The sequence below is a fragment of the Streptomyces sp. NBC_00887 genome (assembly GCF_045207585.1).
Genome location: NZ_CP108788.1, coordinates 7033761 through 7090152 on the forward strand (window position 1 = coordinate 7033761; position 56392 = coordinate 7090152).

A 56392-nucleotide genomic window follows, 5' to 3' on the forward strand; every position below is an offset into this window, starting at 1 on the left:
TCCGTCCCCACGAGGGCCCCGAGGGGCGCGCCCGCCTCACCGGCCGTCGTCAGCGGCACGAGCACGAGCGGCCCGCCGGTCAGATGGCGGTGGCGCACGGTGGTGAGCGGCTGGGCCCGCCCGCTGTCCACGGCCTCCAGCCGGGCCAGGGTGTTAATCAACGACATGGGACGCCGCCGCTCGCCGTCTCCAGGGCCTCCGCGCGCAGAGCCGCAGCCCGGCGCAGGGCCGCCACCGTCGGATCCGCCGGGTCGCCCTCCTTGCCGGCCGCCGCGGCCAACACCCCGTCGACCGTCGTCAGCCCGCCGAGCTCGCCCCGCACGCTCCGGCCCAGCGCCTCCACCGCCCCGTCCGTCCGGGCCTTCGCCCGGCAGTGGAAGGCCAGCTCGCACGCGGCCAGGCACTCGGGGGCGTAGGCCGCGGGCACCGATTCGACCGCGGTGCCCAGCTCCTCGGCCGAGCACCCCGGGTCGAACGTCGTGCCCTCGGGAAGGGCCGCCGCGATGTCCTCGATACGGGTCAGCCTGGCCAGCTGGCGGCGCGTGACGGCGTGCTGCTTGCGTACGTCCAGGACCGAGGCGGTCGGCAGGTTGGAGAAGTCCCTCGGACACACCAGCAGGACACGGTGCCCGACCCGGGCGCCCTCGGTCACGGCGGCGATCCGCTCCAGCGCCAGGACGTAGACGGCGGACTGACGTGCCGCCGCCCCGACCTTCGCGGCGTCCGCCGAGCTGTCGATCATGGGGAAGGACTTGATCTCGACGACCGTCCAGGTGCCGTCAGGGTGCACCACCACGGCGTCCGGCTCCAGGTAGGCCGGCGAGCCCGCCACCTCCAGGGCAAGCATCGGATGGTCGAGCAGCGCCCAGCCGCCCGCCGCGGTGGCCTCGCGCAGCGCCAGCGCCGTACGGGCGGCGCGGCCCTCGGGACCGGCCGCCGTCAGATCGGGCACCGCGGCCCTGCCCGGTGCGTCCGCTCCGCTGCCGAGACGCTCGAACAGCAGGCGCAGCAGCTCCGTACCGCCGTCGGCCTTGACCTTCGCCTCGAACGCGTTGCCCCGGATGAACGCGAACTGCGACTGGCCGAACGCGGCCGGGGAGCCGAGCGCGGTCGCCAGCACGGCCTTGTCGACCCCGGCGCCGTCGAGCAGGGCGCGCCGCTTGCAGCCGGGGTTGGCGGCGAGAGCGGCGAGCGCGCGTGCGTCGAGCGGGTGCGGCGCGACGGACGGGCCGCGCAGCTCAGCGAGCCGGTGCCGGAGCGTCGTCGCTGGCGGCTTCGGCTGCGGAGCCGGTGGCCGCGCCGCTGGAATCTGCGGAGGAGGTCCGCTGGCCGGGGATTCGCTCACCCGCGGAAGTCTTGCATCCGCCACTGACAATCGTGGACTTCGTGGCCGTCACAGGAACGGGGACCGGTGCGAAAACGGCCCTCAGCCGGGTCTTGGCCCGGTCGGCCACCCGGATGACCGGCCTGGTCAGCAGGGCTCCGGCGGCCATCACGGCGGCGCCGGCGACCGCGTCGAGGAAGTAGTGGTTCGCGGTGCCCATCACCACGAGCACCGTGATCAACGGGTACGCGATGCCGGCCGCACGGATGAGCGGGTGGCGGCCGTGGCGCCACAGGAGGACCCCGCACCACAGCGCCCAGCCGACGTGCAGGCTCGGCATCGCCGCGTACTGGTTGGTCATCCCGCTGAGTCCGCGCGGGGCGCTCGCGCCGGCACCCCACCAGCCGTACGCGCTGTACTGGGCCATCGTGTCGACGAATCCGTACCGGGCGTCGAGCAGCCGGGGCGGGCAGGTGGGCATGAGCGTGAAGCCGATCAGCCCGAGGAGCGTGGAGGTCATCAGCCAGGTGCGGGCCGCCCGGTAGGCGGCGGACCGGCGCCGGAACATCCATATGAGGACGGCCGGAGTGACCAGGTAGTGCAGCGAGGCGTAGGCGAAGTCGGCGGGTATCCCCAGGGCCGGGTTGGCGGTCAGCAGCCGGTTGAGCGGGTGCTCGGCGTTGAGGTGGAGCGCCTTCTCCAGGTCGAGTATCGCGAGTCCGTGGTCCACGGCCGTCGACACGTCGCCCCGGACCAGCAGCCGTCCCGCCGAGTACAGCCCGTACACCACCGCGATCAGTGGCAGCTCCGTCCACCACCGTGGCCGAGGACCGGAGGAGCGTGTCGCGGCGGTGGCGTGCGGCATCCGGTAGCTCTCCCCATGTTCATGCGGTCGACGACGGACGTTCAACCGTACGGCGGTCGTCGGCCTTGACTTCCCCCGGGGGGCGTCCCCCGCGGACGTCCCTGGTCGTGCGCAGAGAGGGACGCCGATTCGGCCCCGCAGGTTGCCTGCGGGGCACGTACGCGATGATGGAGCGGGACCTCACCGGCACCGTCCCCCGGCCGGCTGCCGTCCCCGTCGTCGTCCCGGACACCGCTGTCCAGGACCCCATAGATCCTAGGGTCCTCGGATCTTCAGATCTCAGTATTTTTCAGGGAGAGCCGTCATGGCACCGCGAATCCTGCTCGCCCGGCACGGCCAGACCCAGTGGTCCGTGCAGGGCAATCACACCGGCAGGACCGACATTCCCCTCCTCGACACGGGCCGCGAGGGCGCCAAGCTGCTCGGGGAACGGCTGCACCGGGAGCCCTGGGCCGGCCTGCCCGGGGTGGATGTGCGGACCAGCCCCCTCGTCAGGGCCGCCGAGACGTGCGCGATCGCCGGATTCGGGGACCGCGCCGAGCCGTGGGACGCGCTGATGGAGTGGGACTACGGGGAGTACGAGGGCCTGACCCCGGCGCAGATCAAGGCGGACCGGCCGGACTGGCTCATCTGGCGGGACGGTGTCCCCGGGGGCGAGACGCTGTCGGGCCTGGCGCACAGGGCTGACGAGATCGTGGAGTGGGCGCGCTCGGCGGACCGTGACGTGCTGGTCTTCGCCCACGGTCACATCCTGCGGGCGCTGGGAGCACGGTGGCTGGGCGAGGACGTCTCCTTCGCCGCGCACCTCCGGCTGGAGCCGACCTCACTGTCGGTGCTGGGCTGGGCGTACGGCATGCCCGCCCTGGAACGCTGGAACGACACGGGCCACCTGGACCGATAACCGGTCCGAGCCCGTCCGGCGTTCGAGGACGAACCCCGGTGCCGGTGAGAGGCCCGCTGGACAGGGACCGGGGGCCGGGCGCCCAAGGGGGCAGGGGCCGGAACCCAGTTCAGGCCCGTCCGGCGATTGAGGACAGAACGTCCGGCGCCGGCGACCCCCTTACCCGGCCGAAGGCACTCGCTCCGGCCCCGGCGGCAACTCCTCGTACCGCTCGAGGAACGCCACGACCTCCGCCCCGCCCCGCGGTCTCAGCACCCGTACCGCGCTCTCCAGCATCCCCCGGATCCGCGAGGACTGGACGCGGTCCAGCAGGTCCAGCACCTGGTGCCCCGCCGTCGCCGCCTCGTCGGCTGCGCCCGCCCGCGCCAGGTCACCGGTCAGCTGAGCCCGGTACAGGGCGAGGTTCCGGGTGAAGTGCGGGTCCTGCAGCCGCGTGGCCGCCCGCGCGTGCCGCGCCGCCCTCGGCCAGTCGCCCAGCGCCGACCAGCACTGCGCCTCCAGCATCTCCAGCTCCGCCTCGCGGAAGAAGGTCATCCACTCGGGGTCCCCCGCGCACTCCCCCCGCTCGAATGCCGTGCGCGCCCGCCCGATGGCCCGCTCGCACCCGGTACGGTCCCCGAGCCACGCCCGCCCGCCCGCCTCCCGCAGGGCGAGCAGGGCCAGCAGCCGCGGTGAGCCGAGCGGGCCGGCCACCCGCTGCCCGGCCTCCGCGGCCCGGACCGCCTCCCGCGCCCGCCCGGTGTCGCGGGCCAGGAACGACGCGTTGCAGAACGCGTGCGCCTCCAGAGCCGCGTCCCCGGCCAGCCGCGCCGTCGCGAGCGCCTCCGCGTAGTGCGAGCGCGCGTCCTCGAAGCGGCCCGAGTCGTGCGCCAGCCAGCCCACCGAGATCGCCAGCTCACCGGCGCCCGAGTGCAGCCGGTCCGCGGTGCTGCGGCGGCTCGCGGTGCCGGCGTCCAGCAGCGCGTACGCGGCCCGCAGCGGCTGGAAGGCCCGCCGGTACAGCCCGTCCGCGCCGTGCCGGTCGTCCAGCAGCCGGATCTGCCGCACCGCCTTCTCGACGGCACTCACCTCCGCCTCGCCGACCCGGCGCTGTGATGGCACAGCCGTGGGGCCGGCGGCGGCGGACGGGCCGCCCAGGCCCAGGGACGCGGCTGCCACCGTGGTGGTGCCGCTCGTCATGAACACGCGACGCAGCACGTCGCTCTCCTCGTCGATATCGCTGTGGGGGGTAGGGGGCAGGGGCACAGCAGTGGCGGCCCCCGTACGTGCCCCCCGGCCACGCACGCTCTCGCGGGCCGAGAAGCCCAGGTCCACCAGGCTCGCCCCCGGGAACATGTGCAGGAACACCCGTTCGTACGCGTAGTTGGGACAGCGGATCTCGCCGGACTCCACGCGCCCGATGTACCGGGCGTCGCACGCGACGTGTTCCCCGATCTCGCGTGCGGCCCTGCGGATCGCCGCCGCGAATTCTCCCGCGGACCGCGGACCGCGCAGCCGCCGGAAAGCAAGGTTGGGAACTGCCCGTGTCGACACCATGGCGGGGCCCTCTCTGGTGCAGCCGGGCGCCTGCTTCCGGTGTCCCGGCGGAGCAAGAACGTACCTGCTGTGACACGTCGCACACGCGGTGTTTGCATATAAAGCAGGACATCTCGCCCGTGATCTGCCATGAACTGCCACCCTTTGCGGCGGCGTAGTGCCGTAGCCCTTGACGTCGTCGGTGCGTTGGTCCATGAGGAGGCGGAGCGTGGCTCTGCCTCGCGACGAGAGGAGGGGTTCCCATGCTGCACATCGGTCCGGAAACCGCGCCGTGCGACCTGGTGACCGTCCCGGCACGTCAGGGACTGGAGGCTGTGGACATCCTGCGCCGCGGCGCGGACCACGGGGCCGTCGGCCCGGTCCTGCACGACGGAGCCTGCCACACCCTCGGATTCCTGGTCCCGGCCGGTACCGCCGACGCCTGGGACGTACCCGGCAGTGCCTGTACGCGGACGGACGGCCGGGGACTGCGTGTCCCCGCCGAGCCGCCCGTGATCGGCGGCGGCTGGCTCCTGCCGCCCGTCGCTGACGCCCCGGTCACCGATCCGGCCGTGCTGCGGGCCGCTCTCGACCAGGCCGCCAGGCTCATCGAGGCGGCCGACAACTGCCGCTGAGGCCATAATGGCCTGGTGGGCGGATCTCCCGCCGTCGCCGGCCGACCCAGGAGCCGGCCCGATCCGGTGAGCGAGGACGAGCGCGCGTGGCACGTCGAGGAGCGCCGGCCAAGGGTGCGAGCGCCCGGAAGCGGTCCGAGCGCGAACGCGGGCAGGAGCCCGTCGCCGCGACGGTGGACGGCGGTCTCGCCGAGCTCGTGCCCGACCGCGAACGCCCGCGCGCCTGGACCCTGCTGCTGGACGGTGCCCCGCAGTCCCACGTGGACCTGGACGACCCCTCGTACCTCTCGTTCGAGTACCAGCGAAGGCTCGGCCACGTCATCGACCTCTCGGCGCCCCCGAACCAGCCCCTCCAGGTCGTGCACCTGGGCGGCGGTGCCTTCACACTGGCCCGCTACATCGCCGTGACCCGCCCCCGCTCCACCCAGCAGATCGTCGAGATCGACGCCCCCCTCGTCCAACTCGTCCGCCGGGAGCTCCCGTTGGACCCGCAGGCCCGGATACGGGTGCGCTCCACGGACGCCCGCGCCGGACTCGCCAAGATCCAGGACGGCTGGGCCGACCTCGTCATCGCCGACGTCTTCAGCGGCGCCCGTACCCCCGCACACCTCACCTCCGCCGAATTCCTCGGTGAGGTACGCCGGGTACTGAAGCCCGGCGGGCGGTACGCCGCCAACCTCGCCGACGGTCCGCCGCTCGCCCACCTCCGCGGCCAGATCGCCACGGCGACCTCCCTCTTCCCGGAGCTGGCCCTGGCAGCCGATCCGACCGTGTGGCGGGGCCGCCGCTTCGGGAACGCGGTCCTGGTCGCCTCGGACCAGCCGATCGCCGTCGCCGAGCTGACCCGACGGGTCGCGAGCGACCCGCACCCCGGCCGGGTCGAACACGGCAGGGCACTCGCCGACTTCACGGGCGGCGCCGCAGTCGTCACCGACGAGGGCGCCAAGCCGTCCCCCGCCCCGCCGCCCGGCGCCTTCACGTAAGCCGGCTACTGGTCGACGACCTGCACCGTCGGCGGATGGCCGTTCCAGGTGCAGAAGACGGACACGGTCGCCCCGCCCCCGTCGCTGAAGTCCACCCGGATCCACTCCGCGTTCGTCCACACCTGCATCGACCAGCCCTGCTCCGGGGTCGCCGAGACCAGCTTCGCCGAAGCGCTCGCCAGCTCCAGGACCACCCGGCCGCCGCGGGTCGGATAGCTCTTCACGTCCCCCGACGACGCCGCCGCGGGCGCGGAGGTCTTCGGCGGGGCGGCCGGACTGCTCGACGGAGTACGGGAGGAGGGACGCGGGGATCGCGGGGGTGCGGTCCGGGAGGCGCTCGCGCTCGGAGTGGGCGAGGGAAGGGCGCGGTGGGTGGACGACGACACCGGCTGGTCCGCGGCCTGTTCGGTCCGTGCGCCGACAGAGATCGGCACGGCGCGCGGCGGGTCGTACGCCGTCCCCGACATCACCGTGTGCACACCCCACCACGACAGCGTGACCGCCGCCCCGGTGGACAGCGACCAGGCGATCGCGTGTACGAGTCCTCGTTGCATCGGGCACATCCTGCCCCACGCGCACCGGTGCTGTCCCGGAGAGGACCGGGTCCGTCCGCATGGGCTACGGTGCCGCCCATGCCTAGTGTGCTCGTGGTCGAGGACGACCAGTTCGTACGTTCCGCCCTCATCCGGCACCTGACCGAGGCCTCCCACACGGTACGGAGTGTCGGCACGGCGCTCGAAGCGCTGCGCGAAGTGGCGCACTTCCGGTTCGACGTGGTCATCCTCGATCTCGGGCTGCCCGACCTCGACGGCGCAGAGGCGCTGAAGATGCTGCGGTCCATCACCGACGTACCCGTGATCATCGCGACCGCGCGGGACGACGAGGCCGAGATCGTCCGGCTGCTCAACGACGGTGCGGACGACTACCTGACCAAACCGTTCTCGGTGGAGCACCTGTCGGCGCGCATGGCCGCGGTGCTGCGCCGCACCCGAGGCGCCGGCGACCGGACGCCGTCCCCGCGCGTGATCCAGGTCGGCGGGCTCTCCATCGACCCGCTGCGCCGCCAGGCGGAACTGGACGGCACGGCACTCGACCTGACCCGCCGCGAATTCGACCTGCTGGCCTTCCTCGCCGGGCGCCCCGGCGTGGTCGTCGCGCGCCGTGAACTGCTGGCCGAGGTCTGGCAGCAGTCCTACGGCGACGACCAGACCATCGACGTCCATCTCTCCTGGCTGCGCCGCAAACTGGGCGAGACAGCCGCACGGCCGCGCTATCTGCACACGCTGCGCGGCGTCGGCGTCAAACTCGAACCGCCCGCGGCGGCGCCGCGGGCCGTACCGGAACCACCCGCATGAGGTGGGCCCTGGTCAAGGTCTGCCTGGCCGTCACCGCCATGGTCGTGATCGCGTTCGCGGTGCCCCTCGGGCTCGTCATCAAGGAAATGGCCCGCGACCGCGCCTTCTCCGACGCCGAGCGCCAGGCCGCCACCATCGGCCCGACCCTCACCATCACCACCGACCGCGAGGAACTGACCCGCGCGGTCCTGTCCACCGAACCGGGCGGCCGGGGACGGCTCGCCGTCCATGTCCCCGCCGCCGACGAGCCGGACAGCCGGCGCCTGGAGATCGGCACCCGGCGCGCCACCCGCCATGACCTGGAGACCGTGCGGACGTCGGGGCGCGCCTCCATCTCCGAGGTCGCGGGCGGTTCCGCGCTGCTCCAGCCCACCGCGCTGGGCTCGGGGGACATCGCCGTCGTGGAGGTGTTCGTACCCGAGGGCGAGGTCTCCAACGGCGTCGGCACGGCCTGGCTGATGCTGGCGGGCGTCGGCATCGCGCTGATCGTCGGCTCGGTGGCGGTCGCCGACCGGCTCGGGGTACGGATGGTGGAGCCCGCCCAGCGGCTCGCCGGCGCCGCCCAGAACCTGGGGGAGGGCAGGCTGGGCACCCGGGTCCCCGAGGAGGGCCCCACCGAACTGCGGTCCGCCGCCGTCGCGTTCAACTCCATGGCGGACCAGGTGGTCCAACTCCTCGCCAACGAACGCGAACTGGCCGCCGACCTCTCGCACCGGCTGCGCACCCCGCTGACCGTGCTCCGGCTCAACGCCGCGTCCCTGGGCGAGGGCCCTGCCGCCGAACAGACCCGGGCGGCGGTCGAGCAACTGGAGCGCGAGGTCGACACGATCATCCGTACCGCCCGGGAACAGCGCCCCCAGACCCAGGGCGTGCAGTCGGGTGCGGGCGCCGGCTGCGACGCCTCCGAGGTGATCCGCGAGCGCATGGGCTTCTGGTCGGCACTTGCCGAGGACGAGGGCCGTACGGTCCGCCTCGCGGGAGTGGACCGCACGGTACGGATTCCGGTCGCCAGGCCCGAACTGGCCGCCGCGGTCGACGCGTTGCTCGGCAATGTCTTCCGGCACACCCCGGAGGGCACCGCGTTCGCCGTCGACGTGCACCACAGCGGCGACGCCGTACTCGTCCTGGTCTCGGACGCCGGGCCGGGCATAGCCGACCCGAAGGCCGCCCTGGCCCGGGGGGCCACCGGACGCGGTGAAGGACCGGGTGCCGTGGGCTCGACCGGCCTCGGCCTGGACATCGTGCGCAGGGTCGCCGAGTCCACCGGCGGCGATCTGCGGATCGGGCGTTCGGTGCTCGGCGGTACGGAGGTGCGGATCTGGATAGGCCTCGACGGCGCCCCGTCCGAGCGCGGGCGCCGGGGGCACCGGGTGGGCAGGCGGTCCGGGAAGCGGATCGGGAAGCGGCAGCGACACGGAGTGACGGGCCGGAACGCAGAGCTCCGCAAGTCCCCCGACATCGAGCCGAACCTTTAACCAGCACCGATGCGCTCCTTAAGCCCACCCTAAGAACAGCAACTCAGGTCCAGGAAGCGGCTTTTGCCCGGTTCGGGGCGGCTAGCGTGCAGACGCAGACACCACCCCCCGCAGGACAGAGGCAGGAACGCGATGGGCACCAGCACGCACCGCCGTACGACGAGCACCCGCACCAAGGCCGTCGGCGCCGTCGTCGCCGCCGCAGTCATCGGTGGCACGGTCTTCGCGCTGACCGGCACGGCCCAGGCCGCGGCGGTCGGTGCCACCTACACCAGGACGAGCGGCTGGACCGGCGGATACACCGGGCAGTACGTCGTCACGAACGACACCGACAAGGCCCAGGCGGGATGGACGCTCGAGTTCGACCTTCCCGCGGGTACGAAGATCGACTCCCTCTGGAACGGCGAGCACACCGTCAGCGGGAACCACGTCACGGTGAAGCCCGCGAGCTGGAACAAGGACCTCGCCCCCGGTGCGTCGGTGACGGTCGGCTTCGTCACCGCCTCGTCCGGCAAGGCCGCCGATCCGGTCGGCTGCCTCATCAACGAGGCCACGTGCTCCGTCGACACCGGCGCGACACCGCAGCCCAGCGGCCGCCCCACGGAGACCGCGAGCCCCGCACCGACGCCCACGGCCACCGCCACACCCACCCCCACCGCCACGGCATCGGCAACGGCCTCACCGACGCCCTCCGAGACGCCCGGCGGCGGTGACGGCGGCGGCACGGCCGCGGGTGCCGGATTCGCCCCGTACATCGACACCTCGCTCTACCCGTCGTACGACCTGCTGGACACCGTCGGGAAGACCGGGGTGAAGGAGTTCAACCTCGCCTTCATCACCTCCGGCGGCAGCTGCGCCCCGCTCTGGGGCGGCGTGACCGGCCTCGGCGACGACAAGGTGGCCGGCCAGATCGACGCGCTGCGGGCCAAGGGCGGCGACGTCCGGGTCTCCTTCGGCGGTGCGGCGGGCGCCGAACTGGCCCTGCACTGCTCCTCGGCCGGCGACCTCGCCGCCGCGTACGGCAAGGTCATCGACACGTACGACCTCACCAAGGTCGACTTCGACATCGAGGGCGGTGCGCTGCCCGACACCGCGGCCAACTCCCGCCGTTCGCAGGCCATCGCCCAGCTCCAGAAGAAGCACCCCGGCCTGGACGTCTCGTACACCCTGCCGGTGATGCCCGAGGGCCTGACCCAGCCGGGTGTGGACCTGCTCGCCGACGCGAAGAAGAACGGCGTGCGGGTCGACGCGGTCAACATCATGGCGATGGACTACGGGCCCGCGTACAGCGGCGACATGGGCGACTACGCGACCCAGGCGGCCACCGCCACGCAGGCTCAGATCAAGGGTGTGCTCGGGCTGTCCGACGCGGCTGCCTGGGAGGCCGTCGCGGTCACCCCGATGATCGGCGTGAACGACGTCGTCACCGAGATCTTCACGGTCGACGACGCCACGCAGCTGGTGAAGTTCGCCCAGGACAAGGGCATCGGCCGGCTCGCGATGTGGTCCGGCACCCGTGACAAGGAGTGCGCCGGCGGCACGAAGCCGACGGCGGACGCGTCCTGCAGTTCGATCCTCCAGGAGCCGCTGGCGTTCACGAAGGCCTTCGGCGCCTTCAGGTAACCCTCCGCTCCCCGCAGACCGCCACCCCCCGCGCGCATCCCGGCCGGCCCCACACCCCCCACACCCGGCCGGGGTGCGCCCCCCCATGTGGCCTGCGTGCCCCAGGATGTACGTGATCGCCGGACGGGCTCCTGCCCGTCCGGCGCTTGCATGCGCAACACCCGTCGACCCCAGGGCCGAAATCTGCCGGGCCACCGCGCTCCCACGGCCTCAAGCGGAATCACCTGGCCGATACACGGAGTTCGGGGAAAGAACGCGGAATCGGCCGCAAGCCCTCAGGGCGCCCCCACCGCGCGCGATCCCGTTCATCTTCCGGCGGGCGTTCCCGGTCCGGCCGGTGGCGCGGGAGCCTTCAGGAGTGCCGTCCCGAAATCCGCCCCGTCCATGGCTCTTTCCGGCGGCAGAGAGCGATCCTCGGGAGCAATGCGCTGCTGACCTGCGGAAATTTGCGTACCATCGTGCGGCGCATGCAGGACGCGCGGGTTAACGCAAGCCCTCTGCCGGACACGGTCGCGTGACTTGCAGGACACACTCGGGCAACGGAAGCGTCTTCAACTCTTGACACCCACCCCCTTGAGGCAGCAATCTTCCGGCATCAGCGCATGGGAGCGCTCCCATATCGAACGAGGTTTTCGCTCGTACGGGGACGGCACCGCCCATGTCATCCCCGTACCGATGGCAATCGCACCCACCGGTGCGACGCCGAGCAGATTGAACGCCAGTCCCACCCTGGAACAAGGAGTAGTGGAATGCGCATCACCCGCACTGTCGCAGGTCGAAGCCGCAGAACCCTCGTCATGGCCACCACGGGCCTCACGGCCACCGCCCTGCTGCTCACCGGCTGCGGCGATTCCGGCTCGGACTCGGATGGAGCCGACGCCAACGGGAAGATCACCCTGACCGTCGCCGACTTCGGCCAGTTCGGCTACAAGGAGGCGGGGCTCTTCGAGAAGTACCACGAGCTCAACCCGAACATCACGGTCAAGGAAAACGTCACGGCCGAGGAGAAGGTCTACTACCCCAAGTTCCTCCAGCAGCTCAACACGGGCAGCGGCCTCGCCGATGTGCAGGGCATCGAGGTCGGCCGCGTCAAGGAGCTCGTCGACACCAAGGCGGACGCGTTCGCCGACCTTTCCAAGGTGATCGACACCGACCAGTGGGTCACCTGGAAGGCGCTGCAGGCCAGCACCGACCAGGGCAAGGTCATAGGCGCGGGTACCGACATCGGCCCGATGTCGATCTGCTACCGCCGCGACCTGTTCGAGAAGGCCGGTCTGCCGGTCGAGCGTGCCGAGGTCGCCGCGAAGTACGCCGGCGGCTGGGAGGACTACCTCAAGCTCGGTGAGGAGTACAAGAAGAAGGCCCCCAAGGGCACCTTCTTCATGGACTCCGCCAGTGCCATGTACAACGGCGTCGTGAGCTCCTCCTCGGAGCAGTACTACGCCAAGGACGGCAAGGCGATCTACAAGGAGAGCGCAGGCGTCAAGAAGGGCTGGGACCTCGCGGCCGAGGCCGTCGACAAGGGACTGACCCAGGGCCTGGCCCAGTTCGGTGTCCCGTGGCAGACCGCCCTGCGCAAGGGCAGCATCGCCACGATGGCCTGCCCGGCATGGATGGCCGCGCAGATCTCCACGTACTCCGGTGACGCCTACAAGGGCAAGTGGGACATCGCCCGCACCCCGGGTGACACCGCGGCCAACTGGGGCGGCTCCTTCCTCTCCGTGCCCGCGAAGGGCAAGCACGTCAAGGAGGCCGGCGAGCTCGTCAAGTGGCTGACCGCTCCCGAGCAGCAGGCCGCCGTCTTCAAGGCAGTCGGTGTCTTCCCGTCGAACAAGGGCGCCCACCAGCTCCCCGACGTGAAGAACGCCAAGCTCGAGTACTTCAACAACGCCCCCATCGGTGAGCTCTACGCGGAGGAGTCGGAGCTCATCCCGGCCGCCGTGCTCGGCCCGAAGGACGGCATCATCAAGGACACCATCTCCACCCAGATCAACAACATGGAGCAGCGGGGCACCAGCCCCGACAAGGCCTGGGACGCCGCCACCGAGGCGATCGACAAGGTGATCGGCTGACCCCCGCCGGTGCGGACCGCCGGGACGCCCACCGCGCGTCCCGGCCGGTCCGCACCGGTGCCGGTCGTACCGCCGGCACCGCGCACCGTTTCCGACACCTCCGCCGGACCTGACCAGAGGTCCGGCCTGCCCCTGCGGTGTCGGCACACCCCAGGGAAGGACTCCCACCTGTGGCAACCTCGACCCCCACCCGGGGCGCACACGGATCCCGGCCCAGCCGCCGCGCTCCGAAGCCCATGACCCCCAGCCGCCAGGCGTGGCGCAGCCGGTTGTGGCGATTCGACGACAAGGCATCGCCGTACGCGTACATCGCGCCCTTCTTCCTCGTCTTCGGAGCCTTCGGGCTCTACCCGCTCCTGTACACCGGCTGGATCGCCCTGCACCGGGTGGAGATGACCGGTCTCGACCAGATGGAATGGGTCGGCTGGGACAACTTCAGCACCATCCTGCAGGAAGCCGAGTTCTGGACCGCGGTCACCAACACCTTCGTCATCGGCGTCATCTCGACCGTCCCGCAGCTGATGATCGCGCTGGGCCTGGCCCACCTGCTGAACTACAAACTGCGCGCCAGCACCTTCTGGCGCACCGTGATCCTCACCCCGTACGCCACCTCGGTGGCGTCCGCGGCCCTGGTCTTCGCCCTGGTGTTCCGGGCTGACGGGGGCCTGCTCAACTGGGTGCTCGGCTTCTTCGGCGTCGGCGAGACGAACTGGGTCAACGGTCACTGGACGTCCAACATCGCCATCGCGATCATCGTGATCTGGCGCTGGACGGGCTACAACACGCTGATCTACCTGGCCGCCATGCAGGCCATCCCGTCCGACCTGTACGAGGCTGCCTCGCTCGACGGGGCCTCGCGCTGGCAGCAGTTCCGCAACGTGACGATTCCCTCGCTGCGGCCGACGATCCTCTTCACGATCGTCATCTCGACCATCGGTTCGATGCAGCTGTTCGGTGAACCCCTGCTCCTCGAAGCCGGTCCCATCGGAGCGCAGGGCGGCACCGAGAACCAGTACGAGACGCTCAGCATCTACCTCTACAACTACGGCTGGAATCTCGGGCACCTCGGTCCGGCCGCCGCAGTCGCCTGGGCCATGCTCGTCCTGCTGCTGCTCATTGCCGCGATCAACTGGCTCGTCGGGCGCTTCATGCGCAAGACCGCGGCCTGACGGGGAGCGATATCCATGACCACCACCAGCACCGTCACCGCTCCGGACCGCCGCGTCGTCAGGTCCTCGCCCCGCAGCGAGCCCTCGCGCCATCGCCGTTTCAAGCCCGGCGCCGGCCGTCAGCACCACGCCGGGCCCTTCGCCTACTTCGCCCTGGCCGTCGTCGGCCTCGGCTCGCTCTTCCCGCTGTACTGGACGCTCGTCGCCGCGTCCCGCACACAGGAGGAGGTGCTGGCCACCACCCCGCCGCTCATCCCCGGCGGGAACCTGTTCAGCAACCTCGAGGCGGCCTGGGAGCAGGCCAGCCTCGGCAAGGCGATCCTGAACACGTTCATCGTGTCCAGCAGCATCACCCTGGCGACGCTGTTCTTCTGCACCCTGGCCGGCTACGCCTTCGCCAAGATGCGCTTCAAGGGCCGCGGCGCGCTGATGACGACGGTCATCGCCACACTGACGATCCCTCCGCAGCTCAGCGTCGTACCCCTGTTCATGATGATGGCCGACATCGGCTGGGGCGGTCAGCTGGAGTCGGTGATCTTCCCGACCCTGGTGAGCGCGTTCGGCGTGTTCTTCATGCGTCAGTACCTGATCGAGGCACTGCCGTACGAGCTCATCGAAGCGGGCAGGGTGGACGGCGCCAACAACCTCCGCATCGTGTGGAGCATCGTGCTCCCGGTCGCCCGACCGGCCATGATGGTTCTCGGCATGCTCACCTTCGTCCAGGCCTGGAACGACTTCTTCTGGCCCTACCTGGCACTGAACGCGGAGAACCCCACGCTCCAGGTCGCACTCGGTGAGCTGAGCGCGTCCTACGTCCCCGACCAGAGCGTCGTCATGGCGGGTGCGCTGATCAGCACCCTGCCTCTGCTCGTCGTCTTCGTGATCTTCGGCAAGCAGATCGTCGGGGGAATCATGTCCGGCGCCGTCAAGGGCTGACTTCCCGGCCCTGCCGCTCCACCCCGGTCGTCCCGTACGGCCTGTACCTGACCACAGGCCGTACGGGCCCTCGGCCCCCTCGTCCCTGTCCCTGTTCGTCCATTCTTGGGAGCGCTCCCGCATGACTGCAGTACGACCCGACATCACCCCGAAGCAGGCGCCCGAGGCAACGAACTTCCCCACGGGCTTCCTCTGGGGCGCGGCGACCGCGTCCTACCAGGTCGAGGGTGCCGCCGCCGAGGGCGGCCGCACGCCGTCCATCTGGGACACCTTCAGCCGCACCCCCGGCAAGGTCCACAACGGCGACACCGGTGACATCGCCGCCGACCACTACCACCGCTACCGCGACGACGTCGCGCTGATGAAGCAGCTCGGGCTCAAGGCGTATCGTTTCTCGGTCTCCTGGTCCCGGGTCCAGCCCACCGGCCGCGGTCCCGCCGTCGAGCGCGGCCTGGACTTCTACCGCAAGCTCGTCGACGAGCTGCTGGACGCCGGCATCGTGCCCGTCGCCACCCTCTACCACTGGGACCTCCCCCAGGAGCTCGAGGACGCCGGCGGCTGGCCCGAGCGCGCCACCGCTGAGCGCTTCGCCGACTACGCCGCCATCGTCTCCGGCGCCCTCGGTGACCGCGTCGGAATGTGGACCACCCTCAACGAGCCGTGGTGCTCGGCCTTCCTCGGCTACGGATCCGGCGTGCACGCCCCCGGCCGTACCGAGCCCGCAGCCGCGCTGCAGGCGGCCCATCACCTGAATCTCGCCCATGGCCGGGCGATCGAGGTTCTGCGCGCCCAACTCCCCGCTGCTGCGCAGACCTCGGTCACCCTCAATCTGCACCAGGTCCGCCCGCTGACCGACAGCGCGGCCGACGCCGACGCCGCCCGCCGGATCGACGCGGTGGGCAACCGCGTCTTCACCGGCCCGATGCTGCGCGGGGAGTACCCCGAGGACCTGATCGCCGACACCTCGCACCTGGTGGACTGGTCGAAGCTGGTTCAGGACGGCGACCTCGCCACCATTTCCCGCCCGGTCGACGCCCTCGGCATCAACTACTACACGCCGACCCTGGTCTCCACCCCGGTGGAAGGGGCCGCCTACGCGCGCAGCGACGCCCACGGCGCGAGCGACCACTCCCCGTGGCCCGGTTCCGAAGGCGTCGCCTTCCACCTCGCCGAGGGGAAGGAGCGCACCGCGATGGACTGGTCGATCGACCCCGACGGTCTCTACAACCTCCTGATGGACACCCACCGCGAGCACCCCGGCCTCCCGCTGATGGTCACGGAGAACGGTGCCGCGTTCGACGACTACGTCTCGCCCGAGGGCAAGGTCGAGGACCCCGCGCGGATCGCGTACCTGCACGGCCACCTCGACGCCGTACAGCGGGCGATCGCCGACGGAGCGGACGTCGGCGGCTACTTCCTCTGGTCGCTGATGGACAACTTCGAGTGGGCGTACGGGTACTCGAAGCGCTTCGGCACCGTGTACGTCGACTACGCCTCCCAGCGCCGCATTCCCAAGGCGAGTGCCCACTGGTACTCCGACGTGATCCGCCGCCACGGCCTGCCCCCGGTCGACGGCACCGTCTGACCTGCACGAACAGCGAGACCCGGCCGAGCGCCGGGTCTCGCTTCTTTGTGCCCGCCTTACACGTTCGTCACAGTGACCCCGTAGGCTTGGGAGCGCTCCCAAGAGATGTGGCGCTGATGAAGGGCCGGTCGGTCCGGCTGAGTGTCAAGGGATCGGACAGCGGGACTTGGTTTGGCTATCCGGCTGTGAGAAATTGACCGCGAACGGGAGGCAGCCATGGCGGCAGCGCGAGTACGGAGTGGCGGGCGGCCCACGCTCGAAGAAGTAGCGGCACGGGCCGGAGTGGGGCGGGGTACGGCCTCACGCGTCATCAACGGCTCGCCGCGGGTCAGTGCGCAGACCAGGGAGGCGGTCGAGGCGGCCGTCGCCGAGCTGGGTTACGTACCCAACCGGGCGGCCAGAGCGCTCGCAGGGAACCGGACGGACGCCATCGCACTGGTCGTACCCGAGTCAGAGACCCGGTTCTTCGCCGAGCCGTACTTCTCCGACATCGTACGAGGGGTGGGGGAAGCGCTCGCCGACACGGAGATGCAGCTGCTGCTGACCCTGGCGGGCAACGACCGCGAGCGCCGCCGGCTGGCCCAGTACCTGACCGCCCACCGGGTCGACGGCGTCCTGCTGATCGCCGTCCACGCCGACGACCCGCTGCCGGAGCTCCTCGAACAGCTCGGCATGCCCTCCGTGATCAGCGGCCGCAGGCACGCGACGGAGCCGCTGCCCTCGGTCGACTCCGACAACTTCGAGGGCGCACGCGCGGCGGTCGACCACTTCATATCGCGAGGCCGCACCGCCATCGCCACGATCACCGGACGCCTCGACGTGTACGGCGCGCAGCGCCGCCTCGACGGCTACCGCAAGGCCATCGCCGCCGCGGGCCTCGACCCCGACGAACGGCTCATCGCCCCCGCCGACTTCACCGAGGAGGGCGGCGCCCGCGCCATGCGTCAGCTGCTGGACCGCCGCCCCGACGTCGACGCGGTCTTCGCCGCCTCCGACGTGATGGCGGCGGGCGCCCGCCAGGTCCTGCGCGAGTCCGGCCGCCGGATCCCGGACGACGTGGCCCTGATCGGCTTCGACGACTCGGCGGTGGCACGCCACATGGACCCCCCGCTGACGAGCGTCCGCCAGCCGATCGAGGAAATGGGCCGCACGATGACCCGGGTCCTGCTCCAGGAGATCGCGAACCGCACTGAGGAGCGCACGGAGGAACGGCCGAGGATCGTGCTGCCCACGGAGCTGGTGGTGCGGGAGTCGTCCTGAACCGCTGACCGAAGCTCGTGCAGAGCTTCGTGAACGGGGCGGCCCTGCCGCGTCGGGGGAATGCGCGGCAGGACCGTTGTGTCGAATGCCCGGGGGTTGCGCTTCCATGCGGTAGGGAGCGCTCTGTGGCGGTTCTCACGTCGCTGCGGGCAGGATTCGGTGGGTCTGCGCTCCCGAGTCATCAGCCCTGACCGAGCGGGCGGCACGGCAGCGCACGCTCGGCAGCTCCGCCCAGCGCGTCGGGCTCCACCCGGTACAGCCGCGCATCACGCGTCCGGGTCACTGCGTCCACGAGGACGCCGTCCGAGAAGAGGGCTCCCACACCGTCGTCCACCGCCCATCCGGGAGGGAGCTGCCCGCTCGCCACGGCTGCCCGGTAGGAGGGGCGGCGGCCCGGTTCGCTGTCGTAGTGCGGGCACACCGAGCCGGGCAGCAGGCCCAAACCGTCCGGCAGGTAGGTCAGCGGTCCGAAGGAATCGGTGTGGGAGCCCTCCGCCCAGCAGTTCGCGCCCGCACTGATCCCGCACAGCAACGTCCCGCGGTCGTAGGCCTCCCGCAACAGCTGATCCACACCGTGCGTACGCCAGACAGCGAGCAGGTTCGCGGTGCTGCCGCCGCCCACGTACACGACATCCTGGGAGAGCAGGAACGCCCGCAGGGCGTCGTCGTCGAACTCCCGCTGGAAAAGTGGCAGTACAGAGGGCTCGCAGTCCGTGCGTACCTGGAAGGCGGCACGGAACTGCTCTGCGTAGGCGGGGGCGTCCCCGCTCGCCGTGGGCACGAAGCACACCTTGGGCCGGGGTGTACGCGCACGGGCGAGGACCCAGTCGTCCAGCAGCCCGTCGTCATCGGTCGAGAAGCCTCCACCGAGCAGAGCCGGACGACGTACGGGAGCGGTAGCCACAGCGGCCTCCTTGCTGGATCTTGCTGGGCCCGGCGCCCAGGGAGCCTGGTCTATGGTTCCCGGCATGAGACGCACGGACATCGTCCGGGAGGACGGCATCTGGACGGGCCTGTCCCTGGAGGTACGGTCCCGCCGCCGGCCAGGGTTGTGCCTGTTCAGTGCCGAGCGGCGGCTCATGCTCGCGCAGGGGGAACAGCCGGTGCTCCTCGCCTCCGTCGGCGCCGACCATTGCGAGGTCGAGTTCTGGCGCACCGACGCCTACCGCTCCATCGTCCCGCCGTCGCGGGCGGCGACCGGGCGGGATCTGGCCGGGCGGATGGATCGCTGGGCATACCGCTTCGCGGAGTACCTGATGGAAGCACCGGGCAGTCCGCTGCACGACGGGCGGTGGCTCCTGTCGCGCGAAAGCCCGCTCCTGCGCGGGAACCACTTGCGTCAAGAGTCATCCGAGTACTGGGGCGAGATGGTGGTCGAGGGCCATCCCCACGGATACATCGACTGGTTCGTCCACTCCGGCTCGTGGGAGATACTCCCGCTGCGCCCGATGCCCGATCACCGCGACGGGAGAGTCAAGGCCTACCGCAAGCAGGCCCGTGAGGGCACCCTCGCGCCCGTCCTGTTGTGGTGGATCAGTGGCCTGGACTGCCACGTGATTCTGGACGGCCACGCCCGACTTGCCGCCGCGATCGCCGAGTCGACCACACCCCCTCTGCTGCACCTGCACCGCACCGCGGACGCCGACGAGGTGGCCGTGGGCACGGAGCGGGCGATGGAGCAGTACGAGGCCGAGTTGGCCCGCTTCGCCGAACTCCGCGGCCGCCACGGCACCGCCGTCCCCGACGGCGCAGCGATCGCGGGCGCAACCCTGACCCGTGACCTTGAGGGACTGCACACGGCGAAACGGCCCACCTGGGCCTGGCCGCTGCCCGGCGGACAGGCCGAGTGGGACCGCGTCGCCCACGAGGTGACCGGCGGGAAATGGGGCACGGACGGCAGCCCGTCGGTGTGGCCGTCTCCTTAGGTCCCCTGCTCCAACCGTTTCGGGTCAGGCCGCCCGGGCCGAGTCGGTGCGGCAGTCGCGGCAGTGGCCGGGCTCCCGTGCCCGGAAGGCGCGGTCGCAGCGGTCGCAGTTCTGGAGCGGGATCACGATGACGCCGCGGCGGGCGGGGGCGAGGTCCTGGGCTCCGGGCAGTGGGGGCGGGAGGAGTGTCGTGATCCGGTGCCGGAGAAGCCTTGCGGGGTGCTTCAGGGGGACCGGCAGGTCGGCGGTGAGGGCGTGGCGGATGGTGTCGGGGTGGGCGTCCCGTTCGAGCCAGGCGGTGACTCCGGGTGTGAGCGCGCCGATGTCGTGCTCGGAGAGGACGAGTTGGGGTGCGTACCGGCGCAGGTCGGCGAGGAGCGCAGCGGCTGTTCTGAGCAGCTCCGGGGTGGGCGTCCGCGGCTGGGGGAGTGGCGCGGGTGGTGTCCGGCGTGCGGTGGGCGCCGGTACGGGGACCGGGGCGGGCTGCGGTGCGGGATCCGGGGAGGTCCCGGTGGGAACGCCGTGCGGTGCGGGATCCGGGGCGGCCTCGGTGGGAACGTCCTGCGGTGCGGGAGCGGGGGTGCGCCGCGGCGGGGGAGCGGGGGCCGGGACGGGGGCGGCCGGTGGTGGCTCGGGCCGCGCGTGTGGTGCAGCGGTGGACACGTCGGCGCCCGGCTGGTTGTACGAGACCGTGCGCGTCGCGATGCGGCCGTTGGGGAGGCGTACGCGGCTGCGCTGGAGGTAACCGGTGGCTTCGAGCTCGCGCAGGGCTGCGGCGATGCGGGTCTCGCTGTCCGGGAAGCGGCCGGCGAGGGCCTTGATGCCGATTTTCGCTCCGGCGGGCAGCGACTGGATGTGCACGGCAAGCCCGATCGCGACGAGTGAGAGGCCGCGGTGCCGGCTGAGGTGGTTGCCGACGACCGTGAAACCGGCGGTGTGCCGGACGTTGACGTGGATGACACCGGATGACGGTGTGCCGCCCCCGGATGCGGAGGTCGGGGCGCGGAGGGGCGCGGTAATCTGCTGGGTATCCATCGGGAAGGTATCGCTTCCTCGGTGGTCAGGCCCTCGCCCGGGATTCGCTGTCCCGGTCGGGGGCCGTCGCATGTCTGTGGTTGTCGCGGCGAGCATATGCCGACCAACCCACCTCAAATCCAGCTGAGTTGCCATAAGTCACCCTTGTGAGTGACGGCGGCCGCTGTGGGTCGGGTTTGGGTGGGGAGGGTCATTTCCCTAATTCTTCAAAGCTTTTACGTCGTGCGTTACCGCGTCGCGGGCAGCCGGGTCGTGGACAACCGGGTCGTGGGTTTCCGCGACCCGGTGAACGCCCACCCGGTGAAGAGGATTCCGTCGGTAACGGCGACAACCGGCCACCCATCGAAGATACGGCGTGAAAAGCGCTGCCCATTCCTTGCCGGAACGATTTACTTTTGCGGCCGTGGTGAAACGCGAGACGGTTCACCACACCCCTCAGAAATACCCGCGGCAGAACGCATGCCCCTGGTGAGTCGCACTTACCCAGGGAGCATGGTGAAGTTCGCCTATTTCGCTCGTCCTCACGTTGTGGATGGTTCACCCGCGTCGCGAACGTTCGGCCGGGCGACGGTGTCGCTGGGCATTGCCGCTGGTTGCTACGCCCTGGCCATGGCGGTGCTGGGCCCGACGATCAGCCTGTTCCTCGCCGATGCGGTTCGTGTCGGACCGGAACTCGTCGGCCTGTACTTCACGGGCTGCGCCGTGGCCGCCATCGCCATCAATATGGCCGCAGGACGGATGTCCGACCGACTGGCCGACAGAAGGGTCGCACTCGCCGCGACCGCACTGGCCGGGGTCGCCGGTGCGTCTGTTTTCGTCGGGGTCCGGAACTACGCGGCGGTATTCGCCACCGGGGCCGTGCTCCTCAGCCTGAATGACGCATACATTTCCCAGTTGTTCGCGTACGTCAAGGAGTTCGCCGAGTCCACCGGCAGGGAAGTGACTCCGTTCAGTTCCGCAGTGCGGTCGATCTTCTCCGCCGGCTGGGTAGTCGGCCCGCCGGTCGGATTTCTTCTGCCGGCACAGGTGGGCTTCGGGCCCGTGTACGGGGGCGCCGCGGTCCTGCTCCTGCTGACCGCACTGCTCGGCCGCTGGTTCCTCCCGGCCCTGCCCCCGCCGCCCGGACCGACGGCCAGGGACCGTGCGGGCAGCCGCCTTGCCGGGCTGCGCCGCGTGTGTGCCACCGTGCCGCGTCGCACGTGGCTGCTGCTCGGATCGGTCACGGCGGTCAACGTGGCGAACCAGATCTACCTGATCAACATCGCCCTGTACGTCACCACGGAACTGCACCTGTCGGCTGCTCCGGTCGGGCTGATGGCAGGGACCTGCGCGGTACTCGAGATTCCTCTGATGATCATGGCGGGCCGGCTGGCCGACCGCATCGGGAAGATGCGTGTCGTGGCCGCCGCCATGGTCGTCGCCGTCATGTTCTTCTGCCTGCTGCCGGTGGCCGGCTCCCTACCGGTCCTGATCGCCCTGCAACTGCCGAACGCCATGTGGATCGCGGTGGTGATGAGTATCCCGATGGTGGTGGCGCAGCAAGAGGTACCCGGCGGGGCCGGTACCGCGTCCGCGCTCTACGCGTCCACCTTCACCGTCGCCCAACTGCTGGCCGGAGCCGTCACCGGGGTGGTCACCGCGCAGGTGGGACACCGGAACGTGTTCTGGCTCTGCGCCTGCCTCGTCGTGCTCGCCCTCGTGCTTCTCCTCTGCCGTTCAGGGGCCGGGGAGCAGGCGGGTCTCGGCGGCCGGCAGCCCCTTGGCCCACCAGTGGCCGTATCGGCTGTAGACCCTGGGGTCGCGGTCGGCGAGGAGCGCCCTGAGTGACTCCGCCTCCGCGGCCAGTCCCTGCCAGACGTGGTCGGGGAGGGGGTGGAAGGCGCCGGCCTCGATCCCTCCGTCCACCGGACGCCAGACTCCGGCGACGTAGCCGTCGACCAGCAGGGTGGGCAGCACGTCTCCGTTCACGCGCGTCACATGCTTGCGGTACGCGGGCGGGACGACGCGGCTGCGGTCGGCGTACGCCAGCAGGATGCTGTCCCACATGGCCATCAGTCTGGGCGGCGCCGGAGTGTCCTCGGCCGGCCGCGGCGCACCGGGGACGTCGTACATCACCGTGCCGTCGGGGCCTTCCAGCTTCTCCAGCTCGGCGTCCAGCGCCTGCACCGCCGCCCTGACCCGGGCCCGCTGGACCAGCGCGAACTGCGCCATGTCCGCCACCGACGCCGGCCCGAAGCCCTCCAGGTAGCGACGGATCAGAGTCTGCAGACCCTCGGCGGCCGCGTCAGGATCGGTCAGCACCGGCTGCGTTCCTGCTGCCGAGACGTACGACTGCTGGGTGCCGAAGGACCAGGGCCCTCCGACGGGCGCGTGCCACAGCGGCGCGTACTGCCGCAGCAGACGCCAGGTCACCGGCTCCATCGGCGCGCCCACCCGCTCATCGAGCCACCCCCGGATCTCGGAGAAGGTCCGTCGCCGGTCGGCGTACTTCTGGAGATCCGGGACCAGCGCGTCGGCGTCGTCGGTCGTGAGCCCGGACGCCGTGAAACGGGAGCCGAGCCTGGAGGCGCGCAGCGTCGGCTCCATGGCCTCGCGGAAGGCCCGGTAGTCCTCCGCGTGGACCATGTGCAGGGTGATCCGCATCAGCGTCGACTTGACCGCCTGGAAGCCGTCCACGGCGGTCTCCAGGCCCGCCGGGTCGAAGTCGCTGAGCCGGTTCCACAGCGCGAGGTACGGCGAGGCCGGGTGCTGTGCCTGCAGGGCGACGACCCGGCGCACCGCGTCGAGGACGCCGAGCGACTCCCGGCCGAGCAGCAACTGCCGGGCGAGCGTGGAGCGGTTGAGAGCACGAGCAGTGATCACCATGCGGGGATTCTCCCGTGCGGTCACGCCGTGCGGAACCCGGACCGACCGGTGGTCGTGACCCCGCCTGCCCGCGCCGAGCACGACCGGTCCGGCACGGAGGGTCACTCCCGGTCGGAGACCTGGAGGATTCGCAGGTGGGCGTCGGGTGGGCCGGCGGCCGGGCCCGGGGGCCGCGATGCGGGACCGGGCATGAAGAAGGGCCGGTCTGTTTTCACAGACCGGCCCTTGATCAATCAGGGTGAGTAACGGGACTTGAACCCGCGACATCCTGGACCACAACCAGGTGCTCTGCCAGCTGAGCTATACCCACCATGTCGTCCGGTCGTTTCCGACCGGCCGAGAAAAAGTGTACAGGGTCCGGGAGGGTGCTCGCGCCCGACTTCTTCCGGACCGGATCACGGGCCCCGCAGGGCCCGTGACCAGGGGCGTTTTCCTACTGCCCGGCGGGCAGTGCGTGGCGTGCCGCGATCTCCTTGGCGTGCGCCGAGTCCGGGCCGGGCTGCGGGACGAAGACCGCGTCCCGGTAGTAGCGGAGCTCCGTGATCGAATCGCGGATGTCCGCCAGTGCCCGGTGGTTGCCGTTCTTCTCCGGACTGTTGAAGTACGCCCTCGGGTACCAGCGGCGCGCCAGTTCCTTGACCGAGGACACATCGACGATCCGGTAGTGGAGGTACCCCTCCAGTGACGGCATGTCCCGCGACAGGAAGCCGCGGTCGGTGCCGACCGAATTCCCGCACAGCGGGGCCTTGCCGGGCTCCTTCACATGTTCGCGTACGTAGGCGAGGACCCGCTCCTCGGCGTCGGCCAGGGTCGTGCCCCCGGCGAGCTCGTCGAGGAGGCCCGAGGCGGTGTGCATCTGCCGCACCACCTCGGGCATGGTCTCCAGGGCCGCGTCCGGCGGGCGGATCACGATGTCGACCCCTTCGCCGAGCACGTTCAGTTCCGAGTCGGTGACCAGTGCGGCCACCTCGATGAGTGCGTCGTCCGTCAGCGAGAGCCCGGTCATCTCGCAGTCGATCCACACCATGCGATCGTTCATGGCCCCACCCTACGGGGCACTCCGCTGCCCCGGCAGGTTCGGGCGCCCCGGAACGTACGACTCGGGCCCCGGTTTCAGCTGCTCCGCAGGACCGCCGGAGGTCGCAGCCGCGGTGACGGGAGACGGGCCGGAGGAGGCCGCCGCAGCGGTCCGCCGGCTCGGTGCCGAGCCCTGGGCGGGCACGGACGTCTCCAGCACCGTGGCGACGCTCTCCAGCGCCCCGCCCTGCGGACGACGGGCCCGGTAGGCGGCCCGGTACGCGGCGGGGGAGGAGCCCAGCTGGCGGCGGAAGTGCCCGCGCAGCGCAACCGGCGAGCGGAAGCCGCAGCGGCCCGCAACCTCGTCGACCGAGTAGTCGGAGGTCTCGAGCAGCCGCTGCGCCTGCAGCACGCGCTGGGTGATGAGCCACTGGAGCGGTGCGCTGCCCGTGAGCGAACGGAACCTGCGGTCGAAGGTCCGCCTGCTCATATAGGCGCGCGCGGCCAGCGTCTCCACGTCGAACTGCTCGTGGAGGTGCTCCAGGGCCCAGGCCACGACCTCGGCGAGCGGGTCGGAGCCGATCTCTTCAGGTAAAGACCTGTCGAGGTAGCGCTCCTGACCGCCACTGCGCCGCGGCGGTACGACGAGCCGGCGGGCCAAGGCCCCGGCTGCTTCTGTGCCATGGTCGGTACGGACTATGTGAAGGCATAGATCGATTCCGGCCGCCGTTCCGGCGGAGGTGAGCACATCTCCGTCGTCGACGAACAGCTCACGCGGATCGACGTGCACCGACGGATAACGCTTGGCCAGCGTCGGTGCGTACATCCAGTGTGTGGTGGCCGGGCGGCCGTCCAGCAGGCCGGCCGCGGCGAGGACGAAGGCCCCCGTGCACAGTCCGACGATGCGTGCGCCCTCCTCGTGGGCGCGCCTCAGCGCGTCCAACGCCTCAGCGGGCGGCGGCGATGTGATGGACCGCCAGGCGGGCACCACGACGGTGCCTGCCCTGCTGATCGCCTCCAGCCCGTACGGCGCGCTGAGTTCGAGCCCGCCCGTGGTGCGCAGCGGTCCCTCCTCGCCTCCGCAGACCAGCAGGCGGTAGCGCGGAACGCCCGCGTCCTGCCGGTCGATACCGAAGACGGAGAGCGGGATCGAGCTCTCGAAGATAGGGCCACCACTGAACAGCAGTACGGCTACGACTTCCCGGCGTCGCCGCCCGGTCAGCTTCCGTGCGGCCTCCGTTGCAGCGGCGGAGTCCTGACTCATGACGCTAAGCCCCCCTCGGTGTTCGCGTCTCCCTGGTCCCTACGGGCCTGTCGCTCCTGCACGTTTCCCCTCGGTCTCGCACGCGTCCCCCGTCCTCGACACTCATGATCGAATCTACTGCGTTCCGTGGTGCCGACGTGACACGTTTGCCCACCGGCACTATGTCGACAAGGCCACTTGGCGCGAAGCATTCGATCACGAAGCGTTTCACTCACGAGCCCCTCAGGGAAGTGCGCATGGCGATCATGGCCCGTCCCCGTAGGGTCAAAGCGTACCGCGCGGTCTATTCCTGCCTGGTGGCACGTGGGTTGGTCGGCCAAAACGCCAAGGAAGTAAGGGCGATGTGAAGTTGGCTGAAAAGTAGTGGTTGCGTGCGCGGATTCCAGTCATGCGACCGGCGCACCACCCCGTGTACCAGTGGCCTCCGTGCGCCCGGGGGGCCTCTGTGGGCCGTTCTGCCCTCGGGCGGGGACGAGACGGAGTCGCCCGGTGGCGCGGCGTGACGGCCCGGTCGGCGCGGTGTGCGCGGCATCCGGCCGTCTGCGGCGATCCGGCGCTGCGGCCGGAAGGAACGCGGAAGGAACGCGGAGCGGGAACGCCTCCGCGCCGCGCGAGCTGGATGTACGACACAACCGGCATTGCCATACGGGGCCGGCTCGGGCATGCTCCCTCCATCGCCGCAAGCGCTTTGCGAGGTTCTGGGTGGTGGAGGAGTGGCGCCGTACCCTTGGGGGTAGGGGGTTGGGAAGATGATTCCCGGACACAGCTTCATCCATAAACGAACTTCCGAACCGCTCCCTCCTCACGAGGACTCTCTTCGCCGAGACACCGATGGCCGGTCACGAAATCCCTGAACCCGCAGACCGCAAGCAGGTAGCCGACCCCCGGTCGGACCCGCAGACGGTCCCCGAGTCGCGCCCGTCCTGCGATCCGGCCTTCCGGCATGGGGTCGTGGTCGGTTTTGACGGCTCCACCTCCAGTGAACGAGCCCTCGCGTACGCCATCGGCATGGCGAACAGGCTCGGCTCCGGGCTGATCATCGTCCACGTCGCCAACCGGCTGCCGACCACCGTCTGGGCAGGCTGCGAGCCGCCTGTCTTCGTGGATGTGCCCGATCACCGCACGGAGGTCCTCGGGCTCGAGCTGGCCTGCGCGGACTACCTCGCCGAGGTGCCGTGGGTGCTCGTGGAGCGCGGTGGCGACATCTGTCACGAGCTGGAGGAGGTCGGCCGGGAGTACTCGGCCGACGCGATCGTCGTCGGCTCCACGCACGGCATCGTGGGACGGATCTTCGGCTCGGTGGCCGGCCGTCTCGCGCGGCGCGCCCAGCGCCCGGTCATCGTCATCCCCTGAGGTACTTCCCGGAACGCTGCCCTGCTCCCCGGGGCGGCCGAAGTGCTCCCCACTCCCTGAGGCCTCCCTGACTGATCGTCAATCTTATTCTGCGCGCGGTGAATCGACTCGTGCGCGGAGGTGGATTGTGCGCTTGTGAAGGGTATCTGTACTGCATCAGGTAGCAGCAGTACGGCAGTTGAAGGGAGCCCGCCGTGGACAACGACGTCTCTGCGGGAAGTGCCACTATCACCACCCTCGGCCATCTCGCCCTGGGTCTCACTCTGTTGGCGTTCGGAATCGGTCACACCGGAGTCATCGACGGTGTCACCGCGGCCGACGCCGTGTCGCTCGCGCTCTACGTCGGCGGCATCGCGCTGTTCGTCGCGGGACTCCTGGAGTTCCGCGCGGGCGACGCTTTCGCCGGTACGGCCTTCACCGGTCTCGGCGCCTTCTGGTTCACCTGGGGCACCGGTGCCGGCTCGTCGGTCTCGGACCATGCGGCAGGACTCTTCCTGCTGCTCTGGGCCCTCTTCGCGCTGAGCCTGACCCTGGGGGCGGCCGGTGGAGGTCTGCTCACCCAGGGGACGTACGGGCTGCTCTTCCTGGGGCTGCTGCTCCTGGGCGTCGGGCAGTTCGCCGGCAGTGACGGGCTCGGCAAGGTCGGCGGCTGGGTGGCCGCCGTGGCCGGGCTCGCCGCCTGGTACGGGGCGACGGCGGCGCTGGCCAAGTGGCCGACCGCGGTACCCAAGCGCGCTGCCGGCCGGGGTGTGACGGCCACCGGCTAGCAGCCGGGCGGGGCGGCCTCGGGTGCCGCCCGCCCAACGGGAGAGAGCGGCCCCCGCACCCTCGGTGGCGTGGTGCGGGGGCCGCTCTGTGCGTACGGGCGGCCCTCCCGGAGGGAGCCGGACCCGACGGCGTCCTACTCGACGGTGACGGACTTCGCCAGGTTGCGCGGCTTGTCGATGTCACGGCCCATGGCCAGCGCCGTGTGGTACGCGAGCAGCTGCAGCGGGATGCCCATCAGGATCGGGTCCAGCTCGTTCTCGTTCTTCGGGACGATGATCGTGTGGTCGGCCTTCTCCTGCTCGCGGTGGGCGACGGCGAGGATCCGGCCGCTGCGGGCCTTGATCTCCTCCAGCGCGGCGCGGTTCTTCTCCAGCAGGTCGTCGTCCGGGACGATCGCGACGGTGGGGAGCGCCGGCTCGATGAGCGCGAGGGGGCCGTGCTTCAGCTCCGAGGCGGGGTAGGCCTCGGCGTGGATGTACGAGATCTCCTTGAGCTTCAGGGAGGCCTCCAGCGCGACGGGATAGCCCCGCACCCGGCCGATGAACATCATCGACTGGGCGCCCGCGTACTCCTCGGCCAGCTTCTTGATCTCGTCCTCGGACTCGAGGATCTGACCGATCTGCTCGGGCAGCTTGCGCAGGCCCTCGATGATCCGCTTGCCGTCGGAGACCGACAGGTCGCGGATGCGGCCCAGGTGCAGGGCGAGCAGCGCGAAGGCGACGACGGTGTTGGTGAAGCACTTGGTGGAGACGACGCAGACCTCCGGGCCCGCGTGGACGTACATGCCGCCGTCGGCCTCGCGGGCGATCGCCGAGCCGACGACGTTCACCACGCCGAGGACGCGTGCGCCCTTGCGCTTGAGCTCCTGGACGGCGGCCAGCACGTCGTAGGTCTCACCGGACTGCGAGACGGCGACGTACAGCGTGTCGGGGTCCACGACGGGGTTGCGGTAGCGGAACTCGGAGGCGGGCTCGGCGTCCGCGGGGATGCGGGCCAGCTCCTCGATGAGGCCGGCGCCGATCATGCCCGCGTGGTACGAGGTGCCGCAGCCCAGGATCTTGATCCGGCGGACCCCGCGGGCCTCGCGGGCGTCCAGGTTCAGGCCGCCCAGGTGCACGGTGGAGAAGCGGTCGTCGATCCGGCCGCGCAGCACGCGGTCCACGGCGTCGGCCTGCTCGGAGATCTCCTTGTGCATGTACGTGTCGTGGCCGCCCATGTCGTACGACTCGGCCTCCCACTCCACGGTGGTGGGCGTCGCCGTCGTGGTCGAGCCCTCCGTCGTGTACGTACGGAAGTCGTCGGCCTTGAGGGTGGCCATCTCGCCGTCGTCCAGGGTGACGATCTGGCGGGTGTGGGCGACGAGCGCGGCGACGTCCGAGGCGACGAACATCTCCTTCTCGCCGATGCCGAGCACGACGGGGGAGCCGTTGCGGGCGACGACGATGCGGTCGTTGAAGTCGGCGTGCAGGACGGCGATGCCGTACGTGCCCTCGACGGACTTCAGCGCCTCGCGGACCTTCTCCTCGAGGGTGGAGGCCTGCGCCCTGGCGATCAGGTGGACCAGGACCTCGGTGTCGGTCTCGGAGAGGAAGACGACGCCGTCGGCGACGAGCTTCGCGCGGATCTCGGAGGCGTTGTCGATGATGCCGTTGTGGACGACGGCGACCTTGTTCTCCGCGTCCAGGTGCGGGTGCGCGTTCTCGTCGCTCGGGGCGCCGTGGGTGGCCCAGCGGGTGTGCGCGATACCGGTCGTGCCGGCGAACCGCTTGGGTACGCGGGCTTCCAGCTCGCGGACCCGGCCCTTGGCCTTGACCATCTTCAGCGTGCCCGGCTTGCCCGCGGCGGCCTTGCCCGTGATGACGATGCCCGCCGAGTCGTACCCCCGGTACTCCAGCCGCTGCAGGCCTTCCAGCAGCAGCGGAGCCACATCACGCTTTCCGATATAACCGACGATCCCGCACATAGAGTCTCTGCCCCTCCATCGACGTACAAAAGTGTGTGCCCGGCCCTGCCCCGTCCGGCTCAGCCGTAGACGATGCGGCGCAGCTGGCGGAGCGAGAGCTCCTGCGGCGCCACCGCCCGGTGGGGCAGCTCGGCCGCGATCCGCTCGAAGATGTCCGTGTTCACCAGGCCGCCGGACTGCAGTTCGCGGTGGCGGCGGCGGACGTAGTCCTCGGTCGTCTCGTCGAAGTACGCCAGCACGTCGAGGATCACCCTGGCGGCCTCACCGCGCTGGAGCGCGGTGGAGCGTACGAGGTGGTCGATGAGGTCGTCATGCGACGGGCGGCGTTCGAGCACCCGTCGATATTGCTTGCCCTGGCCGCAATGTGCAAGAAATCTGCCCGATATCGGGCAGGGTCACACAGGAATACGTCGACGGTCGGGTCAGAGGCGCCTCAGAACCGCTTGCTTTGCTGTGCTGAACTCGTCATCGGTGAGGATCCCCGCCTGATGCAGCTCGCCGAGCTCGCGCAGTCTGCGCAGGAGCACGTCGTGATCGTCGGCGGGCGGGACGGCGGCCTTCACGAGGTCCGCCGCGGGCAGCTCCGGCGCCGTCCTGGGGCGGGGCAGCCGTGTCAGGACGGCCGCGGCGACCAGGACGGCCGAGTACTCCTTCCTGGACAGCCCCCACAGCTCCAGCGAGTACGGGTCGAACTTGGGCGGCACCGAGGAGCCGCCCGGGCCCCGCTCGAAGCGCAGGTAGCCGTTCTCCAGGCCGAGCGCCGGCAGCCAGCGCACGCCCGTCACCTCCGACACCGGGAACGTGACCGAGCCGCCCGAGGTCTTCGACTCCGCTGCCTTCCAGTTCCAGATGAGCCGTACCGTCTCCCCGTCGAAGGAGGCGGTGCCGTCCCCGCCGCCACCGGAGATCGGCAGTGAGGGGCCCGGCAGCAGGAACCGCTCCGCGGGCGTATCGGGCACCTGCTCGATGACCAGGGCGTTGCGCACCTCGTCGACGAAGTACTCCGCGACGCCCGTGCGGTCCTTCTCCACCGCGAGCTGATAGGGGTCGGAGGCGTCCTTGAGCCTGCCGTCCGCGGCCCGCAGCACCGGGCACGCACCGGTGCGCAGCCGCAGCCGAAGCCGGCCGCCCTTCCGGTCGGGCTCGAACGAGGCTCCCGCCAACGCCTGCACCGGGATGGCGAGTTCGCCCAGGTCCTGCCGGACCGGATGCGCCTTGCCGCCCGGCACGATACGCACCGTGTCCCCGTCGAACGTCCAGGTGCCGTCGCGCTGGATGATTTCCGCCATGCCGTCGATTCTGCCAGCCGTACGACGAGAAGTGGTCTAGTCCTTGACGGTCTGTGTGACGCGCGGTACGCATGGTGACCGTTCGGTCGCTCAGGAGATCCACAGGTGTGAACCCGTCGAAAGGGACCGGCTTGTGAGACAACACAGAACGATTCAACGCCTGTTCGGCTCATTGCTGCTCGTCGTGGCGGCCGGCGTCTCCAGTGTCTCGGCGGCCCCGGCCGACGCCCGCCCGGCGCCCGCCGCATCGCCCCGGCCGCTCGGCGAGATCGTGCCCGCCCCCGTGTCGGTGAAGCCGGGAGGACCCGCGTACGCCATCACGGCGGGCACGCGCATACGGGTCGACGGAACCTCCCGCGAGGCCCGGCGCATCGGTGAGTACCTCGCGGACGCGCTGCGGCCCTCCACCGGGTACGCGCTGCCGGTCACCGAGCGGGCCGGGCACGACGGCATACGGCTCGAACTCGGCTCCGGGGACAGCGCCCTGGGCGCCGAGGGCTACCGCCTGAAGTCCTCCCGCGGCTCCGTCACCATCACCGCACCCGCCCCCGCAGGGCTCTTCCACGGCGTCCAGACACTGCGCCAGCTGCTCCCGGCAGCCGTGGAGGAGGACAGCCCGCAGAAGGGGCCCTGGGAGATCGCGGGCGGCACGCTCGCTGACGCCCCGCGCTACGCGTACCGGGGCGCGATGCTCGACGTCTCACGGCACTTCTTCTCGGTCGCCGAGGTGAAGCGGTACATCGACCAGCTCGCCCTCTACAAGATCAACAAGCTGCATCTGCACCTCTCCGACGACCAGGGCTGGCGCATAGCCATCGACTCCTGGCCCCGGCTCGCCGAGTACGGCGGCTCCACCGAGGTCGGGGGCGGCCCCGGCGGCCACTACACCAAGAGCGACTACAGGGAGATCCTCCGGTACGCGGCATCCCGCTACCTGGAGGTCGTCCCCGAGATCGATCTGCCCGGCCACACGAACGCGGCACTCGCCTCCTACGCCGAGCTGAACTGCGACGGCGTCGCCCCGCCGCTCTACACGGGCACCTCCGTCGGCTTCAGCTCGCTGTGCGTGCCCAAGGCGGTGACGTACGGCTTCGTGGACGACGTCATCCGTGAACTGGCCGCTCTCACGCCCGGCCGGTACCTCCACATCGGGGGCGACGAGGCGCACTCCACGAGCCATGAGGACTACGTGGCGTTCATGGAGAAGGCGCAGGCCGTCGTCGCCGAGTACGGCAAGACCGTCTTCGGCTGGCACCAGTTGACCGGGGCGGTCCCGGTGAAGGGCGCCGTCGCCCAGTACTGGGGCTACGACCGGACGGGCGCGGCCGAACGCCAACAGGTGGTGGACGCCGCGAAGAACGGCACGAAGCTGGTGCTGTCCCCGGCCGACCGTACGTACCTGGACATGAAGTACACCAAGGACACGAAACTCGGCCTTGCCTGGGCGGGCTACGTCGAGGTCCAGCGGTCCTACGACTGGGATCCGGCGGCCTGTCTGGAGGGCGTCCCCGAGGAGGCCGTGCTCGGGGTGGAGGCACCGATCTGGACCGAGACCCTGACCGACAGTGCGGACATCGAGCAGATGGCGTTCCCGCGGCTTCCGGGGGTCGCCGAACTGGGCTGGTCACCCGCGGCCACGCACGACTGGGACACCTACAAGGTGCGCCTCGCGGCGCAGGGGCCGCGGCTGTCGGCGCTGGGGATCGACTTCTACCGGTCGCCGCAGGTCCCTTGGCGCACGGAGTGAGCCAGGGCCTCTCGTTTGGATCATGCCGGGCTCGCGGGGTCCGGCCTGATCCAAACGAAAGACCCTGGTGCTGCCGGGCGGTCCGACCGCCCGGCAGCCCTGGACACGGGTCAGGAACCCGAGCGGAAACCGACCGGCACTACGCGTCCTGGGAAGCCGCTTCGGCCCTCAGCTGTTCCTCGCTGAGTCCGCGCCGCCAGTAACCGACGAACGTCACCCGCTTGCGGTCGAACTGCCGTTCCTGCACGAGATGGCGGCGCAGGGCCCGGACACCGGAGGACTCGCCCGCGATCCAGGCGTACGGGGTGCCCTCGGGCAGCTCGGCGGCGCGCACGGCCTCCACGGCCGAGGGCGCGCCCTCGGCCCGCACGAGCCAGCTGATGCGGGCATCGGCCGCCGTGCGGAGCGCCTGGCGGTCCTGGGCGTGCGGGATCTCCAGCCAGACCCTGGCCTTCGTCCCGGCCGGCAGCCACTCCAACGCGGCCGACGCGGCGGGCAGGGCCGTCTCGTCGGCCCAGATCAGCACCCAGTCGGTGTCCTGCGGCGGCCGGAAGCGGACCGCGGTGTTGTCCTCGACGGCCGGACCGAGCGCCTTGAGCAGCTGCCCCGGTGCGGCCGCGGCCGCCCAGCGGCAGGCGGGCCCGCCGTCCTCGTGCAGCGCGAAGTCGATGTCGATCTCGGTGGAACCGTCCTCGGTGCGGCGCTGTGCCCGCACCGTGTACGAGCGCATCACCGCCCGTACGTCCTCGGGGAGGGCCCGCCACGCGCTGAACCACTCACCGTTCCCGTCGACGGGAACGAAGGGCTCGCTCTCGCCCGGGTGCGGCAGGAACAGCGAGAGGCTCTGGTCCCGGCCCCCGGCGGCGAAGCCGTCGAGCCCCGGGCCGCCGAAGGTCACCCGGCACATGGAAGGGCTCAGCCGGCGGGTCCGCAGGACCGTCAGGCCGAAGAACCGGAAGGGTTCGACGGGTGCGGCGGCAGTCGTCATACGGGGCTCCTCCCAGGAGCCGGGAACCGGGCGACAACGTCGACGGCCCGGCCCGGAGCGACTCGCTCAGGGCCGGGCCGAGGATCAGCTGACCTTCTTGGCGCTCTCGATGGCCTTGGCCAGGTCCTCGAGGATCGGTGTGCACTTGTCGTACGAGTAGATGGGCTCCGTCGTGCGCGGGACGATCTGGCCGGCCTTGACGGCCGGCAGCTGCGCCCACGTCGGCTTCGAGGTCAGGGCGTCGGGCTGCAGGGCCGAGGACCGGTTGTCCATCATGATGACGTCGGCCTCGTACCTGTCGACGTTCTCCCAGCTCAGCTCCTCGAAGAAGCCTGCGGCGTTGACCTTCGGCTCGATGAACTGCACGCCGAGCTCCTGGAAGTACAGGGTGTCCGCGGACGTCTTGGCGAGCGAGACGTAGAAGAGGTCCTGGCTTGCCGAGCCGACCAGGACCTTGATGTTCGGCTGGGACTTGGCGGCGGCGCGCAGCCGGGCGGCAGCCTTCTCGAAGCGCGCCTTGGCGTCGGTGACCTTCTTGGCCTTGACGTCGGCGCCGAGGGAGGCCGCGAGGTCCTCGTGGCGCTGGATCGCCTTCGGCATGGTGGTCTGGGCGGCCCACAGCGCAGCGCTCGGCGCAAGCTTGAGGATCTTGTCCTTGGACTCGTCCGGCACGTACCAGAGGGCGTCCTTCTCCCACATGGCGGTGACGAGCAGCTCCGGTGCGAGACCGGCGTACTTCTCGACGTTGAACTCGCCCCAGACGTTGCCGAGCACCTCGACCTTGTTGATGTCGAGGTCGCCGGCCTGTACGTCGGCCTTGCCGTCAGCGGTCTTCGTCGGGCCGAAGACGCCCTTGACCTCGATGCCGTAGTCGTGGAGGGCTGCGGCGACACCGACGAAGGCGACGATGTTCTTCGGGGTCGACCCGGCCTTGGCGGTCAGGCCCCGGTCGTCCTTGAAGGTCCAGGGACCGGACTTGGCGGACTCCGAGCCGGCGCCGGACTCCTTGGAGTCGCTGTCGCCGCACGCGGCAAGCACGGCGCCGAGGCCGACGGCTCCGCCGGCGGCCAGCAGGCCGCGACGGGAGAGGGAGGTGGGCCGGACGTTGGGCATGGGCTGTCTGCTTTCGTGCGGGTCGTGGCTGGCCGCCGACGGGTTCGAGGGTAGGTTAGCCTAACCTCAGGTTTGCGCAGGTGGGGGGTCGAAAGGCCGCCCTGCCGGTGTCCGGCGGAGCGGCCTTCGAGGTGGCCCGAGCGGCCCGTCCGAGTGGCCGAAAGACCCTCCGTCCGTGTCAGGCGTCCATCCCCAACTCCCGTGCGATCAGCATCCGCTGGACCTCGCTCGTGCCCTCGCCGATCTCCAGGATCTTGGAGTCGCGCCACATGCGCGCCACCGGGTACTCGTTCATGAAGCCGTAGCCGCCGTGGATCTGGGTGGCCTCGCGGGCGTTGTCCACCGCCACCGTCGACGAGTACAGCTTGGCGATCGCCGCCTCCTTCTTGAACGGCTCGCCCGCCAGCAGCCGCGAGGCCGCGTCCCGCCAGCCGATCCGGGCCATGTGCGCCCGCATCTCCATGTCCGCGATCTTGAACTGGATGGCCTGGTTGGCACCGATCGGCTTCCCGAAGGCGTGCCGCTCCCTCGCGTACTTCACCGACTCGTCCACACAGCCCTGCGCCAGGCCCGTCGACAGCGCGGAGATGGCGATCCGGCCCTCGTCCAGGATCCGCAGGAACTGCGCGTAGCCCCGGCCCTCCTCGCCCAGCAGGTTCGCCGCCGGGACGCGGACGTCGGAGAAGGACAGCTCACGGGTGTCCGAGGCGTTCCAGCCGACCTTGGAGTAGGGTGCCGCGACCGTGAAGCCGGGGGTGCCGGACGGCACGATGATCGAGGAGATGCGCGGCGCGCCGTTCTCCTTGCGGCCCGTCACCGCCGTGACCGTGACCAGTTCCGTGATGTCCGTACCGGAGTTGGTGATGAAGCACTTGGAACCGTTGATCACCCACTCGTTCGTGGCCTCGTCCAGCACGGCCGTCGTCCGGGTGCCACCGGCGTCCGACCCGCCGTCCGGCTCCGTCAGCCCGAACGCGCCGAGCGCCTCGCCCGCACAGAGCTTCGGCAGCCAGCGCTGCTTCTGCTCCTCGGTACCGAAGCGGTAGACCGGCATCGCACCCAGCGAGACCCCGGCCTCCAGCGTGATCGCCACGGAGGAGTCGACCCGGGCCAGCTCCTCCAGGGCGATCCCGAGGGCGAGGTAGTCCCCGCCCATGCCGCCGTACTCCTCCGGGAACGGCAGGCCGAACAGGCCCATCCGCCCCATCTCCCGCACGATCTCGTACGGGAACTCATGGCGCTCGTAGAAGTCGCCGATCTTCGGCGCGATGACGTCGTGGGCGAACTCCTCGACGGTACGGCGCAGTTCCTCGTGCTCGGCGGTCAGCCGGTGGTCCAGGGACATGGAACGTCACTCCTTGTGCGACGGCGCTTGTGACGCCGAGAGCGCTTTGACGGTTCGGGACGGGCTGGGGCGGCCCAGCTGTTCGGCCATCCACACGCTCGTGGCGGTGAGTGCGCCGAGATCGACCCCGGTTTCGATACCGAGGCCGTCGAGCATCCACACGAGATCCTCGGTGGCGAGATTCCCGGTCGCGCTCTTCGCGTACGGGCAGCCGCCGAGGCCGCCCGCGGAGGCGTCCACCGTCGTCACCCCCTGCTGGAGCGCGGCCAGGGTGTTGGAGAGCGCCTGGCCGTACGTGTCGTGGAAGTGCACCCCGATCGTGTCGGTGGGCACCCCCGCCCCGTTCAGCGCGGACAGCAGTGCGGTCACATGGCCCGGGGTGGCGACGCCGATCGTGTCGCCGAGGGAGAGCTCGTCGCAGCCGAGGCCCATCAGCGCCTTCGCCACCCGGACGACCTGGGCGAGGGGCACGGCGCCCTCCCAGGGATCTCCGAAGCACATCGACAGATAGCCCCGCACATGGACCTTCTCCGCCTTCGCCCGGGCCACGACCGGCTCGAACATGGCGAGCGACTCGTCCACGGTGCGGTTGAGGTTGCGGGCGGCGAACGTCTCCGTCGCCGACCCGAAGACCGCGATCCTCCGCGCCCCGAGGGCCAGCGCCCGGTCCAGACCGCGTTCGTTCGGCACGAGGACGGGCAGTGCCACGTCCCCGACATCCGCGACATCCCCGAGCAGCGGGAACAGCTGCTCGGCGTCGGCGAGCTGGGGCACCCACTTCGGGTGGACGAAGCTGGTCGCCTCGATCGTGGACAGCCCGGCGACGGCGAGCCGGCGGATGAACTCCGCCTTCACCTCCGTCGGCACCACGGCCTTCTCGTTCTGCAGCCCGTCGCGGGCCCCGACCTCATGGATGCGGACCCGGTCCGGCAGCCCCTGAGCGGGCACGGTCATGGGCAGATCGGTGTCGGTCACGATTCCTCCCTCGGGGCCACCACGGCCAGGATCTGGTCCATGGCGACCGTGGCGCCGGCGGCGACGTCCAGCTCGGTGACCGTTCCCGCGTGCGGGGCGGAGATGACGTGCTCCATCTTCATCGCCTCGACCACGAGCAGACTCTGTCCGGCCGCGACCTCGTCCCCGACGGCCACCTTCACCACCGTCACCGTCCCCGGCATGGGCGCCGCGAGCGTGTCGGCCCCGGACCTCGCGGCGCCGCTGAGGGATGCCTCCACCGGGTCGTGGTCCTGGACGTGCCAGGTGTCCCCGTCCCGGCCGAGCCAGACCCCGTCCGCGGAGGCGGCCAGGCTGAACGCGTGGGTGAGGCCGTCGAGTTCGACGGTGACGCGCCGCGCGGTCGACTCCACGAGCCGGGACACCTGGGCGCCGGGCAGCGAGGGCACCGGCCCGCACGCGTCGGCCCGCTCGTCCCGGTCCCCGGCGTGGCCGAACGCCAGCTCGGCCGTGCCCCCCGCAGCCGTACGCAGGCTCACCCGCACCGGGTCATGGCCCGGTACGCGGAAGTGGTGGAAGGTCGCGGCGGGTGTGCCGCCGAGGCGCCAGCCGTCGGACGCGGAGAACGGGTCGACCCAGCCGGAGGTCCTGGCGGCCGGCGCCTGCCGCAGCAGTGCAGCCGCCGCGTACACCTCCTCGGGCACACCCGCCGGCACCAGGCTGTCCGCCTCGCGCTCCACGAGTCCGGTGTCCAGATCGCCCGCGACCACCGCCGGATGTGCCAGCAGCCGCCGCAGGAACCCGGCGTTCGTCGGGACGCCCAGCACCACCGTCTCCGCCAGCGCCGCCCGCAGCCGGCGCAGCGCCGTCGCCCGGTCCGGGCCGTACGCGATGACCTTCGACAGCATCGGGTCGTACGTGCTGCCGACCGGCACGCCCTCGCTGAGTCCCGAGTCCGTGCGCACCCCGCCGCCCTGCGGCTCGTCCAGGGCGAGCACGGTCCCACCGGACGGCAGGAAGCCGCGCGCCGGGTCCTCCGCGCAGACCCGGGCCTCGATCGCATGCCCGGTGAGCGTGATGCCGGACTGGGTGTGCGGGAGCCGCTCGCCGGCCGCGACCCGCAGCTGCCACTCCACCAGGTCGAGGCCGGTGATCAGCTCGGTGACCGGGTGCTCGACCTGGAGGCGGGTGTTCATCTCCATGAAGTAGTACGAGGCGGGGTCGCTGCCCGGGACGATGAACTCCACCGTGCCCGCGCCCACATACCCGCAGGACCGTGCCGCCTGGACGGCGGCCTCACCCATCGAGGCGCGGGTCCTCTCGTCGAGCAGGACCGAGGGCGCCTCCTCGATGATCTTCTGGTGGCGTCGCTGGAGCGAGCACTCGCGCTCGCCCAGGTGCACCACGTTGCCGTGTGCGTCGGCGAGGACCTGGATCTCGATGTGGCGCGGCCGGTCGATCCACCGCTCCACCAGCAGGGTGTCGTCGCCGAAGGAGGCGCGCGCCTCGCGCCGGGCCGCCGCGATCTCGTCCGCGAGCAGCGCCTCGTCGCGCACCAGCCGCATGCCCTTGCCGCCGCCGCCCGCGGACGGCTTCAGCAGCACGGGCATGGCGATCTCCCGGGCGGCCGCGGCCAGTTGCCCGTCGGTGAGCTCGCTCCCGGAGGAGCCGGGCACGACCGGGACCCCGGCGGCGGCGACCGTCTCCTTGGCGCGGATCTTGTCGCCCATCAGCGAGATCGCCGAGGCCGGCGGGCCGATGAAGACGAGCCCCGCGTCCGCGCAGGCCTGCGCGAAGCCCGCGTTCTCGGCGAGGAAGCCGTACCCCGGGTGGACGGCCTCGGCGCCCGTGCGCCGGGCGGCGTCCAGGAGCCGCTCCACGGACAGATAACTCAGCGCGGCGGGCGCGGGTCCGATCCGGACCGCCGTATCGGCCTCCCGGACATGCCGGGCGTCCGCGTCCGCGTCGCTGAAGACGGCGACCGACCGTACGCCGAGCTCGCGCAGGGTCCGGATGACCCGGACCGCGATCTCGCCACGGTTGGCGACCAGAACAGTGCTGAACATGGAAGTCCTCACATCACATCCGGAAGACGCCGAAGCCCGGGCCGTTGGGATCCTTCTGGGGCAGCGGGGCATTGGCACAGGCCGTCAGGGCGAGCCCCAGCACCTGCCGGGTCTCCATCGGGTCGATCACACCGTCGTCCCAGAGCCGGGCGGTGGCGTAGTAGGCGTTGCCCTGCTGCTCGTACTGTGCGCGGACCGGATCCTTGAAGGCCTCCTCGTCCTCGGCGGGCCATTGCTCGCCGCGCCCCTCGATCTGGTCCCGCTTGACCGTGGCCAGTACGGAGGCGGCCTGCTCGCCGCCCATGACGGAGATCTTGGCGTTGGGCCACATCCACAGGAAGCGCGGCGAATAGGCGCGGCCGCACATGGAGTAGTTGCCCGCGCCGTACGAACCGCCGACGACGACGGTCAGCTTCGGCACCCGGGTGGACGCCACGGCCGTCACCATCTTGGCGCCGTGCTTGGCGATGCCACCCGCCTCGTAGTCCCGGCCGACCATGAACCCGGAGATGTTCTGCAGGAACACCAGCGGGATGCCGCGCTGGTCGCACAGCTCGATGAAGTGCGCGCCCTTCTGGGCGGACTCGGAGAAGAGGATCCCGTTGTTCGCGATGATGCCGACCGGGTGACCGTGGATCCGGGCGAAGCCCGTGATCAGCGTCTGGCCGTACTCCGCCTTGAACTCGGCGAAGCGCGAGCCGTCCACCACCCGGGCGATCACCTCCCGTACGTCGTACGGCGTGCGCGAGTCGACGGGAACCGCCCCGTACAGCCCGGCGGGATCGACCTCGGGCTCGTCGGCGGGCTCCACGGACCAGGGCAGTTCCCCGCGCGCGGGGAGCGTCGCGACGATGTTCCGCACGATCCGCAGCGCGTGGGCGTCGTCCTCGGCGAGGTGGTCGGTGACCCCGGACGTACGGGAGTGGACCTCACCGCCGCCGAGGTCCTCGGCCGTGACGACCTCGCCCGTGGCGGCCTTCACCAGCGGCGGTCCGCCCAGGAAGATCGTGCCCTGGTTCCGGACGATGACCGCCTCGTCGCTCATCGCCGGGACGTACGCCCCGCCCGCCGTGCAGGAGCCCAGCACCGCCGCGATCTGCGGGATACCGGCCCCGGACATCCGGGCCTGGTTGAAGAAGATGCGCCCGAAGTGGTCCCGGTCGGGGAACACCTCGTCCTGCATCGGGAGGAACGCGCCGCCGGAGTCCACCAGGTACAGGCAGGGCAGCCGGTTCTCCAGGGCGACCTCCTGGGCACGGAGGTGCTTCTTCACCGTCATCGGGTAGTACGTGCCGCCCTTGACGGTCGCGTCATTGGCGACGATCACGCACTCCCGGCCGCTGACCCGCCCGATTCCGGCGATCACCCCGGCCGCCGGAGCGGCGCCCCCGTACAGCCCCTCGGCCGCCAGAGGTGCCAGCTCCAGGAAAGGAGAACCCGGGTCGAGCAGGGTGTCCACCCGCTCCCGGGGCAGCAGCTTGCCGCGCGCCACATGCCGGGCGCGGGCCTTCTCACCCCCGCCGAGCCGTGCCGTGGTGAGCCGCGTGCGCAGCTCCTCGGCGAGCGCGTGATGCGCCGCCTCATTGGCCTGCCAGGCCTCCGAGGCGGGATCGGCCGCGCTCGCCAGGACCGGTGCCTGCTGCATCGTGTCGAGCCCCCTTGCCCGTACCGCTGAAGTTAATAAGCGTTAACGCATTGCGTTCAGGTTAACGAGCGCTAACGCGCCTGTCTAGAATGAATCTTCATGAGCACCAATGCCGCCGACCGCACCGCCGCCCGTGCCGTCTCCCGTGTCGCGGCTCCCACCCGCCGCGAGCAGATCCTCAGGGAGGCCGCGCGCCTCTTCGCCGAGCGTGGCTTCCACGGTGTCGGCGTCGACGAGATAGGGGCGGCGGTCGGCATCAGCGGCCCCGGCCTCTACCGTCACTTCCCCGGCAAGGACGCGATGCTCGCCGAGCTGCTGGTCGGCATCAGCGAGCGCCTGCTCGCCGGCGGCAGGCTCCGCGTCACCGAGGACGCCGACTCGTCGGGCGGCTCGCCCCGGGACCTCCTGGACGCCCTCATCGAGGGTCACATCGACTTCGCCCTGGACGACCGCCCCCTGATCACCCTCCACGACCGTGAGCTCGACCGGCTGCGCGACACGGACCGCAAGCGGGTGCGCCAGCTCCAGCGGCAGTACGTGGAGGTGTGGGTCGAGGTCGTCCGCGCCCTCTACCCGGGCCTCGCGGAGAACGAGGCCCGCGTCACCGTGCACGCGGTCTTCGGCCTGCTGAACTCCACCCCCCACCTCGCCCGCCCCGAGGCACTCCCGGGCCGCGAGGCCACGGCCGCCCTGCTGCACCGGCTGGCACGCGGCGCGTTCGAGGCGGCGGCCTCCTGATCGAGGGGCCGGTCAGGTGCCGTTTCGGTCCGCGTCGGCCCTGATCTCGTCGAGGGACTCCTGCATGGCGTCCCGTGCCCGGCCGAACCAGTCCGTCAGCACGGCGATCTCGTCCGGCCCGTAGTCGGCGAAGAGGGAGCCCAGGCGGGCGTAGAAGGGGCCGTACACCGCGAGAATGCGCTCCTGCGCCGATTCGTCCATCACCACGTGCAACCGGCGCCGGTCGCCCGGGTCGGGCAGACGCCGGGCGTAACCGGCCTTCTCCAGCCGGTTGAGTACGCCGGTCACCCCGCCGGTGGTCAGCCGTGCCCGCTCGGCGAGGTCGCCGGCGGTCAGCGGCGTCCCGGCCAGGGCGGCCTCCATCACGAAACCGAGGCAGGTCAGGTCGGTGGTGTTGAGGCCGAGCCGCCCGGCGATGTCGTGCTGCCCGAACTGCGCGAGCGCGATCATCCGGTCCATCGCCCGCAGCGCCTGGTCGGCCGTCGCCTCCGGGCGCTTCTTGCCGTCCACGGAGATTCCCCTTAGTGTCTAAGTAACTTAGCTTGTAAGCTATTGGCGCCGGTGGTGGAGCTCCGGTCGCTGAACTATCACACCCTGAGGAGCCGACGTGAGCGCACATGGTGACCACGACCTGGGCCACACCGTGGCCGGCTGGACCGGTACGGCCGTCGGTGTCCTGGGGAGCGCGGTACTGGGAGCGGGCGTCATCACCGCGTCCGCCGCGATCCTGTGGCTCGGCGCGGCCGTCGTCCTCACGGCGGCGCCGACCTGCTGGGCCCTCCATCTCGCGGGATGGGGCAAGGCCGCGGGGCCGCGCCCCGTGGGTGCACAGGACTGGCGGACCCGGGACACCGCCGCCCGCCACGGCCACCCGGGCTGCCTCGGCTGCCGGATGGCCGGCCGCGGTGGGGTCCGTGCCGCCGCGGCCGCGATGCCGACGCCCGCGTCCCGGCCCGCCGAGGTGTGAGCCGCGGAAAGGGTCGCCCGGCGCACCCGCGGTGTTCCCGCGCGGCGCCGGTGCGCGGGCGGCCCGGGACTCCGCGGTACAAGACGCCCGGCACACAGCGCGTTCCTGGCGGCACAATGGGTTCATGCCGATACCCAGCCGCGCCGCCCTCGTCGAGCACCTCGTCCGTACGCGTATCGCGGGCGACGTAGCCACCCCCCGCGACAACAACCTCTCCCACTACCGCAACCTCGCCAACGGGGACCGCCACTACTGGCTGGGGCTCGAGCTCGGCGACCGGTGGCGCGACGAGCAGGACGTGCTGGCCGTGATGGCCGAGCGATGCGGGGTCAGCGACGACCCGGAGCACCGGCAGGGCCAGGACACCATCGACCCGGAGCTCACCGTCGACGCCCTGGACCGGATGGCGGCCCGGCTGCGGAAGGCGGCGGCGGGTGCGGAACGGGTGCTGTTCGCGACCGGGCACCCGGGCGGGCTCCTCGACGTGCACCGGCAGACCGCGGCTGCCCTGCGGGCCGCCGGCTGCGAGATCGTCAGGATCCCCGGCGGGCTCATGGCGGACGAGGGCATGGTCTTCCAGTTCGCGGACGTGGCCGTCCTGGAACGCGGTGCGACCCTGTGGCACACGCACTCCCCGGCGCCGATGGCCGCGATCCTGGACGGACTGGAGCGTGAGGGGCGGCCCCAGCCGGACCTGGTCGTGGCCGACCACGGATGGGCCGGGTGCGCGGGACAGCGCGGGCTCGACTCCGTCGGGTACGCGGACTCCAACGACCCGGCGCTCTTCCTGGGCGAGGCCGAGGGCACCCTCCAGGTCACCGTCCCGCTGGACGACCACGTCACCGACCCGCGGTTCTACGACCCGATGACGGACTACCTGCTGGACGCGGCCGGGCTGCTCGGCCCCGTCGACCTGGCGTAGCGGGCCGCGAGCGCCCGCAGGTGCTCGACCAACTCGGCCGGCTCCGTCACCGTGAAGTCGTGGCCGAGCATGCCCAGATGGACGGCGAGCGTGTCCAGTGAGTCGGCCCCGGTGTCCAGGACACAGGTCTCCGCGTCGACCGCCTCCACCGAACCCACCGCGGGATTGATCCGCTCGAGCACCGTGGCGGCGGGTGCGTGCACCGTCACCCGGGCGCGGTGGCGCCAGGCCGCGGCGGACGCTTTGCCCGCGACGAAGGCCGCCGCATTGCCTTCAGGGTCCTCGCGCGCCGCGAAGCGCGGCCCGGACGGGGTGCGCGGGGTAATCCGGTCCGCGCGGAAGGTGCGCCAGTCGTCCCGGTCGACGTCCCAGGCGACCAGGTACCAGCGGCGGCCCCAGTTCACGACACGCTGGGGTTCCACCAGCCGGCGCGTCGACGCCCCCGCGTGGTCGCGGTAGTCCAGGCGCAGACGCTCGTGGTCGCGGCAGGCGGCCGTCAGCGTCATGAGGACGTCCGTGTCGACGGCCGGGGCGGGCCGGTCGGCGGGCACCGGCACGGTGTACTGCTGCAGCGCCCGCACCCGGCGGCGCAGCCGGGGCGGCAGCACCTGCTCCAGCTTGGCGAGCGCCTGGAGCGAGGTCTCCTCCATGCCGGCCATCGAACTCCCGGCGACATTGCGCACCGCGACGGTGACCGCGACCGCCTCGTCGTCCTCCAGGAGCAGTGGTGGTATCGCGCTGCCCGCCGCCAGCCGGTAACCCCCGGCCGATCCGCGGGTGGCGTCCACCGGGTAGCCGAGCGTGCGCAGGCGCTCGATGTCGTTGCGCACCGTCCGGCCGCTCACACCGAGCCGTTCGGCGAGTTCGGTGCCGGGCCACTCGCGGGGTGACTGGAGCAGGGACAGGAGCCGCAGCAGACGGGCGGAGGTTTCCAACATGCCCCCACTGTGAGGCCCCAATAGGAACGAACTCTTCCTATTCGAATCCTAGAATTCTGCTCATGGAGAACAGCACCAGCACCACCAGCTCGAACGTCCACGCCGACGCCGTCCGGCCCTTCCGGGTCGAGATCCCGCAGGCCGAGATCGACGACCTCCACGACCGCCTCTCCCGCACCCGCTGGAACACCGGGGTGCCCGGCGTCGAGGGCTGGTCGCGCGGCGTACCCGCCGACTACCTGAAGGGGCTCGCCGCGTACTGGGCGGACGGATTCGACTGGCACAAGGCCGAGGACCGGTTGAACGGGTTCCCGCAGTACCTCACCGAGATCGACGGGCAGAACATCCACTTCGCGCACGTCCGCTCGGACAGGGCCGACGCCACCCCGCTGCTGCTGATCCACGACTGGCCGGGGTCGTTCGTCCAGTTCACCGACGTCATCGAGCCGCTGTCGCGCGACTTCCACGTCGTCGTCACGTCCACGCCCGGCATCGGCTTCTCCGGGCCGCTCTCCTCGCCCGGCTGGAACACCGGCCGGATCGCCGCCGCGTTCACGACCCTCATGGCCCGTCTCGGCTACGAGCGCTACGGCGTCCAGGGCAACGGCGGCGGCGCCTGGATCGCCGGTGAGATGGGCCGGATCACGCCCGACCACGTGGTGGGCATCCATGTGAACGGCCTGGTCACCTTCCCGTCGGACGACCCCGCGGACTTCGCCGGCCTCACCGAGGGCGAGCAGACCCGGCTGGAGCGGCTGCAGCAGTTCCGCGACGACAAGATGGGCTTCAACGCCATCCAGTCGACCCGGCCCGAGACGGTGGCCTACGGACTGCACGACTCGCCGGTCGGTCAACTCGCTTGGATCGTGGAGAAGTTCAAGGAGTGGACCGACACGGCGAAGGAACTGCCCGAGGACGCGGTGGACCGGGACCGGCTGCTGACCAACGTCAGCCTGTACTGGTTCACCGGTACGGCGGGTTCCTCGGCCCACCTGTACTACGAGGCGGCCCACGACCCGAGCGCCTGGGCGCCCAAGGAGCGCGGTACGGTCCCGACCGCGGTCGTCGTCGCGCTGCCGTCGGACGTCGCCATCCGCCGGTACGCCGAGCGCGACCACAACGTGGTGCGTTGGACCGAGTTCGAACGCGGTGGCAACTTCCTCTCCCTGGAACAGCCCGATCTGCTGGTCGAGGACGTGCGGGAGTTCTTCGCGGGCCTCTAGGACCCCTCGTCCGTACCGCGCCGGGCCCGGCGCCGCTGACCGAGGCCCGGCGTCGGATCCAGATAGACCCGGCGGACCGACGGATACCGCTCCCGCAGCTGCTCGTCCGCCTCCTCGCACGCCCATTCGACCTGCTCGGCACTCGCCACGTCCCGGAAGTCGACCTTCGCCGCGATCAGCACCTCGTCCGGGCCCTGGATGAGCGTGGTCAGTTCCAGCACGTCGATGATGTGCGGGACGGAGAGCAGCTCCTCCCGCACCCCCGCCCGCATCGCCGCCGACACCGGACGTCCGATCAGCAGCTGGGCGTTGGACCGGCAGAGCACCCAGGCCACGTACACCAGGAGGACGCCGATCAGCACGGACGCGATGCCGTCCCACATCCCCGATCCGGAGAGCTGACCGCCGAGCAGACCGCCGGCGGCCAGCAGGAGACCGATCAGCGCGGCGGAGTCCTCCATCACGACGGCCTTGACCGCGGTGTCGGGGGTGCGGCGCAGATAGCGGGGCGCGGGGACCCCGAGGCCGGCCGCCTCGCTCCGGACCTGCCGGACCCCCGTGCGCAGCGAGTAGCCCTCCAGCAGGAAGGCGACGGCGAGCACGATGTAGGACACGAGCGGGTCGCCGAGGTCCTCCCCCTGGACCAGGGTGTGGACGCCGTCGTAGAGCGAGAAGACCGCGCCGCCGACGAACGTGGCGACGGAGGCGAGCATCGCCCAGATGTACCGCTCGGGGCCGTAGCCCAGCGGGTGCTCCTCGTCGGCCGGCTTCCGGCTGCGCCTGAGCGCGGTGAGGAGCATGACCTCGGTGACGGTGTCGGCCACCGAGTGCGCGGCCTCCGAGAGCATCGCGCTCGAACCGCTGATCAGGCCCGCCACCAGCTTCGCCACAGCGATACCGAGGTTGGCCGCAGCCGCGACGACGACGGTGAACGTGGACTCCCCACCATGGCTCTTCTCGTCACTCATGGTGGGGAGTATGTCCGTATACGGGTCTTCAGTCCCGCGGGACGCGGACCACGCCCTCCTGGATGACCGTGATGGCCAGCTGTCCGTCCGCCGTGTAGATCCGGGCCTGGCCCAGACCGCGCCCGCCGGAGGCCGACGGCGACTCCTGGTCGTACAGCAGCCATTCGTCGGCGCGGAAGGGCCTGTGGAACCACATCGCGTGGTCCAGGCTGGCCCCCACCACGTCGCCGACCGCCCAGCCGCCGCGCCCGTGGGCGAGCAGCACCGAGTCGAGCAGCGTCATGTCGGAGACGTACGTGGCCATGCAGACGTGCAGCAGGGGATCGTCCGCCAGCTTGCCGTGCGTCCGGAACCACACCTGGGACCGCGGCTCGCGCGGTTCGCCCGCCGTGGCGAACGGCGGGGCGTCCACGTACCGCAGGTCGACCGCGGCCCGCGCCTCGAGCAGCCGGTCCACCATCAGCGGATCGGCGAAGCGGTCCGCGTACCGGGGCAGCATCTGTGCGGCCGTGGGCAGGGTCTCCGGGTCCGGGGCGGACGGCATGGCCGCCTGGTGGTCCATGCCCTCCTCGTACGCCTGGAAGGAGGCCGAGAGGTGGAAGATCGGCTTGCCGTGCTGCACCGCGACGACCCGGCGGGTGGCGAAGGACCGCCCGTCACGGATGCGGTCCACGGTGTAGACGATCGGTGCGCCCGGATCCCCGGGGCGCAGGAAGTACGCGTGCAGGGAGTGGGCCGACCGGTCCGTCGGCACCGTACGGCCCGCGGCGACCAGCGCCTGCGCCGCGACCTGGCCGCCGAAGACCCGGGGCACGACCGCGCTGCGGCTCATGCCCCGGAAGATGTCCTGCTCGATCTGCTCCAGGTCGAGCAGATCGAGCAGGGATTCAAGTGCTGCGCTCATGGAGGAGAACGTAGCCGCTCTTACAGGCCCATGGACTTGGCGATGATCGACTTCATGACCTCGCTGGTGCCGCCGTAGATGCGGTTGACCCGGTTGTCCGTGTAGAGACGGGCGATCGGGTACTCGTTCATGAAGCCGTAGCCGCCGTGCAGCTGGAGGCAGCGGTCGATCACGCGGTGCGCGACCTCGGTGCAGAACAGCTTCGCCGAGGCGGCCTCGGCGGCGGTGAGTTCACCGGCGTCCAGGGCCTCGATCGCCCGGTCGCAGACGGCCTCGGCCGCGTCGACCTCGGCCTTGCAGGCGGCCAGTTCGAACTTGGTGTTCTGGAAGGACGCGACGGACTTCCCGAAGACCGTGCGGTCCTGTACGTACTGCTGGGCGAAGCGGATGGCGGCCTTGGCCTGGCCGTACGCGCCGACGGCGATACCGAGGCGCTCCTGCGGGAGGTTCTGGCCGAGGTAGGAGAAGCCCTTGTTCTCCTCGCCCAGCAGGTCATCGACGGGCACCTTGACGTCGACGAACGCCAACTCGGCGGTGTCGGAGACCTTCAGGCCGAGCTTGTCGAGCTTGCGGCCGACCGAGTAGCCCTCGGACTTGGTGTCGACGACCAGGAGGGAGATGCCGTGGCGGCGGTCGTCCGCCTTGGGGGCGTCCGTGCGGGCGCAGACGATGACCTTGTCGGCGTGGACGCCACCGGTGATGAACGTCTTCGCGCCGTTGAGGACGTAGTGCGTGCCGTCCTCGGAGAGCTTGGCGGTCGTCTTCATGCCGGCCAGGTCCGAGCCGGTGCCCGGCTCGGTCATGGCTATCGCGTACATCGACTTGCCGGAGACGAAGTCGGGCAGCCAGCGCTTCTTCTGCTCCTCGGTGGCGTATGCCTTGAGGTAGGGCAGGCAGAGCAGGACGTGCACCCCGGAGCCGCCGAAGGAGATGCCCGCGCGGGTGGTCTCCTCGTACAGGATGGCCTCGAACTTGAAGGTCTCCATGCCCGCGCCGCCGTACTCCTCGGGCACCTCGATGCCGAAGATGCCCAGCTCGGCGAGCTTGTAGTAGAAGTCGCGGGGCGCCTGGCCCGCTGCGAACCACTCGTCGTAGACGGGGACGACCTCGGCCTCGATGAAGGCGCGGACGGTCTCCCGGAACGCCTCGTGGTCCTCGTTGTAAACCGTACGGCGCACGGGGTGCCTCCTGTGTCAGCTTCAGCATCGGCTCGGGTCACTGGCTAAGCGCTTGCTCAGACCTCTGAAAGTTACCCGGCGGTCACCGTTGCTGTCCAGGGTGATGCTCGGCACGCCTGCACCTCCACCTCCGGCCTCGTAGCAGAGAGTGCTGACGCCGAGCGCTGCGTACACCCGAATGGCGGCGGGCGACGGTCGGGCGCACAGTGAAAAAGGAGCCGACGAGGACGAGGGCAGCCTCGTCGCCACAACCCTCTGTGAGGCAGTCATGGCTGATGTCGAGTCCCTGGGCGGGAGTTCAACGACAGACAGGAGTGGAGGTCAGGCCGGGCGCGGCAGGACCACCATTGCCGACAACGTGGTGGCGACCATCGCCGGAATCGCCATCCGCGAGACGGACGGCGTGTATTCCGTCGGCCGAGGAGCGTCGAGGGCCCTGGGTGCCGTCACCGGGCGGGTGTCCGGGTCGTCCGGACACGGACGCGCCGTCAAGGTGGAAGTGGGGGAGAAGCAGACGGCGATCGATGTCGACATCGTGGTGGAGTACGGCATCCCGATCCATGAGCTCGCCGAGCAGGTCAGGACTCATGTGACGGACGCGGTGGAGACGATGACCGGTCTGGAGGTCGTCGAGATCAACATCAACGTCTTCGACGTCCATGTTCCGGGTGAGGAGGAAGAGGGCAGCGAGGACGAGGAGAACCGCCGCCGGGCGTCCGCCCGCGTGCAGTGAGCCGCGCGACCGCCTGCCGGGTCTTTCCCGCCGAGGCGTCGGGACCGGCGGCGAGCGCTGAACGGATCGAGTGGGAGTCGTCACCCGGATTTCGTCTGGAGAGTCGTCGAACATCGTTACGCTGCACCGCAGTTGCCGAGAGCGCGGAGGCCTGCGGTGGGGGAGCCGACATTCGGAGTCCTGGGGCCGCTCCAGGTGAAGGCGCACGGTGTCCCGGTACGGATCGGCGGAGCCAAGCCCCGAGCCGTACTGGCGACTCTGCTGCTCCAGCCGAACGGCTTCGTCTCACTGGACCTGCTGACGGAGGTCCTGTGGCCCGGTGGCGCACCTCGGTCCGCAGTCGCCAACGTGCGCACGTATGTACGGACGCTACGGTTGCGGCTGCCTCCCGCGGCGGTCGACGGACTGCGTACCGAGACCTCCGGCTACTCGCTGGACGTCGCACCCGGGCAGGTGGACCTGCTGCTCTTCGAGCAGCGGCTCGCGGCGGCCCGTGCCGCCCGCGAGCGCGGTGAGGACGCCGCCGCACTGCGCGCCTACGAAACGGCCCTGGGGCTGTGGCGCGGCGGGGTGCTCCAGGACGTGGCCTCCAGCGTGGTGTGGGACCCGGCCGTCACGCGCCTGGAAGGGCTGCGGTCGCTCGCGGCCGACGAGTGCCTGGAGTTGCGGCTCCGGCTCGGGGACTACGCCCACCTGGTATCCGGCCTGCGGTCCCGGCTGACCGAGAGCCCTCTGCGGGAGGACCTGTGGCGGATGCTCGTGCACGCGCTGAACGACGCGGGCCGCAGCGCCGAGGCGCGGTCCGCGTACGCCGAGGCGGAGCACGTGATCGCCGCAGAGCTCGGGATCGGGCCGAGCGAACCGCTGCGGGCCATCGGCGCCGAGGTCAACGGCTACACCGGCCGCCGCCGCGCAGCAACGCCCGTTCCCGTCCGCCAACTCCCGATGGACATACCCGACTTCACCGGTCGCGCCGTCGAGGTCGCCGACCTGGAGGAGCTACTGTCCACCGCCGGCCGACAGCCCGTGGTCGCGGCGGTGTCGGGGCCGCCGGGCGCCGGGAAGTCCACATTGGCCGTGCATGTCGCCCACCGGGTGCGTGACGCGTTCCCCGACGGGCAGCTCTTCGTCGACCTGGCCGGAACGAGCGAATGCCCCCGTGAGGCGGCGGACGTCCTGGCCGAGATGCTGCGTGGCCTGGGCGTCATCGACAGCGCGATACCCGGTGAACCGGGCGAACGCGCCGCGATGTTCCGGTCCCGCCTGGCCCAGCGGCGCTTCCTCATCGTGCTCGACGACGCCCTGGACAGCGCACAGGTGAGCCCGCTGCTGCCCGGCACCGGCGGCTCGGCGGTGCTGGTCAGCTCGCGGCGCCGGATGCCCGGTCTGCCGGCGCACGCCTGCCCGCTCGGGCTGATGCGGCACGACGACGCCCGTGCCCTGTTCGGGGCCATCGTCGGCGCGGACCGGCTGCGCAGGGAGGGAGCCGACGCCGACCGAGTCCTCGCCGAGTGCGGATCACTGCCGCTGGCGGTACGGATCGCGGCCGCCCGGCTCGTGAACCGGCCCGGCTGGAGCGTCGGCACGCTGGCCGACTCGCTGCGCGACGAGCGCGGCCGCCTCGGGGCGGTCGGCTCCGGAGGTGAGCTGGAGGTGCGGGCCGGCGCCGAACTCAGTTACCGCCATCTGCCCGAGCCCGCAGCCCATGCCTTCCGTACGTTCGGTGACCTGCCCGACGACGCCGTCCCTGGCTGGCTCGTCGCCGTTGCCACGGGGTGCGACAGCGATACGAAGGGGGGCCTGGAGACCCTGCTCGACGAACACCTCGTCGAAGTCGTGGGCAGGGACGATCTCGGTCTGAACCGTTACCGCATGCACGATCTGCTGCGGTCCTACGCCCGGGAAATAGCCTTGACGGACAATCAGGAGATACGGCTGCGGCGGCGCCTCCGGGTCATCGACGCACTCATCGCCCTCTCCCGCTCCGCCAACGCCGCCATGCCCACCCGCTTCCTCGGCGTGCTGGGCGATCCCGACGAGCGGGGCTTACCGGACGGACCGGCGCATGCTGTCGCCTCCACGGTGCGCGCCCGGCCAGTGGACTGGTTCGAGAGCGAGCACCGCAACCTCGTCGCCGGAGTCGACGCAGCCGTCCGGCTCGGGCGGACCGACCGGGCCGCCGACCTCGCGATCGAACTGGCGGGCTTCTTCGACATGCGGGGCTACTACGGGGACTGGCTGCGGACCCACCGGCTCGTGCTCGACGCCATGCCGCACCACGACGACCTCAGGGCGGCGGCCCTGCTGCGCAACCTCGGCCAACTGCATCTCTACCAGGACCGGTACCCCGACGCGCTCGCCTCCTTCGACCGGGCCAGGGCGCTCTTCGCCGAGCTCGGTCACCCGACGGGGGAAGCGATCGCCGCGGTGGGGGCCGGCTCGGTCCACCGGGTCGTGGGTGATCTCAGCACCGCACTCGTGACGTTCACCGCCGCGCTCCAGGAATTCGCCGCGGCCGGCGACCGGCACGGCGAGGCGGTGGCACGCAACGCGATCGCCTCCGTCTGGCTGGAGCGCAAGGACCCGGAGACCGCGGCCGGCTGGCTGAGCGGGGCCCTGGAGCTGTCCCGTGCCGACGGGGACCGGCACCGCGAGGCACAGGTGCGCCGCAGGGTCGCCGTGCTGCACGAGCTGCGTGGCGAACCGCAGTCGGCGCGCGGCGAACTGGAGCGGGCCCTCGGCATCTTCGACGAGCTGGCCGACCTGCACTGCGCCGCATACGTGCAGCAGAGCATCGCGGAACTGTGCTTGCGGCAGGGCGATGCCGGTGAGGCGTCGGCGCTGTTGATCGGGGCACTCGCCGTGCAGCAGCAGCTCGGGGACCGCCGCGCCGAGGCCCGGGTGGCCGGCCTGCTGGGCGAGCTGCACGACGCGACCGGCCGCAAGCAGACCGCGCGGCACTACTTCCACCGCTCCCTCGCGACCTGGCGCCGCCTGGGCCTTTCCGACGAGGCCGGACTGGTGGATGCCAAGCTCCGCTCGATGCGCTGAGCGCCGGGACAGGCAGGTGCGGGTGCGACCGCCGTCGCACCCGCACCTGGTACAAGGGGTCATCGGGTGCCGGCCCGTCCTACCGGCAACACCCGACGGCGGATCAGCATCTGTTGGTGCTGACCTGGTTGCGCTTGAGGTAGTCGCTCCACGTGACGCCCTGGACGACCGCGACGACGACCGCGCCGTTGAGCTTCTGCTCGTAGTGGAGGTGGGGGGTGATGTCGTACAGGGCGGACGTGTTGCCGACCTCGCCGATCTTCTGGCCCACGTTCACCGTGGCGCCGGCGGCCACCGAACGAGTCTTCAGATGGGCGTACCGCGTCTGCCAGCCGCCCCCGTGACCGATGACTATCGTGTTCCCGTATCCGGCGCCCGTCGAGTAATACGATTCGAGCACCGTGCCACCGGCACTGGCGAACACCCGGCGGCCCTCGTCGTCGGGGGTGCCGTTCGCGTCGTAGTGGTTCCAGTCGATCGCGTGCGCGGGACTGTGCCCCGACCAATTGCTGCCGAGCCAGGTCTGGTTGCACTCGAAGGGCATCTTGAAGGCGGGCCGCGCGGCCACGGCGGCCTCCGACGAGTCCACGACCGGCGCCGCGACAGCGGCCGGAACGGTGAGCGCGGTGGCCGCGACCGCGCTCATGGTGATCAGCGACCGGCGAAAATTCCTGTGCATGGTTCTCCCCTTGTCGTCGGGTGACACGGCGATTCAAGGAGGCGGGCATACACAGCGGATACATTCCGCCCGGTGTTGTCAGTGCTGTGGTGCAGCATCGGGACGACGGATCACCGAGTGGACGGGGGATCGCCGTGGCGATCACGAACCAGCGCATGACGGAGTACGCGTTCCTGCGGGGGCTCTACGAGGACGGGTACTTCCCCGACCGCGTCGTGGACAAGGGCAGGGCCGTCCTGGTCCGGCTCTGCGAACGGATAGAGGCCGAGCGCCCCGCCGACCTGGCGGCGCTGTACGTGCTGACGACGGCGGCGACCGACGAGTTCAACGCCCTGGAGGCCGAGTTCGAGGCGGCCGGGAGCGAGATCGAGACCGTCGCCCGCGAGGAGATAGCCGAGAACTTCCGGTGCATCGCGACGGCGTACGGGTTCGCGGACGCGGACGTGGAGGAGCTGATCGCCACCCGGGATTGGTGACGGAGGGCGGGGCGGTATCGGGAGCCGCGTCAGGAGTCGAGCACCGCAGCGACGGCTTCGATCTCCACGAGCTGGTCGGTGTAGCCGAGCACGGTGACGCCCAGCAACGTACTCGGGGCGTCATGCTCTCCGAACGCTGCCCGGACCACGTCCCAGGCGGTTACCAGGTCCTCCCGTCGCGTGGACGCGACGAGCACCCGCGTACTGATGACGTCCTCCAGGCGGGCGCCGGCGGCCGCGAGAGCGGTCCGCATGTTCTCGAACGCCTTCGCCGCCTGGCCCGCGTAGTCGCCGACAGCCGCCGTCGAGCCGTCCTCGTTCAGCGGGCACGCCCCGGCGAGGAAGACCGGCCGTGCGCCGGCGGGTGCCGTGGCCGCGTAGGCGTACTCGGCGACATCGGACAACCGGGCGGAACGGATCAACGTGACGGTACCGGGCATGGTGTTCAGGCCTCCTGGGTCGAAGTGCCCTCATCCTCACAAGAGTTCCCCGCCCCCGCCTCGCCTTTTCGGCCGGCCCGCCCGGAGGACCCCTAAGCTGCGGGAATGGGTGACATGTACGCAGTGGATCTCGCACTGGACCTACGGGCCTCCGTGCCGGGCGCCGTGATGGACGAACTTCGCCGGCACCTCGGGATACTTCCGGACGGTCAGGACGACGAGCCGGACGGCCCGGTGCCACTGCTCGCCGAACGCGGGCCCGCGATGCGCGTCGGCGGGCTCCTGGTGGGGGAGGTCGCCCGAACCGGCGACGGCTGGGCGCTCACCGCGCGGCAGGAGGTGCACGCCGAGCTCCTCCCCGATCTGGACGCGCTCCTGGAGCGGCTGGCCCGCCACTGCGGGACCGAGGGCGTCATCGGGCAGATCCGGTTCTACGAGGACCATGTGCCGGAGCTGCTGATCAACGAGGCGGGCACGCTGAGGAGGGTGGCCCTGACGCCTGCGCCGGTACGTCCCCACGGGTGAGCGGACGAGGGCGTCAGGAGCCGTCGGAAGTCCGCGCCTCCGTCGGCTTCTCGGTACTCGGGCGAGCCCGCACCTCGGGGGCGTCCGAGGCGGCCTTCGGCCGGACCAGCCGGTGCTGGGCCAGGCAGGCCAGCGCCAGGGTGGCGCCGAGCACCGGCCAGGCCGGCGGGCCGGCGCTCACCGCGGCCCCGACGACGACAGGGCCCAGGCTGCGCTGCGCCGACTGGGCAAGACCGTGCACCCCGACGTAGGCGCCCTGCGCCTCAGGGGGTGCGAGGGCGACGGAGAGTTCCCAGGAGGAGAGGGAGTGCAGGATCTCCGCCAGGGTGAAGGCGACGGCCGCGACGACGACGGCGCCGGTGGCGAACCAGGGGCCGCCTCCGGCCGAGGCCGCGAGCGCCACTCCTCCCGTCAGGAACACGGCGCTGATCGGGACGAGCAGGCGACGCGCCGCGGCCCGGGTCTCCCCGAAGCGGGACAGGGGGACCTGGAGCGCTATCACCAGAACGCTGTTGAGGACGAGGACGAGTGGTGCCAGCCCGACCGGGGCACTGGTGGCGTGGACGATCCAGAGCGGGAATCCGACCTGGAGCACGCTGTCGTCCAGGAACAGCCAGATCTCCGTAGCGGTGAAGGCGAGATAGCGCCGGTCGCGCCAGGGCGTCGCCCCCTCGGGGCGTACGACCGGAAGGGCCTTCCCGGCGGCGGCGCCACCGGGCCCGGCCACGACACGGCTGGGGGCGGGCGGCTCCGTGCACCGGAGCGTGAGGAGCGCCATGACCAGGTAGGACGCGGCGTTGGCGAGGAGCAGTACCTGGTAGGCGAGGACGGTTCCGACCGTGAGTACGGCAGCGGCTCCCGTACCGCCCACGGCCCATCCGATGTTCACCGCGGTGCGCTGGATCGCCTGGTAGCGGACGCGCTGCGGGCCGGCCACGCGTGCGGCGAACAGCTTGGTCAGCACGCTCGACGCACGGTCGGGCAGCGCGCCCAGTGCCGAGTAGAGGACCAGCAGCCCGAAGTCGTGCGTGGTCAGCAACGCCACCAGGGCCGCACCCCTGACCAGTTGGGCGGCGACCAGCAGGCGGGTGACGGGGAAGCGGTCGGCCAGCCGCCCGGCGAGCGGGGGCCCGGCGATGCCGAGGATGCCGGACACCCCCAGCAGCATGCCTATCTGAGAGACCGACAGATGTGTGACGTAGACGAAGTAGAGCGTCGCCACGCCCATCCACAGGCCGGTGCCGACCTTGTCGATGATCGCGACCACCAGCATCAGCCGTCCGTCCCGGCCGCCCGGGACGGCAAGGCGCCGGACGAACGGGACGCGGCTCGGTGTCGGCTGCATCAGGATCCCCCTTGACACGCATTTTGTATCGGTACAAACTTGCCTCTGTGGCAGAACAATATGGGATCACGGGTGGTACGGCCAGGGAGATTTCCGCCTCCGTCGAAAGCCGCGTGGCCGACGGCGCGCTCCCCCCGGGCTCCTCGCTGCCCCCGGTGCGCAGGCTCGCCGAGGAACTGGGCGTGAGCGCGGGCACGGTGGCGGCCGCCTACAAGGAGCTGCGCGGGCGCGGAGTGGTGGTGACCCTGGGGCGCGGCGGCACGGTGGTGG

At 71.0% G+C, this 56392-nt stretch carries 52 protein-coding genes and 1 tRNA gene (2 of these 53 only partly in view); 25 read left to right on the forward strand and 28 right to left on the reverse strand.

Translation table 11 applies throughout. The annotated features are described in order from the left end of the window. The 3 genes in view from OG844_RS32120 to OG844_RS32130 are tightly spaced (each overlapping or abutting the next) and all read right to left on the reverse strand, a layout consistent with a single transcriptional unit that may run on beyond the window. On the reverse strand, positions 1-167 hold the 5' end (the start) of the coding sequence (locus OG844_RS32120; RefSeq protein WP_406395007.1) for a hypothetical protein. The gene continues 1489 nt to the left of window position 1, outside the view; only the first 167 of its 1656 coding nucleotides appear in the window; the start codon lies at positions 165-167; its stop codon lies off the left edge, out of view. Beyond that, positions 158-1345, reverse strand: a complete 1188-nt coding sequence (locus OG844_RS32125; protein ID WP_406395009.1) for a hypothetical protein — start codon at positions 1343-1345, stop codon at positions 158-160. Before OG844_RS32125 ends, OG844_RS32120 begins: the two co-directional genes overlap by 10 nt. Next, positions 1239-2189 (reverse strand): phosphatase PAP2 family protein, encoded by a 951-nt coding sequence (locus OG844_RS32130; RefSeq protein ID WP_406395011.1) that lies wholly within the window; start codon positions 2187-2189, stop codon positions 1239-1241. Before OG844_RS32130 ends, OG844_RS32125 begins: the two co-directional genes overlap by 107 nt. Before the next feature lie 304 nt (positions 2190-2493). Here OG844_RS32130 and OG844_RS32135 point away from each other — a divergent pair, with 304 nt between their 5' ends. Beyond that, positions 2494-3090, forward strand: a complete 597-nt coding sequence (locus OG844_RS32135; protein WP_406395013.1) for a histidine phosphatase family protein — start codon at positions 2494-2496, stop codon at positions 3088-3090. 159 nt (positions 3091-3249) lie between these two features. Here the strand turns inward: OG844_RS32135 and OG844_RS32140 are convergent, their stop codons facing one another. Beyond that, positions 3250-4626: a tetratricopeptide repeat protein gene (locus tag OG844_RS32140; protein WP_406395015.1), complete on the reverse strand. Its 1377-nt coding sequence runs from the start codon at positions 4624-4626 to the stop codon at positions 3250-3252. 242 nt (positions 4627-4868) lie between these two features. On the opposite strand from OG844_RS32140, the gene OG844_RS32145 reads away from it, so the two are divergent. Both OG844_RS32145 and OG844_RS32150 read left to right on the forward strand, forming a co-directional pair. Next, positions 4869-5240, forward strand: a complete 372-nt coding sequence (locus OG844_RS32145; RefSeq protein WP_406395017.1) for a hypothetical protein — start codon at positions 4869-4871, stop codon at positions 5238-5240. A gap of 86 nt (positions 5241-5326) precedes the next feature. After that, a complete protein-coding gene (locus OG844_RS32150) occupies positions 5327-6223 on the forward strand; it encodes a spermidine synthase (protein ID WP_406395019.1) in 897 nt (298 codons plus the stop codon). A 5-nt stretch (positions 6224-6228) separates the two neighbouring features. On the opposite strand, the gene OG844_RS32155 is transcribed toward OG844_RS32150, so the two are convergent. After that, positions 6229-6777 carry a hypothetical protein gene (locus OG844_RS32155; RefSeq protein WP_406395021.1) on the reverse strand — a complete coding sequence of 183 codons (549 nt, stop codon included), beginning with the start codon at positions 6775-6777 and terminating at the stop codon, positions 6229-6231. A gap of 78 nt (positions 6778-6855) precedes the next feature. Here OG844_RS32155 and OG844_RS32160 point away from each other — a divergent pair, with 78 nt between their 5' ends. The 8 genes from OG844_RS32160 (at position 6856) to OG844_RS32195 (ending at position 17698) form a co-directional block, all read left to right on the forward strand. Further along, positions 6856-7578 (forward strand): response regulator transcription factor, encoded by a 723-nt coding sequence (locus tag OG844_RS32160; RefSeq protein WP_406395023.1) that lies wholly within the window; start codon positions 6856-6858, stop codon positions 7576-7578. After that, positions 7575-9053: an ATP-binding protein gene (locus tag OG844_RS32165; protein WP_406395025.1), complete on the forward strand. Its 1479-nt coding sequence runs from the start codon at positions 7575-7577 to the stop codon at positions 9051-9053. Before OG844_RS32160 ends, OG844_RS32165 begins: the two co-directional genes overlap by 4 nt. Positions 9054-9185: 132 nt before the next feature. Next, on the forward strand, positions 9186-10676 hold the full coding sequence (locus OG844_RS32170; RefSeq protein WP_406395027.1) for a cellulose binding domain-containing protein: 1491 nt from the start codon (positions 9186-9188) through the stop codon (positions 10674-10676). Between the two features lie 749 nt (positions 10677-11425). Next, the gene (locus tag OG844_RS32175) at positions 11426-12748 is read left to right on the forward strand and encodes an ABC transporter substrate-binding protein (protein ID WP_406395030.1); all 1323 of its coding nucleotides are present in this window, start codon (positions 11426-11428) and stop codon (positions 12746-12748) included. Between the two features lie 170 nt (positions 12749-12918). After that, entirely contained in the window at positions 12919-13917 is a 999-nt protein-coding gene (locus OG844_RS32180) for a carbohydrate ABC transporter permease (protein ID WP_406395032.1), read from the forward strand. Between the two features lie 15 nt (positions 13918-13932). Continuing rightward, positions 13933-14853: a carbohydrate ABC transporter permease gene (locus tag OG844_RS32185; RefSeq protein ID WP_406395034.1), complete on the forward strand. Its 921-nt coding sequence runs from the start codon at positions 13933-13935 to the stop codon at positions 14851-14853. Positions 14854-14974: 121 nt separating this feature from the next. Beyond that, positions 14975-16438 (forward strand): GH1 family beta-glucosidase, encoded by a 1464-nt coding sequence (locus OG844_RS32190; protein ID WP_406395036.1) that lies wholly within the window; start codon positions 14975-14977, stop codon positions 16436-16438. A gap of 216 nt (positions 16439-16654) precedes the next feature. After that, a complete protein-coding gene (locus OG844_RS32195) occupies positions 16655-17698 on the forward strand; it encodes a LacI family DNA-binding transcriptional regulator (protein ID WP_406395038.1) in 1044 nt (347 codons plus the stop codon). Between the two features lie 181 nt (positions 17699-17879). Here the strand turns inward: OG844_RS32195 and OG844_RS32200 are convergent, their stop codons facing one another. Further along, positions 17880-18602 carry a Type 1 glutamine amidotransferase-like domain-containing protein gene (locus OG844_RS32200; RefSeq protein ID WP_406395040.1) on the reverse strand — a complete coding sequence of 241 codons (723 nt, stop codon included), beginning with the start codon at positions 18600-18602 and terminating at the stop codon, positions 17880-17882. A 64-nt stretch (positions 18603-18666) separates the two neighbouring features. On the opposite strand from OG844_RS32200, the gene OG844_RS32205 reads away from it, so the two are divergent. Further along, positions 18667-19623, forward strand: a complete 957-nt coding sequence (locus OG844_RS32205; RefSeq protein WP_406395042.1) for a hypothetical protein — start codon at positions 18667-18669, stop codon at positions 19621-19623. A 24-nt stretch (positions 19624-19647) separates the two neighbouring features. Here the strand turns inward: OG844_RS32205 and OG844_RS32210 are convergent, their stop codons facing one another. After that, a complete protein-coding gene (locus OG844_RS32210) occupies positions 19648-20658 on the reverse strand; it encodes a helix-turn-helix domain-containing protein (protein ID WP_406395044.1) in 1011 nt (336 codons plus the stop codon). Between the two features lie 528 nt (positions 20659-21186). Here OG844_RS32210 and OG844_RS32215 point away from each other — a divergent pair. Continuing rightward, positions 21187-22485 (forward strand): sugar efflux transporter, encoded by a 1299-nt coding sequence (locus tag OG844_RS32215; RefSeq protein WP_406395046.1) that lies wholly within the window; start codon positions 21187-21189, stop codon positions 22483-22485. On the opposite strand, the gene OG844_RS32220 is transcribed toward OG844_RS32215, so the two are convergent. From OG844_RS32220 to OG844_RS32235, 4 genes are all read right to left on the reverse strand, one after another. Next, positions 22375-23523, reverse strand: a complete 1149-nt coding sequence (locus OG844_RS32220) for a winged helix DNA-binding domain-containing protein (protein WP_406395048.1) — start codon at positions 23521-23523, stop codon at positions 22375-22377. The two genes, OG844_RS32215 and OG844_RS32220, sit on opposite strands and share 111 nt — an antisense overlap. 237 nt (positions 23524-23760) lie before the next feature. Next, a tRNA-His gene (locus OG844_RS32225) sits at positions 23761-23833 on the reverse strand. A 123-nt stretch (positions 23834-23956) separates the two neighbouring features. After that, the gene (gene orn / locus OG844_RS32230; RefSeq protein ID WP_406395050.1) at positions 23957-24562 is read right to left on the reverse strand and encodes an oligoribonuclease; all 606 of its coding nucleotides are present in this window, start codon (positions 24560-24562) and stop codon (positions 23957-23959) included. Between the two features lie 9 nt (positions 24563-24571). Continuing rightward, positions 24572-25804: a helix-turn-helix domain-containing protein gene (locus OG844_RS32235; protein WP_406395052.1), complete on the reverse strand. Its 1233-nt coding sequence runs from the start codon at positions 25802-25804 to the stop codon at positions 24572-24574. Positions 25805-26635: 831 nt separating this feature from the next. On the opposite strand from OG844_RS32235, the gene OG844_RS32240 reads away from it, so the two are divergent. Both OG844_RS32240 and OG844_RS32245 read left to right on the forward strand, forming a co-directional pair. Then, positions 26636-27157: a universal stress protein gene (locus OG844_RS32240; RefSeq protein ID WP_351176111.1), complete on the forward strand. Its 522-nt coding sequence runs from the start codon at positions 26636-26638 to the stop codon at positions 27155-27157. Between the two features lie 194 nt (positions 27158-27351). Then, positions 27352-27924, forward strand: coding sequence for an acetate uptake transporter (locus tag OG844_RS32245; RefSeq protein ID WP_406395054.1), 573 nt, complete (start codon positions 27352-27354; stop codon positions 27922-27924). A gap of 134 nt (positions 27925-28058) precedes the next feature. Here the strand turns inward: OG844_RS32245 and glmS are convergent, their stop codons facing one another. The 3 genes from glmS to OG844_RS32260 all read right to left on the reverse strand — a co-directional run bounded on the left by glmS (position 28059) and on the right by OG844_RS32260 (position 31177). Next, entirely contained in the window at positions 28059-29888 is a 1830-nt protein-coding gene (gene glmS / locus OG844_RS32250; RefSeq protein ID WP_329210833.1) for a glutamine--fructose-6-phosphate transaminase (isomerizing), read from the reverse strand. A gap of 59 nt (positions 29889-29947) precedes the next feature. Then, positions 29948-30223, reverse strand: coding sequence for a hypothetical protein (locus tag OG844_RS32255; protein WP_329210835.1), 276 nt, complete (start codon positions 30221-30223; stop codon positions 29948-29950). A gap of 87 nt (positions 30224-30310) precedes the next feature. After that, complete coding sequence (locus OG844_RS32260) at positions 30311-31177, reverse strand: DUF4429 domain-containing protein (protein ID WP_406395056.1); 867 nt, start codon at positions 31175-31177, stop codon at positions 30311-30313. Between the two features lie 133 nt (positions 31178-31310). Between OG844_RS32260 and OG844_RS32265 the strand changes: the two genes are divergently transcribed. Further along, a complete protein-coding gene (locus OG844_RS32265) occupies positions 31311-32924 on the forward strand; it encodes a beta-N-acetylhexosaminidase (protein ID WP_406395059.1) in 1614 nt (537 codons plus the stop codon). Between the two features lie 139 nt (positions 32925-33063). On the opposite strand, the gene OG844_RS32270 is transcribed toward OG844_RS32265, so the two are convergent. The 6 genes from OG844_RS32270 to OG844_RS32295 form a co-directional block, all read right to left on the reverse strand. After that, the gene (locus OG844_RS32270) at positions 33064-33912 is read right to left on the reverse strand and encodes a siderophore-interacting protein (RefSeq protein ID WP_406395061.1); all 849 of its coding nucleotides are present in this window, start codon (positions 33910-33912) and stop codon (positions 33064-33066) included. An 84-nt stretch (positions 33913-33996) separates the two neighbouring features. Next, positions 33997-35025, reverse strand: coding sequence for an ABC transporter substrate-binding protein (locus OG844_RS32275; RefSeq protein WP_406395063.1), 1029 nt, complete (start codon positions 35023-35025; stop codon positions 33997-33999). Positions 35026-35203: 178 nt separating this feature from the next. Next, positions 35204-36370, reverse strand: coding sequence for an acyl-CoA dehydrogenase family protein (locus tag OG844_RS32280; RefSeq protein ID WP_351174836.1), 1167 nt, complete (start codon positions 36368-36370; stop codon positions 35204-35206). Between the two features lie 6 nt (positions 36371-36376). Beyond that, positions 36377-37324 (reverse strand): hydroxymethylglutaryl-CoA lyase, encoded by a 948-nt coding sequence (locus tag OG844_RS32285; protein ID WP_406396338.1) that lies wholly within the window; start codon positions 37322-37324, stop codon positions 36377-36379. A gap of 17 nt (positions 37325-37341) precedes the next feature. Next, a complete protein-coding gene (locus OG844_RS32290; protein ID WP_406395065.1) occupies positions 37342-39390 on the reverse strand; it encodes a biotin carboxylase N-terminal domain-containing protein in 2049 nt (682 codons plus the stop codon). A 13-nt stretch (positions 39391-39403) separates the two neighbouring features. After that, a complete protein-coding gene (locus tag OG844_RS32295; RefSeq protein ID WP_406395067.1) occupies positions 39404-41035 on the reverse strand; it encodes a carboxyl transferase domain-containing protein in 1632 nt (543 codons plus the stop codon). A 99-nt stretch (positions 41036-41134) separates the two neighbouring features. Between OG844_RS32295 and OG844_RS32300 the strand changes: the two genes are divergently transcribed. Next, positions 41135-41773: a TetR/AcrR family transcriptional regulator gene (locus OG844_RS32300; RefSeq protein WP_406395069.1), complete on the forward strand. Its 639-nt coding sequence runs from the start codon at positions 41135-41137 to the stop codon at positions 41771-41773. 12 nt (positions 41774-41785) lie between these two features. On the opposite strand, the gene OG844_RS32305 is transcribed toward OG844_RS32300, so the two are convergent. After that, complete coding sequence (locus OG844_RS32305) at positions 41786-42283, reverse strand: MarR family winged helix-turn-helix transcriptional regulator (protein WP_406395071.1); 498 nt, start codon at positions 42281-42283, stop codon at positions 41786-41788. A gap of 97 nt (positions 42284-42380) precedes the next feature. On the opposite strand from OG844_RS32305, the gene OG844_RS32310 reads away from it, so the two are divergent. Further along, entirely contained in the window at positions 42381-42740 is a 360-nt protein-coding gene (locus tag OG844_RS32310; RefSeq protein ID WP_406395073.1) for an HGxxPAAW family protein, read from the forward strand. A 124-nt stretch (positions 42741-42864) separates the two neighbouring features. Beyond that, positions 42865-43662, forward strand: a complete 798-nt coding sequence (locus tag OG844_RS32315) for a phosphatase (RefSeq protein ID WP_406395075.1) — start codon at positions 42865-42867, stop codon at positions 43660-43662. Here OG844_RS32315 and OG844_RS32320 read toward each other — a convergent pair. Continuing rightward, positions 43614-44600, reverse strand: a complete 987-nt coding sequence (locus tag OG844_RS32320; protein WP_406395077.1) for a helix-turn-helix transcriptional regulator — start codon at positions 44598-44600, stop codon at positions 43614-43616. The two genes, OG844_RS32315 and OG844_RS32320, sit on opposite strands and share 49 nt — an antisense overlap. 62 nt (positions 44601-44662) lie before the next feature. On the opposite strand from OG844_RS32320, the gene OG844_RS32325 reads away from it, so the two are divergent. After that, the gene (locus tag OG844_RS32325; protein ID WP_406395079.1) at positions 44663-45823 is read left to right on the forward strand and encodes an epoxide hydrolase family protein; all 1161 of its coding nucleotides are present in this window, start codon (positions 44663-44665) and stop codon (positions 45821-45823) included. Here OG844_RS32325 and OG844_RS32330 read toward each other — a convergent pair. The 3 genes from OG844_RS32330 to OG844_RS32340 are packed head-to-tail and all read right to left on the reverse strand — an operon-like array spanning position 45820 to position 48873. Continuing rightward, positions 45820-46791, reverse strand: a complete 972-nt coding sequence (locus tag OG844_RS32330) for a cation diffusion facilitator family transporter (protein WP_406395081.1) — start codon at positions 46789-46791, stop codon at positions 45820-45822. The genes OG844_RS32325 and OG844_RS32330 overlap by 4 nt on opposite strands. A 28-nt stretch (positions 46792-46819) precedes the next feature. Further along, a complete protein-coding gene (tesB, locus tag OG844_RS32335; RefSeq protein WP_406395083.1) occupies positions 46820-47695 on the reverse strand; it encodes an acyl-CoA thioesterase II in 876 nt (291 codons plus the stop codon). A gap of 20 nt (positions 47696-47715) precedes the next feature. After that, positions 47716-48873: an acyl-CoA dehydrogenase family protein gene (locus OG844_RS32340; protein ID WP_406395085.1), complete on the reverse strand. Its 1158-nt coding sequence runs from the start codon at positions 48871-48873 to the stop codon at positions 47716-47718. Positions 48874-49141: 268 nt separating this feature from the next. On the opposite strand from OG844_RS32340, the gene OG844_RS32345 reads away from it, so the two are divergent. Continuing rightward, positions 49142-49606 carry an Asp23/Gls24 family envelope stress response protein gene (locus OG844_RS32345; protein WP_406395087.1) on the forward strand — a complete coding sequence of 155 codons (465 nt, stop codon included), beginning with the start codon at positions 49142-49144 and terminating at the stop codon, positions 49604-49606. A gap of 156 nt (positions 49607-49762) precedes the next feature. Next, a complete protein-coding gene (locus OG844_RS32350; protein WP_406395089.1) occupies positions 49763-52657 on the forward strand; it encodes an AfsR/SARP family transcriptional regulator in 2895 nt (964 codons plus the stop codon). 103 nt (positions 52658-52760) lie between these two features. Here the strand turns inward: OG844_RS32350 and OG844_RS32355 are convergent, their stop codons facing one another. After that, the gene (locus OG844_RS32355) at positions 52761-53336 is read right to left on the reverse strand and encodes a M23 family metallopeptidase (RefSeq protein WP_406395091.1); all 576 of its coding nucleotides are present in this window, start codon (positions 53334-53336) and stop codon (positions 52761-52763) included. 155 nt (positions 53337-53491) lie between these two features. Here OG844_RS32355 and OG844_RS32360 point away from each other — a divergent pair, with 155 nt between their 5' ends. After that, entirely contained in the window at positions 53492-53812 is a 321-nt protein-coding gene (locus OG844_RS32360; RefSeq protein WP_406396340.1) for a DUF5713 family protein, read from the forward strand. 29 nt (positions 53813-53841) lie between these two features. Here the strand turns inward: OG844_RS32360 and OG844_RS32365 are convergent, their stop codons facing one another. Then, positions 53842-54252: a RidA family protein gene (locus OG844_RS32365; RefSeq protein ID WP_406395093.1), complete on the reverse strand. Its 411-nt coding sequence runs from the start codon at positions 54250-54252 to the stop codon at positions 53842-53844. A 105-nt stretch (positions 54253-54357) separates the two neighbouring features. On the opposite strand from OG844_RS32365, the gene OG844_RS32370 reads away from it, so the two are divergent. Then, positions 54358-54777: a hypothetical protein gene (locus tag OG844_RS32370; RefSeq protein ID WP_406395095.1), complete on the forward strand. Its 420-nt coding sequence runs from the start codon at positions 54358-54360 to the stop codon at positions 54775-54777. Between the two features lie 13 nt (positions 54778-54790). Here OG844_RS32370 and OG844_RS32375 read toward each other — a convergent pair whose 3' ends face one another. Further along, positions 54791-56122, reverse strand: coding sequence for an MFS transporter (locus tag OG844_RS32375; RefSeq protein ID WP_406395096.1), 1332 nt, complete (start codon positions 56120-56122; stop codon positions 54791-54793). Positions 56123-56169: 47 nt separating this feature from the next. Between OG844_RS32375 and OG844_RS32380 the strand changes: the two genes are divergently transcribed. Beyond that, on the forward strand, positions 56170-56392 hold the 5' end (the start) of the coding sequence (locus OG844_RS32380; RefSeq protein ID WP_406395099.1) for a GntR family transcriptional regulator. 1097 nt of this gene lie beyond the right edge of the window; only the first 223 of its 1320 coding nucleotides appear in the window; its start codon is at positions 56170-56172; its stop codon lies off the right edge, out of view.

Excerpts from the sequence above, each read along its gene's own strand:
- OG844_RS32130 (WP_406395011.1), bottom strand. The coding sequence starts at position 2,189 with ATGCCGCACGCCACCGCCGCGACACGCTCCTCCGGTCCTCGGCCACGG.
- OG844_RS32135 (WP_406395013.1), top strand. The coding sequence starts at position 2,494 with ATGGCACCGCGAATCCTGCTCGCCCGGCACGGCCAGACCCAGTGGTCC.
- OG844_RS32140 (WP_406395015.1), bottom strand. The coding sequence starts at position 4,626 with ATGGTGTCGACACGGGCAGTTCCCAACCTTGCTTTCCGGCGGCTGCGC.
- OG844_RS32145 (WP_406395017.1), top strand. The coding sequence starts at position 4,869 with ATGCTGCACATCGGTCCGGAAACCGCGCCGTGCGACCTGGTGACCGTC.
- OG844_RS32155 (WP_406395021.1), bottom strand. The coding sequence starts at position 6,777 with ATGCAACGAGGACTCGTACACGCGATCGCCTGGTCGCTGTCCACCGGG.
- OG844_RS32160 (WP_406395023.1), top strand. The coding sequence starts at position 6,856 with ATGCCTAGTGTGCTCGTGGTCGAGGACGACCAGTTCGTACGTTCCGCC.
- OG844_RS32165 (WP_406395025.1), top strand. The coding sequence starts at position 7,575 with ATGAGGTGGGCCCTGGTCAAGGTCTGCCTGGCCGTCACCGCCATGGTC.
- OG844_RS32170 (WP_406395027.1), top strand. The coding sequence starts at position 9,186 with ATGGGCACCAGCACGCACCGCCGTACGACGAGCACCCGCACCAAGGCC.
- OG844_RS32175 (WP_406395030.1), top strand. The coding sequence starts at position 11,426 with ATGCGCATCACCCGCACTGTCGCAGGTCGAAGCCGCAGAACCCTCGTC.
- OG844_RS32185 (WP_406395034.1), top strand. The coding sequence starts at position 13,933 with ATGACCACCACCAGCACCGTCACCGCTCCGGACCGCCGCGTCGTCAGG.
- OG844_RS32190 (WP_406395036.1), top strand. The coding sequence starts at position 14,975 with ATGACTGCAGTACGACCCGACATCACCCCGAAGCAGGCGCCCGAGGCA.
- OG844_RS32195 (WP_406395038.1), top strand. The coding sequence starts at position 16,655 with ATGGCGGCAGCGCGAGTACGGAGTGGCGGGCGGCCCACGCTCGAAGAA.
- OG844_RS32205 (WP_406395042.1), top strand. The coding sequence starts at position 18,667 with ATGAGACGCACGGACATCGTCCGGGAGGACGGCATCTGGACGGGCCTG.
- OG844_RS32210 (WP_406395044.1), bottom strand. The coding sequence starts at position 20,658 with ATGGATACCCAGCAGATTACCGCGCCCCTCCGCGCCCCGACCTCCGCA.
- OG844_RS32220 (WP_406395048.1), bottom strand. The coding sequence starts at position 23,523 with ATGGTGATCACTGCTCGTGCTCTCAACCGCTCCACGCTCGCCCGGCAG.
- orn (WP_406395050.1), bottom strand. The coding sequence starts at position 24,562 with ATGAACGATCGCATGGTGTGGATCGACTGCGAGATGACCGGGCTCTCG.
- OG844_RS32235 (WP_406395052.1), bottom strand. The coding sequence starts at position 25,804 with ATGAGTCAGGACTCCGCCGCTGCAACGGAGGCCGCACGGAAGCTGACC.
- OG844_RS32240 (WP_351176111.1), top strand. The coding sequence starts at position 26,636 with ATGGCCGGTCACGAAATCCCTGAACCCGCAGACCGCAAGCAGGTAGCC.
- glmS (WP_329210833.1), bottom strand. The coding sequence starts at position 29,888 with ATGTGCGGGATCGTCGGTTATATCGGAAAGCGTGATGTGGCTCCGCTG.
- OG844_RS32260 (WP_406395056.1), bottom strand. The coding sequence starts at position 31,177 with ATGGCGGAAATCATCCAGCGCGACGGCACCTGGACGTTCGACGGGGAC.
- OG844_RS32270 (WP_406395061.1), bottom strand. The coding sequence starts at position 33,912 with ATGACGACTGCCGCCGCACCCGTCGAACCCTTCCGGTTCTTCGGCCTG.
- OG844_RS32275 (WP_406395063.1), bottom strand. The coding sequence starts at position 35,025 with ATGCCCAACGTCCGGCCCACCTCCCTCTCCCGTCGCGGCCTGCTGGCC.
- OG844_RS32280 (WP_351174836.1), bottom strand. The coding sequence starts at position 36,370 with ATGTCCCTGGACCACCGGCTGACCGCCGAGCACGAGGAACTGCGCCGT.
- OG844_RS32285 (WP_406396338.1), bottom strand. The coding sequence starts at position 37,324 with ATGACCGTGCCCGCTCAGGGGCTGCCGGACCGGGTCCGCATCCATGAG.
- OG844_RS32290 (WP_406395065.1), bottom strand. The coding sequence starts at position 39,390 with ATGTTCAGCACTGTTCTGGTCGCCAACCGTGGCGAGATCGCGGTCCGG.
- OG844_RS32295 (WP_406395067.1), bottom strand. The coding sequence starts at position 41,035 with ATGCAGCAGGCACCGGTCCTGGCGAGCGCGGCCGATCCCGCCTCGGAG.
- OG844_RS32300 (WP_406395069.1), top strand. The coding sequence starts at position 41,135 with ATGAGCACCAATGCCGCCGACCGCACCGCCGCCCGTGCCGTCTCCCGT.
- OG844_RS32315 (WP_406395075.1), top strand. The coding sequence starts at position 42,865 with ATGCCGATACCCAGCCGCGCCGCCCTCGTCGAGCACCTCGTCCGTACG.
- OG844_RS32320 (WP_406395077.1), bottom strand. The coding sequence starts at position 44,600 with ATGTTGGAAACCTCCGCCCGTCTGCTGCGGCTCCTGTCCCTGCTCCAG.
- OG844_RS32325 (WP_406395079.1), top strand. The coding sequence starts at position 44,663 with ATGGAGAACAGCACCAGCACCACCAGCTCGAACGTCCACGCCGACGCC.
- OG844_RS32330 (WP_406395081.1), bottom strand. The coding sequence starts at position 46,791 with ATGAGTGACGAGAAGAGCCATGGTGGGGAGTCCACGTTCACCGTCGTC.
- tesB (WP_406395083.1), bottom strand. The coding sequence starts at position 47,695 with ATGAGCGCAGCACTTGAATCCCTGCTCGATCTGCTCGACCTGGAGCAG.
- OG844_RS32345 (WP_406395087.1), top strand. The coding sequence starts at position 49,142 with ATGGCTGATGTCGAGTCCCTGGGCGGGAGTTCAACGACAGACAGGAGT.
- OG844_RS32355 (WP_406395091.1), bottom strand. The coding sequence starts at position 53,336 with ATGCACAGGAATTTTCGCCGGTCGCTGATCACCATGAGCGCGGTCGCG.
- OG844_RS32360 (WP_406396340.1), top strand. The coding sequence starts at position 53,492 with ATGACGGAGTACGCGTTCCTGCGGGGGCTCTACGAGGACGGGTACTTC.
- OG844_RS32365 (WP_406395093.1), bottom strand. The coding sequence starts at position 54,252 with ATGCCCGGTACCGTCACGTTGATCCGTTCCGCCCGGTTGTCCGATGTC.
- OG844_RS32370 (WP_406395095.1), top strand. The coding sequence starts at position 54,358 with ATGGGTGACATGTACGCAGTGGATCTCGCACTGGACCTACGGGCCTCC.
- OG844_RS32375 (WP_406395096.1), bottom strand. The coding sequence starts at position 56,122 with ATGCAGCCGACACCGAGCCGCGTCCCGTTCGTCCGGCGCCTTGCCGTC.